This window comes from Ruminococcus sp. AM43-6, assembly GCF_003461785.1.
GTDB classification, from domain to species: domain Bacteria; phylum Bacillota; class Clostridia; order Oscillospirales; family Ruminococcaceae; genus Hominimerdicola; species Hominimerdicola aceti.
Genome location: NZ_QTXU01000023.1, coordinates 1 through 41,835, shown reverse-complemented (window position 1 = coordinate 41,835; position 41,835 = coordinate 1). Strand labels below are relative to the sequence as shown.

General features: G+C 44.1%; 35 protein-coding genes and 4 tRNA genes. 26 read left to right on the top strand and 13 right to left on the bottom strand.

What is annotated here, in order from left to right:
- Together DW938_RS11485 and DW938_RS14835 are read left to right on the top strand one after the other, a co-directional pair.
- Positions 1-267 (top strand): fibronectin type III domain-containing protein (locus tag DW938_RS11485; protein ID WP_147342382.1); only part of this gene is annotated, 267 nt, incomplete at its 5' end.
- Between the two features lie 220 nt (positions 268-487).
- A complete protein-coding gene (locus DW938_RS14835) occupies positions 488-637 on the top strand; it encodes a hypothetical protein (RefSeq protein ID WP_181984433.1) in 150 nt (49 codons plus the stop codon).
- A 121-nt stretch (positions 638-758) separates the two neighbouring features.
- On the opposite strand, the gene DW938_RS11480 is transcribed toward DW938_RS14835, so the two are convergent.
- Positions 759-1,856 (bottom strand): glycerol dehydrogenase, encoded by a 1,098-nt coding sequence (locus DW938_RS11480; protein WP_022286582.1) that lies wholly within the window; start codon positions 1,854-1,856, stop codon positions 759-761.
- A gap of 318 nt (positions 1,857-2,174) precedes the next feature.
- Between DW938_RS11480 and DW938_RS14830 the strand changes: the two genes are divergently transcribed.
- Both DW938_RS14830 and DW938_RS11475 read left to right on the top strand, forming a co-directional pair.
- The gene (locus DW938_RS14830) at positions 2,175-2,351 is read left to right on the top strand and encodes a hypothetical protein (protein ID WP_181984432.1); all 177 of its coding nucleotides are present in this window, start codon (positions 2,175-2,177) and stop codon (positions 2,349-2,351) included.
- The gene (locus DW938_RS11475) at positions 2,338-3,897 is read left to right on the top strand and encodes a sigma-70 family RNA polymerase sigma factor (RefSeq protein WP_117878268.1); all 1,560 of its coding nucleotides are present in this window, start codon (positions 2,338-2,340) and stop codon (positions 3,895-3,897) included. The genes DW938_RS14830 and DW938_RS11475 overlap by 14 nt, the downstream gene beginning before the upstream one ends.
- 68 nt (positions 3,898-3,965) lie before the next feature.
- Here DW938_RS11475 and DW938_RS11470 read toward each other — a convergent pair whose 3' ends face one another.
- On the bottom strand, positions 3,966-5,288 hold the full coding sequence (locus DW938_RS11470) for a GHKL domain-containing protein (protein WP_118124952.1): 1,323 nt from the start codon (positions 5,286-5,288) through the stop codon (positions 3,966-3,968).
- On the bottom strand, positions 5,288-6,001 hold the full coding sequence (locus DW938_RS11465; RefSeq protein ID WP_118124950.1) for a LytTR family DNA-binding domain-containing protein: 714 nt from the start codon (positions 5,999-6,001) through the stop codon (positions 5,288-5,290). Before DW938_RS11465 ends, DW938_RS11470 begins: the two co-directional genes overlap by 1 nt.
- Positions 6,002-6,226: 225 nt before the next feature.
- On the opposite strand from DW938_RS11465, the gene DW938_RS11460 reads away from it, so the two are divergent.
- The 5 genes from DW938_RS11460 to DW938_RS11440 all read left to right on the top strand — a co-directional run bounded on the left by DW938_RS11460 (position 6,227) and on the right by DW938_RS11440 (position 14,637).
- Positions 6,227-7,930 carry a GLUG motif-containing protein gene (locus DW938_RS11460; RefSeq protein ID WP_118124948.1) on the top strand — a complete coding sequence of 568 codons (1,704 nt, stop codon included), beginning with the start codon at positions 6,227-6,229 and terminating at the stop codon, positions 7,928-7,930.
- 184 nt (positions 7,931-8,114) lie between these two features.
- Entirely contained in the window at positions 8,115-10,025 is a 1,911-nt protein-coding gene (locus tag DW938_RS11455; RefSeq protein ID WP_118124946.1) for a GLUG motif-containing protein, read from the top strand.
- 207 nt (positions 10,026-10,232) lie between these two features.
- Positions 10,233-11,756 (top strand): NPXTG-anchored protein, encoded by a 1,524-nt coding sequence (locus DW938_RS11450; RefSeq protein ID WP_118124944.1) that lies wholly within the window; start codon positions 10,233-10,235, stop codon positions 11,754-11,756.
- A 507-nt stretch (positions 11,757-12,263) separates the two neighbouring features.
- Complete coding sequence (gene pckA / locus DW938_RS11445; protein ID WP_118124942.1) at positions 12,264-13,868, top strand: phosphoenolpyruvate carboxykinase (ATP); 1,605 nt, start codon at positions 12,264-12,266, stop codon at positions 13,866-13,868.
- A gap of 121 nt (positions 13,869-13,989) precedes the next feature.
- Positions 13,990-14,637 (top strand): DUF6198 family protein, encoded by a 648-nt coding sequence (locus DW938_RS11440; RefSeq protein ID WP_242989238.1) that lies wholly within the window; start codon positions 13,990-13,992, stop codon positions 14,635-14,637.
- A gap of 110 nt (positions 14,638-14,747) precedes the next feature.
- Here DW938_RS11440 and DW938_RS11435 read toward each other — a convergent pair.
- Both DW938_RS11435 and DW938_RS11430 read right to left on the bottom strand, forming a co-directional pair.
- Positions 14,748-14,837 (bottom strand) — tRNA-Ser (locus tag DW938_RS11435).
- 22 nt (positions 14,838-14,859) lie between these two features.
- Positions 14,860-14,948, bottom strand: a tRNA-Ser gene (locus tag DW938_RS11430).
- Between the two features lie 245 nt (positions 14,949-15,193).
- Here DW938_RS11430 and ilvB point away from each other — a divergent pair.
- From ilvB to ilvC, 3 genes are all read left to right on the top strand, one after another.
- Positions 15,194-16,819: a biosynthetic-type acetolactate synthase large subunit gene (gene ilvB, locus DW938_RS11425; RefSeq protein ID WP_118124940.1), complete on the top strand. Its 1,626-nt coding sequence runs from the start codon at positions 15,194-15,196 to the stop codon at positions 16,817-16,819.
- Between the two features lie 118 nt (positions 16,820-16,937).
- Positions 16,938-17,435 carry an acetolactate synthase small subunit gene (gene ilvN, locus DW938_RS11420; RefSeq protein ID WP_022287490.1) on the top strand — a complete coding sequence of 166 codons (498 nt, stop codon included), beginning with the start codon at positions 16,938-16,940 and terminating at the stop codon, positions 17,433-17,435.
- Positions 17,436-17,503: 68 nt separating this feature from the next.
- Complete coding sequence (gene ilvC, locus DW938_RS11415) at positions 17,504-18,529, top strand: ketol-acid reductoisomerase (RefSeq protein ID WP_041337504.1); 1,026 nt, start codon at positions 17,504-17,506, stop codon at positions 18,527-18,529.
- Between the two features lie 109 nt (positions 18,530-18,638).
- On the opposite strand, the gene DW938_RS11410 is transcribed toward ilvC, so the two are convergent.
- The 4 genes from DW938_RS11410 to DW938_RS11395 are packed head-to-tail and all read right to left on the bottom strand — an operon-like array spanning position 18,639 to position 21,611.
- A complete protein-coding gene (locus DW938_RS11410) occupies positions 18,639-19,133 on the bottom strand; it encodes a hypothetical protein (protein WP_118124938.1) in 495 nt (164 codons plus the stop codon).
- Positions 19,133-19,801, bottom strand: a complete 669-nt coding sequence (gene trmB / locus DW938_RS11405; protein ID WP_118124936.1) for a tRNA (guanosine(46)-N7)-methyltransferase TrmB — start codon at positions 19,799-19,801, stop codon at positions 19,133-19,135. Before trmB ends, DW938_RS11410 begins: the two co-directional genes overlap by 1 nt.
- 18 nt (positions 19,802-19,819) lie before the next feature.
- Positions 19,820-20,356: a hypothetical protein gene (locus tag DW938_RS11400; RefSeq protein ID WP_022287484.1), complete on the bottom strand. Its 537-nt coding sequence runs from the start codon at positions 20,354-20,356 to the stop codon at positions 19,820-19,822.
- 13 nt (positions 20,357-20,369) lie between these two features.
- The gene (locus tag DW938_RS11395) at positions 20,370-21,611 is read right to left on the bottom strand and encodes a galactokinase family protein (protein ID WP_347517423.1); all 1,242 of its coding nucleotides are present in this window, start codon (positions 21,609-21,611) and stop codon (positions 20,370-20,372) included.
- Positions 21,612-22,211: 600 nt separating this feature from the next.
- On the opposite strand from DW938_RS11395, the gene iorA reads away from it, so the two are divergent.
- From iorA to DW938_RS11335, 11 genes are all read left to right on the top strand, one after another.
- Positions 22,212-23,939, top strand: a complete 1,728-nt coding sequence (gene iorA, locus DW938_RS11390) for an indolepyruvate ferredoxin oxidoreductase subunit alpha (protein ID WP_022287482.1) — start codon at positions 22,212-22,214, stop codon at positions 23,937-23,939.
- A gap of 28 nt (positions 23,940-23,967) precedes the next feature.
- The gene (locus tag DW938_RS11385; protein WP_022287481.1) at positions 23,968-24,543 is read left to right on the top strand and encodes an indolepyruvate oxidoreductase subunit beta; all 576 of its coding nucleotides are present in this window, start codon (positions 23,968-23,970) and stop codon (positions 24,541-24,543) included.
- A complete protein-coding gene (locus tag DW938_RS11380; protein ID WP_118124932.1) occupies positions 24,543-25,040 on the top strand; it encodes an HD domain-containing protein in 498 nt (165 codons plus the stop codon). Before DW938_RS11385 ends, DW938_RS11380 begins: the two co-directional genes overlap by 1 nt.
- 64 nt (positions 25,041-25,104) lie before the next feature.
- Positions 25,105-26,412, top strand: a complete 1,308-nt coding sequence (locus DW938_RS11375) for a phenylacetate--CoA ligase (RefSeq protein WP_118124930.1) — start codon at positions 25,105-25,107, stop codon at positions 26,410-26,412.
- Between the two features lie 18 nt (positions 26,413-26,430).
- Positions 26,431-26,865 carry an ACT domain-containing protein gene (locus DW938_RS11370; protein WP_022287478.1) on the top strand — a complete coding sequence of 145 codons (435 nt, stop codon included), beginning with the start codon at positions 26,431-26,433 and terminating at the stop codon, positions 26,863-26,865.
- A gap of 155 nt (positions 26,866-27,020) precedes the next feature.
- Complete coding sequence (locus DW938_RS11365) at positions 27,021-27,191, top strand: 4Fe-4S binding protein (RefSeq protein ID WP_117878416.1); 171 nt, start codon at positions 27,021-27,023, stop codon at positions 27,189-27,191.
- Between the two features lie 543 nt (positions 27,192-27,734).
- Positions 27,735-28,940, top strand: a complete 1,206-nt coding sequence (locus DW938_RS11355; RefSeq protein ID WP_118124927.1) for a transglutaminase domain-containing protein — start codon at positions 27,735-27,737, stop codon at positions 28,938-28,940.
- Between the two features lie 221 nt (positions 28,941-29,161).
- Positions 29,162-30,712, top strand: a complete 1,551-nt coding sequence (locus tag DW938_RS11350; protein ID WP_117878412.1) for a L,D-transpeptidase family protein — start codon at positions 29,162-29,164, stop codon at positions 30,710-30,712.
- Between the two features lie 53 nt (positions 30,713-30,765).
- Complete coding sequence (locus DW938_RS11345; RefSeq protein ID WP_118124925.1) at positions 30,766-31,404, top strand: M15 family metallopeptidase; 639 nt, start codon at positions 30,766-30,768, stop codon at positions 31,402-31,404.
- 357 nt (positions 31,405-31,761) lie between these two features.
- The gene (gltB, locus tag DW938_RS11340; protein ID WP_118124923.1) at positions 31,762-36,312 is read left to right on the top strand and encodes a glutamate synthase large subunit; all 4,551 of its coding nucleotides are present in this window, start codon (positions 31,762-31,764) and stop codon (positions 36,310-36,312) included.
- 77 nt (positions 36,313-36,389) lie between these two features.
- Positions 36,390-37,874 carry a glutamate synthase subunit beta gene (locus DW938_RS11335; RefSeq protein WP_117903829.1) on the top strand — a complete coding sequence of 495 codons (1,485 nt, stop codon included), beginning with the start codon at positions 36,390-36,392 and terminating at the stop codon, positions 37,872-37,874.
- 137 nt (positions 37,875-38,011) lie between these two features.
- Here DW938_RS11335 and DW938_RS11330 read toward each other — a convergent pair.
- A tRNA-Thr gene (locus DW938_RS11330) sits at positions 38,012-38,087 on the bottom strand.
- Between the two features lie 66 nt (positions 38,088-38,153).
- Entirely contained in the window at positions 38,154-39,044 is an 891-nt protein-coding gene (locus DW938_RS11325) for an ATP-binding protein (RefSeq protein ID WP_118124921.1), read from the bottom strand.
- 134 nt (positions 39,045-39,178) lie between these two features.
- Here DW938_RS11325 and DW938_RS11320 point away from each other — a divergent pair, with 134 nt between their 5' ends.
- Genes DW938_RS11320 through DW938_RS11315 form a run of 3 tightly spaced genes read left to right on the top strand, consistent with a single transcriptional unit; the run spans position 39,179 to position 40,750 of the window.
- Positions 39,179-39,736, top strand: a complete 558-nt coding sequence (locus DW938_RS11320) for a CYTH domain-containing protein (RefSeq protein WP_118124919.1) — start codon at positions 39,179-39,181, stop codon at positions 39,734-39,736.
- 26 nt (positions 39,737-39,762) lie between these two features.
- Entirely contained in the window at positions 39,763-39,915 is a 153-nt protein-coding gene (locus DW938_RS14825) for a hypothetical protein (RefSeq protein ID WP_181979662.1), read from the top strand.
- Positions 39,896-40,750 carry an amino acid ABC transporter substrate-binding protein gene (locus DW938_RS11315; protein WP_118124917.1) on the top strand — a complete coding sequence of 285 codons (855 nt, stop codon included), beginning with the start codon at positions 39,896-39,898 and terminating at the stop codon, positions 40,748-40,750. The genes DW938_RS14825 and DW938_RS11315 overlap by 20 nt, the downstream gene beginning before the upstream one ends.
- 253 nt (positions 40,751-41,003) lie before the next feature.
- Here DW938_RS11315 and DW938_RS11310 read toward each other — a convergent pair whose 3' ends face one another.
- Both DW938_RS11310 and DW938_RS11305 read right to left on the bottom strand, forming a co-directional pair.
- A complete protein-coding gene (locus DW938_RS11310) occupies positions 41,004-41,492 on the bottom strand; it encodes an NUDIX domain-containing protein (protein ID WP_117856663.1) in 489 nt (162 codons plus the stop codon).
- A gap of 88 nt (positions 41,493-41,580) precedes the next feature.
- Positions 41,581-41,673: transfer RNA gene (locus tag DW938_RS11305), tRNA-Ser, on the bottom strand.
- Positions 41,674-41,835 lie beyond the last annotated feature (162 nt).

Genomic DNA, 41,835 nt, shown 5'->3' with positions numbered 1-41,835 from the left:
AAGCTCACGGCTAAAAGCAAGGCATTCTTTGTGGATTGGGCGCAGAAAGGTTCTGCTACCGGATACGAGATACAATACGCTACCAACTCAAAGTTCACAAGAGCAAAGAAAGTTACCATAACAAACAACAAGACTGACAAGGCCACTGTTTCAAAGCTTTCAGGCAAAAAGAAATACTATGTTCGTGTTCGTTCATACACAACTGTAAAGGGTACGAAATACTACGGCACTTGGTCGGCTTCAAAGAGTGTTACTACTAAGAAGTAATTTTATATGAGAACAGCGTATCGCAGGGGACTGCGGTACGCTGTTTTATTTTTACTTTGATATTGCAGTTCGAGGCCTCAAAAATTATTCTTTTCCTAGTCTTTCAGAAACTTCAAGCACCAATCGTTGGTCTTTTTCCGAAAGTTTCGACCCTGCACCCAATTTCTGTCTTACTTTGGGTAGGACGGATTTTTTGTTCCCGGTGAGATAGAATTGCGTTATGATAAATTTTGAAATCACTCGCCGTGACGGGCATTTCCCGTCATGGCTTTTTATTGCCCAACTTCAGTGCCGCTCAGGCAAGTTTGAACGTAAGCCTTACAATTCAGAGCTTGCTCCTGCACCTAAATCCGCCTTACTGTGGATTTAATACAGCAAAAAGAGGCAGAGAAACCATTGATCGGGTTTCTCTGTTTTTTTTCGCACAAAAAAACCACCCACAGCCAAAATCAGCTGTGGGTGGCAATATTATTTTAAATATACACTATTCTTTATTTTCCCAGCGCTATCTTGCCCATTGCGTCTGCCTGCATGATAGCGTCATAAAGCTCGATAGGCTGTACGTCGCCTGCAAGATTGTGTATAGTTTCGCCTGGGATACAAGCGTTCTTTGCGATAGTTTCTACCTGCTCAGGTGTAGTTACACCGATCTCTTCAAGTGTGACAGGAAGTCCCACTTCAAGGCAGAAGTTCTGTACCTCTTCAAACTCTTCCTTTGGCGCACCCTCAAGTACAAGCTGAACCAGTGTACCAAGGGCTACACAACAGCCGTGGTCTGCGTGCTTGATTCCCAATGATGTTACGCCATTGTAGAACGAGTGTGCGGCCGCACAGTTTACGTTGTCTGCTCCAACGCCTGAAAGATATACGTTAGCCTCGCAGATAGCTTCAAGGGCAGGTGTAACTGCGTGTACCTTGCAAGCCTCAACTGCCTGCTTGCCGTATGTTTTCAGCGTGTCATAGCAAAGTCTTGCAAGTGCCTGTCCTGCTCTTGTGATGCCTGTGCCTTCAAGGCTTGCGGACTCTGTTCTTATGGAAGCTCTGCCCTCAAAATATGTACCAAGTGCATCGCCCATGCCTGCAATAAGGAACTTTACAGGTGCGTTTGCGATAACTGTTGTGTCTACCATTACTGCGTCCGGATTGGTAGGATAGAAAAGATATTTGTCAAAGCTGTGGTCATCATTGTATATTACCGACAGACCTGTACATGGCGCATCTGTTGCCGCAACTGTAGGCACGATAACAATGTGCTTGCCTGTATAGTATGCTGTAGCTTTTGCAGTATCAACTGCGCTTCCGCCGCCAACTGCAACTACTGTGTCGATGTTGTCAGCCTTTACTATCTCTTCCATTTTGGCTATCTCGCCCTTGCTCGATATACCACCAAATACTTCATAGCGTCTGTAATCGTCAAGCTCGCCAAAGCTTTTCTCTATCTTGTCATGACAGGCTTTGTAGCCGCTGTTTGAACATACAAACAGCCACCTTTTGCCCATATAGCCCATTTCTTCATGAAACTTAAGTGTAGCATCTCTGCCCTGAACATATTTGAGCGGCTCACGCATTGCTCTGAGTCTTCCCATCATAATGAATTACCTCCGATTTGTTTGATTTATTAACTTTATACGGAATTCTCTCCGTATTTTCAATTAGATTATAGCATTTTGCACAAAAGATGCAAGGAACATTTTATAAATGATATGTGAATTATCTATTATGGCAAGTTTTGAAAAATAGTTGCTTAATATACATAAATATAGTATAATGAGTATTAAGACAGTATGCGTCATAAGGTTGTGTATTTTTCATAGGCTGTGGGGTGCGTTTTTGTGCAGATATACAAAAGTGTGATGTTATGATAACCATATCGGGATAACTGCAACTAAGTATATGAAAGGGCAAAAATGAGAGAGCATGAAACGGAGATAAAAATGAAAAATGCAAAGCTTGGAGATGTCATCGCCTTTGTCCTAAGGTCCATGAACGAGGAAACTCGTCAGACAGACGAGGAGGCAGAGGCGCAGATGAAAAGGTTGATACGCATACTTGTCTTGGAGGGATATGTGAATGAACAAGAATGAATTGAGAGCCGTTGTAGAAAAGGCTCAGAATGGCGAAAAGACAGCTTTTGAGAAGCTGTACAAAGAGTTCCACGAGAAGCTTTATTTCTTCGTGCTGAAAAACGTTGGGGATAAGCATACCGCAGAGGATATCACCGAGGACAGCTTTTTGGCTTCAATGGAGGGGATAGGGTCGCTGAAAGAGCCTGAGCATTATGAAACGTGGCTTCACTCTATCGCTTTCAACAAGTGCAGAATGTATTTCAGACAAAAGGGCAGAGAGGATAACATAAGCCTTGATGACGAAAACCTCAGCGAGGATATCCATGCTGACGATACTGTTATGCTCCCTGAGGATTATGCCGACAGCAAGGAGCTTAAACGCTGTCTGAAAAAGGTCATAGAGGGGCTGAAGCCTGAGCAGAGGTCGGCGGTGATACTTTATTATTATGACGGCATGCCGCTGAAAAAAGTGTCCGAGATTTTGGAGATAAGCGAGAATGCCGCCAAGCAGAAGCTTTTTAAGGCGAGGGCAAAGATAAAGAAAGAGATAGAGCGTATCTTTGAGGGCGGCGCATTTGCGGCTGTGCCTATGAGCGCAATGATGAGAGCGGCTCTGCCGAAAAAGTATGCAATGACAGCGGCTTCACCTGTTACAGCGTTGAAAACCTCTTCCGCTGCTATAAAGATAGTGGGAACTGCGGCGGCTGTGGTGGTGGCAGTGAGCATACCATTGGCTCTCCGTGGAGTGAACAACAACGGCTTCGGCGTTCACGATGACAGCAGTGTTTCAGACAGCTTAAATGATGATAGCCTTGACCTTTCTGACAGCAGTATGGCAGACGCTTCATCAGAGAAGATACCTGAAATCAGTTCGTCAAAAGCTGAAACAGACAGCATATCTGAGCCGTCAAGCGAGCCTGAAAAGGTAACAGACACCGCCGTGACAACTGCACCTGCACCTGTGCAAACCGATACTCCTGTTACAGATACGCAAGGCGAAAATACAAGCGCTGTCCTCCCAAGTGCAGACAACCCAGGCGAGGAGCTGTTTTCAAATACAGTGGGGGATATGCTCAAAATGGCAGACAACAACTATGAGTTTGTTTATCCAACATTCGTTCAAAACGGCTATGATTCTATGTATCAGTGCTCGGCTTTTCCGCAGTATCACTTCGGCAGGGCGGCTTTGAATACCGAAACAGGCAAGGGCTATGTTGACGAAAGCCTGCCTGTCACAAGGGTGGAGCTTTACAATGGTGCATACATCACAAAGAATATCTATGTGGGCATGACATACAACGAGCTTTGCAACGCTCTGGGTGAAAAGCCACTTATGTATCTTTCAAATACAGACAGAAACCGAATCGTATCAGCGACAATAAACGGCAGAACATGGTGGTTCGGCTTTGACCTCACTGACGAACAGCTTGATGAAACATATAAAAGAATGCAGGCTCAGACGGACAGCGAGACTTTTGAACTCAACCCATATCAATACGGCGTTGACATCTCTGACATTGACCCTGTTACAAGCGTGGCAGTGTGTGATATAAGCGACAATTAAGAACAGCAAAACGGATATACTATATATAACAGAAAAAGCGGAGGCTCTTTGCGAGCTTTCCGCCTTTTTCATATATTCAGCATTACGGAAGCGTAAAACATTCCGTCACCGTATTCAAATTTAGCTACGCCATTGTATTTGGCGGCAATGTTCTTGACAGACTCTGTGCCGATACCTTTGCCTTTGCGTTTTGAGGAAAGGAAACCGCCTTCCGGGTCGGTGAGGATAGTTCCGGTGAAGGTGTTGTCCACCGCCAGGCATAGGGAATAGCTGTCAGCCTTTGCTCTGATTATTATTTTCTTATCCTTTGCACTGTCAGACACGCAGCCGTGAATGGCGTTTTCGATAAGATTTCCGAAAAGCACAGAGAGGTCGGTTATGTCTATTTTTATATCATCTGGGATGTCAGCGCTCACCTTGTATTCAATGCCGCTGCTTTCCGCTATTTGAGCAAAATATGCAAGAAGTGCGCTTACAGATGTGTTTTTGCAGTAAATGCGTTCTGATATATCGGGCATAGAATCCCTGAAAGCGTTGAGATATTCCGAAAGCTTATCATATTCGCCCTTTTTCAGAAGCTCCTGCATAAGAGCGATATGATGTCTGACATCATGCTTATAGCGTCTTGTTTCTTTTATCTTATCCTGCAAATAGTCATATTGCAGGTTTTGCATTTCAAGCAGGTGGTTATTTTCCTGAAGCCGCAGATTTTTCTGCTGCTCGATGACCAGCCGTGCCACGATGTAATACACCAGAAATGCTCCTGCGTTTATAAAGAACAGAGCTATGGTGTTCTTTGGCTCCAGAGCAAGCTCTAAGCTGCTTTTCGCAGAGTTGCCGTAGAGAGTATAATACCATATTATATAGAAAGTAAATGGGATAAGCCAAAGATAGCGCCACTCCAGACCTGACGGCTCTCTTTCCACCGCAGGTGTGTAGACCTTTTTCATGTAGATAAAAAGCGGCCCCCATACCACGGCTTCTGTCATAAGCATACAAAGGGAAAACGACCAGCGGTATGACTCATAGGCAAGTGACGGGAACAGAATGCCCTCCAGACATTTTGAGGTAATGACGATAAAGCTTGCGTTATTTGAAAGCAGAAGCAGTGTGAAGCCTGTTTTGCCGACCTTGACCTTCACAGCGAAAAAGTAAAAAGCCGCATAGAGCAGGGTGCTGACTGCACTTAGCAGACCTGCATTTGTGCTAAAAAATGCCGCCTGCCAGCCTAAGAAGATCTGCACCAGTGAAAGAGCCACAACAAGTCCCACGGTAGCTGTTTTGGAAAAGCGAAGCCTATGCCGGAAGGGATAAAGGGCAAGCACCATAAGTGGCAGAAAATTCAGAAGGGAATATATGCCCACTTCCACAAGGCGGTATAAAGGAGGCATTACTGCTCACCGCCTTTTCGCAGATCACTGAAGCGAAACTGAGCGAAGGCGTCTAATGTTTCTCTGGATTTTCGGCGACTTATGGGAATATGTGTGCCGTCGCTCATTATGAAAAGGTCGCTTTTTTGCTGGGCTATCTCATAGAAATTCACGATGACGCCTTTGGTGGAGGTGTAAAAGTATGAATGACTGCAAAAAATGTTCTCGATCTCAGCGAAAGAATTTCTTGAAACTATGCTTTCACCGTCTGTGCAATGGATAGTCACGATATGTGACGCACAGTCTATGTAGATAACATTTCTGAGTATCACGTTCTGACCGTCGGGAAGCTTAACGGAACGCATACGATCAATTTCATCAGAACCGATCCTGTCAAGCATGGCTTTTACTTTGTCAGCCTGAAAGGGCTTGCAAAGATAGTAGCAGGCGTTGAGGTCGTAGCTTTCGCTTGCAAACTCGTTGCTTGAAGTGCCGAATGCGATATGGACGCTTTTGTCTGTTTCACGAAGCTTTTCTGCGACCTCTATCCCTGTCATTTTCCCCATGAATATATCAAGCACCACCAGATCATAAGCTCCCATCTGCCAACATGACAAAAAGCTTTCTCCACTTGAAAACGTATCTATCTGACAGCTGTGAGCGGTTTGTTCGGAAATATATTCATGAAGAAGTGCAAGGTCGTTTTTATTATCGTCTACCAATGCCACTCTCATACTGTAAAAATCCTTTCTTATACATGATTTCTTAATATATAATAACACACATCAAAGCAAAATTCAAGCATTATTCATTTATTTTGTTACCGCTTGTGCAGATTTTTGACCGTTTGTGCTAAATTTATTGACAAAGTGTGTAGCCTGTGTTAAAATAATCGTGTAAAGTTATGTTCTTAGTAAAAAAGAAATATCAACAACGAAAAATATTATGGAGGAATTAGAATGAAAAAGAAAATTTTAAGTCTTTTGGTGACGGGCTGTCTTTTGTTTGTGCCGACAACGGCATTTGCAGACGATAATAAGACGGTAATAAAAACTGTTGACGACCTGTTGGCGTTTTCAAAAGCGGTAAACAACGGAGATTATGACAAGAATAAAGACGCAGTTGTTGTTCTTGAAAATGACCTTGACTTGACAGGTGTTGTATGGACGCCTATCGGAAACGTTTTCGATGAAAACGGCTATATTGAACATTGTTTCAGCGGCAAATTCTACGGAAACGGTCATACTATTTCAAACATTGATTTTACGTCTATTTATGGTAAAGATTTGTTGGTCGGTTTCTTTGGCGATATCGAGGAAGCAGAGGTATCAGGTCTGACTATAGAGGGAAATCTGGATGTGACAAATACTGATAACGAATATACTGTTTATGGCACTATTGCAGGATTTGCAGGTGATTGTACTATTTCTGATTGTGTGTCAAACGTATCGTTCAACAATAACGGCAAATATGTTTATGGCTTCATAGGCATGGTAGGTCAGGCATACGGCACAACTTTTGAATATTGTGAGAACACAGCAGACATAACTATCTCAGGCGACAACGGAAGTGTTTATGTCGGCGGTATAGTTGGATATGCGCAGATTGGAACGGAAGTCCGCTATTGTTCAAGCACAGGCGATATGGTATATGCTGCACCAAACGCCGGCGGTATCGTAGGACGTTTGTATGGCGATTCCAAGGTTATAAACAGCTATGTTACAGGAAAACTCACGCCGGTTGGCAACGGAACCACAGATGTAGGCGGTATCGTTGGTTCAGTAGCCGGCGGTTCTGTAAGTGATTGCTATTTTGCAGGAGAAATTGACCTTTCACAGTACTCAGCCAAAAAGCCATATACACGTTTCGGCGGAATAGTGGGGAAGGATTCCTCGTCTACAACTGACTTTAAAAACAACTATTTCACAGAAACAGAAAATGTTGAAGCTTGCGGTTCAAATAAAGAAGCAGGCAAGGCTAAAGCTTATGACTATATGACAACAAAAGAATTTTATGACGAGCTGACAGCCGACGGTGCAAAGTATCAGTATGTTGAGGGAAAAACGCCTGTCCTGCCAACTAAGGAGTATGCAGTTGATTTTGAAGTAACACCTGCTGACCTGAAAAATGTTGTAATAAAGGTAGACGAAAAAGAGATAACAAGCAATACTGCAATGCTTACAGCAGGCACTTACACAGTAGAGGTAACTGCTGACGATTGCGAGCTTCTCAGCAAGGAAATAACTGTCTCAGCGGATATCGCAACACATACACAGGCTTTTGAACTTGCATACAAGTCAGCAGACTATACAGAGCTTGACAAGGCAGAGAAAGCCGCAAAGGCTCTCAACAAGGACGATTATGAGGACTTCTCAGAAGTCGAAAAGGCTCTTGCCGCTATCGACAGAACAAAGAACATCACAGAGCAGGCTGACGTGGACGCTATGGTAAAGGCTATAAATGACGCTGTGGCAAACCTTGTAAAGAAAACACCTGCTTCTTCACAGCCTGACAGCTCATCAGCCGACAGCAAGGCAGACAGCAGCTCAAAGGCGGCTTCAAACGCTTCAAATACAAACCCGTCAACAGGCGTTGCTGGCGGAGCGTTCGCTCTTGCACTTCTGAGCGGTGCGGCTGTGGTAATGGCTAAGAAGAAAAAGTAATATATCCATTAAATAGATATATAAAGCAATTAAGTGGGACTTTCATACATTATTTGTTTAAATGAATACCACTTGTGTTAAAATTATTAACAAAATGTGTAGTGTGTATTAAAACGAATGTGAAAATTTATGTTCTGAGTAAAAAAGAAATATCAGCAACGAAAAATACTATGGAGGAATTAGAATGAAAAAGAAAATTTTAAGCCTTTTGGTGACGATGGGTCTTGCGGCAAGCTTAGTGCCTGTTTCTGTTTTTGCTGACGGTACAGAGGTCTGGGACGGCTCTGTAGCGGAATCTTTTGCAGGAGGAAAAGGCACCAAAGACGACCCTTATCAAATAGCTACCGGCTCACAGCTTGCATATCTTGGCGAAAGTATGAAATCGGGAACGTATGGAGAAAAGTTTCAGGATACATACTTTGAGCTTACAGAGGATATCGACCTTGGGGGAAAAGAGTGGACACCAGTAGGAGAAACTGTGGCGGATCTTATTATGGGTGGTCATGAATATTTTGTTTTCTCTGGCAACTTTGACGGAAATGGTTATATTATCAAAAATCTTACCATAGGAACAGAAACATCGCCATACATTGGCGATGTGTGTGGCTTGTTCGGCGCAACAAGCGGTACTATCGAGGACGTAGTTCTTGAAAATGTTTCTATAAACTATGTTGGCGGAAATCACAGCAGTGGATATGGCTTCCGCATGGGAGGTGCGCTTGTAGGTTATTCTATGGGCGATATAGTAAATTGTACTGTTATCGGTCTTGACATGAAAGCAGGCTCTGACGGCAGCTATGTTGCTATTAACAGCATAGGCGGATTAGTAGGCGTTCAGGACGGCGATACAACAGTAAGCCACAGCCGTGTTTCCGGAAAGATAGAGGAATCAACAAAAAAGGGCAATGTTGGTGGCTTTGTTGGTACGCTCGCAAAAGGCTCATCTGCTAAATATTGCGGTGCAGACGTTTCTGTTGAGGTAACAGGAAATGGTCGTGGTATCGCAGTAGGTGGCTTCGTTGGAATAGGTAATGGAGTGACAATTGATGAAACTTTGATAGAAAATTGCTATGCCACAGGCAATATAACAGGTGCAGAATATGCAGGCGGCTTTGTTGGAAACATCTCAGGTCTTAACATCAGCAACTGCTATGCAAAGGGCGATGTAAGCAACTGTTTTGTTGGTGCGTCATTCTTGGGTACTGACGCTGCAAGCAATAACTATTACGGCACTGTAAAGAATTGCTATGCAACAGGTCTTGTATCTGATATTTCTTCTTCCGCTTATGCTTTTGCTATGCAGAGCACCATGGAGAGAAGCAAGTTTGAAAATTGTTACTATAATGCAGAAAATACAGCAGATGCTGCTGAAAGTGCATTGCCGTACGCCATAGATGATATGAAAAAAGGCGAGTTCACTGATAAGCTTGGCAGTGAAGTCTGGACAAAGCTTGATAACGATACTCCTGCCTGCGGTGCTGAGCCTGCTGACTACAGCAATGTTTATGAAGTGCTGGGTAATATTCCTGCCGACCTTTCTATCTACACAGATGAAAGCGTTGCAAACTTGTACAGTGCAGTTGAGGCTTTAAGAGGGTATAGAGATCTTGCACAGCAGTCAGATGTTGACAAAATGACAAATGATATAAACGACGCTGTTGAGGCACTTGTTTACAAGTCAGCAGACTATACAGAGCTTGACAAGGCGGAGGAAGCCGCAAAGGCTCTCAACAAGGACGATTATGAGGACTTCTCAGCAGTCGAAAAGGCTCTTGCCGCTATCGACAGGACAAAGAACATCACAGAGCAGGCTGACGTGGACGCTATGGTAAAGGCTATAAATGACGCTGTGGCAAACCTTGTAAAGAAAACACCTGCTTCTTCACAGCCTGACATCGTAAGCAGTTCTGATGCTTCGTCAGATACGAGCAGTTCCGCTTCTGACAGCTCATCTTCTGACAGCAAGTCAGACAGCAGCTCAAAGGCAGCTTCAAACGCTTCAAACACAAATCCATCGACCGGTGTTGCAGGCGGAGCATTCGCTCTTGCACTTCTGAGCGGTGCGGCTGTGGTCATGGCTAAGAAGAAAAAGTAATATATCCATTAAATAGATATATAAAGCAATTAAGTGGGACTTTCATACATTATTTGTTTAAATGAATACCGCTTGTGCAGATTTTTGACCGTTTGTGTCAAAATAGTTGAAAAATTATTACCACTCTGCTATCATAATTATAAGCAGGGCGGTTTTATAACGCAATGCAAATATGATATGAAGTCTTATATTTCGGGAGGATAAAATATGAAAAAGACAAGAATTTTTAGCACAATGCTCGCAACGGTCATATGTATGGCATCTTTGCCTGCAATAAATGTTTTTGCGGCAAATCAGCAGAGAACTACAACTCTTGACCTTACAGTGGCAGGATTTCAGAACGATCAGAAAAATGAAGACGAGGGCTGGAGTTGGGACGCAGCAACTTCTACTCTTACACTTGACAATGTTGATTTTTCGACGGCGAAAAAGTCTTGTGTCATTGTTGACGGAGAAAAAGTTACTAATATAGTTTTCTCAGGAGATAACAAGATGACCTCAGGCACTACAGTTATTTCGAGAAAAGGAAGCGCAAAAGATACCGGTGTAGTACTAAGTGGAAAGACTAAGGGCAGTGTGCTTAATCTTGAAGAAACAGGCAATAGTCCTTCAATGGATCAGCCAAATATCACCTTTGAGTCAGGTACAGTTGATATTCAGGGCGGTGCAGCCATTACTTTGTATACCATAAAAGTAATGGAAGCGGCTGTGAATATTGATACAACTATGGCTGACCCTGAAGATGGTTGGAACGATGGTCTGTATGCTAACGGTTCTATCGAGATATACGGTGGAGAGGTCAATGTTAAGGCTGGAAGAATAGGTCTGTTTGTTGTTGGCATAGGCGCTCCTGAGCCTAAGACAGGCTTGATCATAGAGGACGGAAAGTTAGATATCAATGGTAAACTTGCAGATATCTATGTTGGTTCAGGCAATACTAAGAATGCGGTAATTTCCGGCGGAGATATCACACTCGGTGGTAACATCGGAATTTTCCTTTACGATTGCGAAAAGTGCGAGATAAAGGGCGGTACATTCCATACTGATGAATGTGAAAAACCATTCGCAGTTCATAGAGACAGTTCGGCTGTATTTGAGTATGCAAAGGCAGATTATACAGAGCTTGACAAGGCAGAAGAAACTGCAAAGGCTCTTAATAAGGACAACTATGTGGACTTTACAGCCGTAGAAAAGGCACTTGAAGCTATCGACAGAACTAAAAACCTTACACAGCAGTCAGATGTTGACAAAATGACGAAAGACATAAACGATGCCGTTGAGGCACTTGTTTACAAGTCAGCAGACTATACAGAGCTTGACAAGGCAGAGAAAGCCGCAAAGGCTCTCAACAAGGACGATTATGAGGACTTCTCAGAAGTCGAAAAGGCTCTTGCCGCTATCGACAGAACAAAGAACATCACAGAGCAGGCTGATGTGGACGCTATGGCAAAGGCTATAAACGATGCTGTGGCAAACCTTGTAAAGAAAGCGCCTGCTTCTTCACAGCCTGACAGCGAGAACAGCTCTGATAATTCTTCTGATATATCAAGCAGTTCTGCTGTTGACAGCTCATCTTCCGACAGCAAGTCAACTGACAGCAAGTCAGACAGCAGTTCAAAGGCGGCTTCAAACGCTTCAAACACAAACCCATCGACCGGCGTTGCAGGCGGAGCATTCGCCCTTGCACTTCTGAGCGGTGCGGCTGTGGTCATGGCTAAGAAGAAAAAGTAAATAAGATCTCCCCTATTGTTGATATTTCGGAGAAGGGCAGTTCCTTGTGGACTGCCTTTTTTCTATTTGCAGGAAAGCGGAATTTGCCTGCATAATTTGGGGCGCTTTTTTGCAAAGAAGCATAAAAATGCAATTATTTTATATTGATACTGCAAAATCGTCCGTGCAAGCTTAGACTAACTATTGATAATAGTCAATATCTTTTATTATCTATTTTATACCATGAAATTACATTTATTCATAAAAAATCGTTATAGATTTAAGCGAAATGTAAAAAATCAGCTCACAAAATCTGCGTTTACCCTTGCAATTCAGAAAAATATGTGGTATAATTATATTGCTGTAATAGGAGCACAGCATGAAATGCTGGCAGTGTGTTTTCAATTGTCAGATGAATTTCTGTATAGCTTATGCTTAATAATAAGGAAAGAAAATGAATGTGCCGGCGTGTGCTGTTTCATTATAGCGCCTATTAACGATATTTTTTTGAAAAGGAGTTATTGCAACATGTCAAAGATCGATTTGAGCAAGTACGGTATCACCGGAACTACAGAAGTTGTTTACAACCCTTCTTACGAGCAGCTGTTCGAGGAAGAAACAAAGCCAACACTCGAAGGCTATGAAAAGGGTCAGGAGAGTGAGCTTGGCGCAGTAAACGTTATGACAGGCGTTTATACAGGCCGTTCACCTAAAGATAAGTTCATCGTTATGGACGAAAATTCTAAGGACACTGTTTGGTGGACTTCTGACGAGTACAAGAACGACAACCACCCAGCTTCACAGGAGGCTTGGAAGTCTGTTAAGGAACTCGCTATCAAGGAACTTTCAAATAAGAGACTTTTCGTAGTTGACGCATTCTGCGGCGCTAACAAGGATACAAGAATGGCTATCCGTTTCATCGTTGAGGTTGCTTGGCAGGCTCACTTTGTAACAAATATGTTCATCAAGCCAACAGCTGAGGAGCTTGAGAACTTTGAGCCTGACTTCGTTGTATACAACGCTTCAAAGGCTAAGGTAGAGAACTATAAGGAGCTTGGTCTTAACTCCGAGACAGCAGTTATGTTCAACATCACAAGCCGTGAGCAGGTAATCATCAACACTTGGTACGGCGGAGAGATGAAGAAGGGTATGTTCTCAATGATGAACTACTTCCTTCCACTCAAGGGCATGGCTTCAATGCACTGCTCAGCTAACACAGATAAGAACGGTGAGAACACAGCTATCTTCTTTGGTCTGTCCGGTACAGGTAAGACAACACTTTCTACAGACCCTAAGAGACTTCTTATCGGTGACGACGAGCACGGCTGGGACGACAACGGAGTATTCAACTTCGAGGGCGGCTGCTATGCTAAGGTAATCAACCTTGATAAGGAATCTGAGCCTGATATCTACAACGCTATCAGAAGAGATGCTCTTCTTGAGAACGTAACTCTTGACGAGAACGGCAAGATCGACTTTGCTGATAAGAGCGTTACAGAGAACACTCGTGTATCTTATCCTATCGACCATATCCAGAACATTGTAAGACCTATTTCTTCTGCACCTGCTGCAAAGAACGTTATCTTCCTTTCAGCAGACGCATTTGGTGTACTGCCTCCAGTATCTATCCTCACACCAGAGCAGACACAGTATTACTTCCTCTCTGGCTTTACTGCAAAGCTTGCAGGTACAGAGCGTGGAATCACTGAGCCTACACCAACATTCTCAGCTTGCTTCGGTCAGGCTTTCCTTGAGCTTCACCCAACAAAGTATGCTGAAGAGCTTGTTAAGAAGATGCAGAAGAGCGGTGCTAAGGCATACCTGGTAAACACAGGTTGGAACGGCACAGGCAAGAGAATCTCTATCAAGGATACTCGTGGAATCATCGACGCTATCCTTAACGGCGATATTCTCAACGCACCTACAAAGAAGATACCACACTTTGACTTTGAAGTTCCAACAGAGCTTCCAGGCGTTGATCCTGCAATTCTCGATCCTCGTGACACATATGCTGACGCTTCCGAGTGGGAGACAAAGGCTAAGGATCTTGCAAGCAGATTTGTTAAGAACTTTGCTAAGTATGAGGGCAACCCAGCAGGTAAGGCTCTTGTATCAGCAGGTCCAAAGGAATAATCAATAACTCTGATACTATTATATAGTATAAAAGCTGCTGTGCCTTTTGGTGCGGCAGCTTTTTTGTGCTCTTGAAAAAGTGTGATGAAGGTGGTATAATTGGTATGGAGGCGAATTTAGTTTGGAAAAGAAGAATTATGCCGCAAGGGCGGCTATATATGCCATGGGGCTTGTGATACTTGCCGCAGGGATAACGATGAACATCAAAACAGGGCTAGGCGTATCCACTATTATATCAGTGCCATTTGCCATATCGAGTATATGGGACGTGAATTTTTCTCTTGTGACTTTTGCTACATATGCACTGTTCGTTGTGATAGAAATGATAATAAAAGGTAGCGACAGAACTGTTATAGACTGGCTGCAAATACCATTCAGCATTGTGTTCAGCCTGCTGCTGAATATGTTTTCAAAGCTGCTTGATTTTAATTTCGGACATTTGTGGCAAAACACGCTGTATCTGGCAGCAGCAATAATCTGCACGGGTGCGGGAATGTCAATGATGATAGCCATGAAGTTCGTGCCGAACCCAGCCGACGGTCTTGCTCAGGCTATAGGAAAAGCCTTTGGAAAAAACATGGGCTTTGGCAAGAATATTCTTGACGCATCGTGTGTTGCCATTGCCTGCGTGATAGGTCTGCTGTTTGACAAGCGGATAATAGGTATCGGTATCGGAACGGTGGCGGCAATGCTCCTTGTGGGAAGGTGCGTGGCAGTATTCGACCATTTCTTCAAAGACAGAATGAAAAGTGCCGCAGGGCTTGCATAATAAAAAACGCCGCAGAGGACAGACATCTCTGCGGTATTTTAGTATTTATGCAATAAAAAATCCGCTCTACATAACGTAAAGCGGATACAAGCAAAAGCTTAAACTTTTGCTGGCGCGGATTGAGAGATTTGAACTCTCGCGCCCGTTTCCAGACCTACTCCCTTAGCAGGGGAGCCCCTTCACCACTTGGGTAAATCCGCAAACCTGTATATATAAAAAATGTGGCGGACAGGGTGGGATTCGAACCCACGGTACGTTGCCGTATCACTGGTTTTCAAGACCAGCTCCTTAAACCACTCGGACACCTGTCCACATTAATTATTTGTTTTGTGTCGTTCTCTCTCAGCGACTTAATTATTATAGCACAGTTCATCTGTCTTGTCAACCCCTTTTTCAAATTTTTTTTGCGAAATTTTTTTGAGCATAAATATTCCTTCGTATGCTAACGATACTTGACGAAATCTTATAAATATGGTATAATAAATCACAGCTTTGTATGTTTTATCACTTTATATGATAATTTATACAGAAAATTTTTTATGGAGGCGACTTTATTATGAAAATGACTGTAAGTCAGGCTATGGTTGAATGTTTGAAAGCTGAGAACGTAAAAGTCGTCTTTGGCTATCCCGGAGCTGCTATCTGTCCTTTCTATGACGCTTTGCTGGATGCTGAAAACGACATCAGGCAGGTGCTTGTGAGACAGGAGGCTAACGGCGGTCATGCGGCTAACGGCTATGCACGAATTTCAGGCAAGCCTGCGGTCTGTATCGCAACATCAGGTCCGGGTGCAACTAATCTTATTACTGCTATTGCTACCGCTTATGCGGATTCTATACCTATCGTGTGCATAACAGGTCAGGTGAATACCGACCAGATAGGCTCTGACGTTTTTCAGGAGGCTGACATTACAGGCTCGGCTGAGCCGTTCGTTAAGCACAGCTATCTTCTCAAAGACCCTGAGGACACTGCAAGAGTTTTCAAGGAAGCTTTCTATATAGCAGGCACCGGCAGACCGGGTCCTGTGCTTATAGATATCCCTATGGACGTTCAGAAAGCTGTTATCGACTTTGAGTATCCTGAAAAGTGTGAGATAAGAAGCTATAAGCCTACCACAAAGGGCAACTACGTTCAGGTAAGGCGTGTAATGGCGGCGTTGGAAGAGGCTGAGAAGCCGCTTATCTGTATTGGCGGAGGTGTTTTTGCCGCTCATGCTGAGAACGAGATAAGAGAGCTTGCCGACATTATGCAGATACCTGTTATCACAACTATGATGGGTATTTCTGTTTTCCCTGATGATGACCCGCTTTTCTGCGGCATGATAGGAACTCACGGTGTTAAAATGGCAAACGCCGCTGTGAACGAGTGCGACGTGCTGTTCCTTGTGGGCGCAAGAGTTGGCGACAGAGCTGTTAAAACACCTTTGGCTCTGGAGAAAACTACTAAGATAATACATATAGATATCGACCCTGCGGAGATAGGCAAGAATATCGGTGCTGACCTGCCTCTCGTTGGCGACGCAAAGCTTGTTTTACAGCAAATGACGGAGCTTGCAAAGCCTATGAAGCACGATGAGTGGATAGCTCACATAAAGACCCTTGGGGGCGAAAGAAAGTATGTTGAGCCTGCAAAGGGTACTGTCAATCCGAGGGTGTTTATCGACAGGCTTGCAAAGAAAATGCCTGCCAATGTTACTGTTGTGGCAGACGTTGGACAAAATCAGATATGGACCTGCACTGAATATAAGTTCCGCAAAGAGGGCAGACTTCTTACCTCAGGCGGCATGGGTACGATGGGCTATTCTGTGCCTGCGGCGATAGGTGCAAAAATGGCTGACAACAGCAGAGCAACAGTTGCTATATGCGGTGACGGAGCTTTTCAGATGTCGTTCATGGAGCTTGCAACAGCCGTTCAGTTCGGCGTTGATATAAAGGTGGTAGTAATGACAAACAACCGCCTTGGCATGGTAAGAGAGCTTCAGACAAACGGCTATCATGACAGACAGACAGCAGTTTTTCTTGACGGTTCTCCTGACTTTATCAAGCTTGCAGAAGCTTATGGCATACCTGCAATGAGAGTTTATGACGATGATACTATGGAAAAGGGCGTGGAAATGCTTGCTGAACATAAAGGCATTTGCCTTGTTGAAGTCGTCGTGGATAAGGATATGCCAACATTATAAGGCCAATATTTTAACTATCTGTAGCGTTTACAGTATATAGCGTTTACGTTCAAAAAATCTTAATAATAAGCTGGTATAATAAAGAATCAAGGAAAGGTTTCCTTATGGAGGTTGATTTATGAAACATACGATCTCAGTTCTTGTAGAAAACCACAGCGGTGTTCTATCAAGAATTTCCGGACTGTTTTCAAGACGTGGGTTCAATATCGAGAGCCTTGCAGTAGGTCCAACTCATGACCCTGACGTTTCAAGAATAACGATAGTTGCTGACGGTGACGAGCATACAGTTGAGCAGATCGAGAAACAGCTCAATAAACTTATCGAGGTCATCAAGGTAAAGACATTTGAGGCTAATGAGTATCTCGCAAGAGAGCTTATGATAGTCAAGGTGTCTGCGGTCGCAAACAGACGCAGTGAGATAATGACTATTGCGGATATCACAGGGGCTAAGGTCATGGATATAACGCTTACGACAATGACATTGGAGCTTTGCGACACTTACGCTCACCTTTGCAGATTTGAGGAGGTCATAGCACCTTACGGAATAATTGAAATGGTAAGAACAGGCACTATCGCAATAGAGAAAGGCTCTGACACATTCAATGCAGGCAAATAAACTTTGATTATATAGCCGAAAGGCTACATAAAATAAATCTTAAATTTCTGAATTTGGAGGAATTAACAATGGCACAGGCAAGAATATTCTATCAGCAGGATTGCGACATTAACGTACTCAAGGGTAAGAGAGTTGCCATTATCGGTTACGGTTCACAGGGTCACGCTCATGCGCTCAACCTTAAGGAGAGCGGCGTTGACGTAGTAGTAGGTCTTTACGAAGGTTCTAAGAGCTGGGCAAAGGCTGAGCAGCAGGGTCTTACAGTTATGACAACTGAGGAAGCTGCAAAGACATCTGACATCATCATGATCCTTATTCCTGATGAGAAGCAGGCTGCACTTTATAAGAAATCTATCGAGCCATACCTCACAGAGGGTAAGACTCTTGCATTCGCACACGGCTTTAACATTCACTTTGGCTGCATCGTACCACCAAAGAATGTCAATGTTATCATGATCGCACCTAAGGCTCCTGGTCACACAGTACGTTCTGAGTATCAGGCTGGTAAGGGTACACCTTGCCTTATCGCAGTTGAGCAGGACGCAACAGGCAACGCACAGGATATCGGACTTGCATATGCACTTGGTATCGGCGGAGCAAGAGCAGGTGTTCTTGAGACAACATTCAGAACAGAAACAGAAACAGACCTCTTCGGTGAGCAGGCTGTTCTCTGCGGTGGTGTTTGCGCACTTATGCAGGCTGGTTTTGAAACACTTTGCGAAGCTGGTTATGACCCAAGAAACGCATACTTTGAGTGTATCCATGAGATGAAGCTCATCGTTGACCTTATCTATCAGTCAGGTTTCGAGGGCATGAGATATTCTATCTCTAACACAGCTGAGTACGGCGACTACATCACAGGTCCAAAGATCGTTACTGAGGACACTAAGAAGGCTATGAAGAAGGTTCTGTCTGACATTCAGGACGGTACATTCGCTAAGGACTTCCTCCTTGATATGTCTGACGCAGGTTCACAGGTACACTTCAAGGCTATGAGAAAGCTCCACGCTGAGCATCCTTCTGAGAAGGTTGGTAAGGAGATCAGAAAGCTCTACAGCTGGAACAACGATGACGAGAAGCTCATCAACAACTAATTTGCAGATAAATATTATTGCATAAAAAGAGAACGGCTTGCAAACGCAGGCCGTTCTTTTTTGTTTAAAGAAAAAAATGGACGAAAAAAATTTTTCGTCCATAAAAAAATCAGCTTTTACTTGTTTTTACATAAGACCACCCGTCACCGAGGTTATCCTCGCTCCCTGATGAGCTTAGGGGTGAGCGGTAAATATAGTAATGGTCATAAATGGTATAAAATCTCACTGTCAAGCCGTCGCTGTCGATGTATGTAACGTTCCTGCGCTCCAGCTCCTCAAGCTCTTTCTTCACAGACTTGCAGGCATTGTTTTCAGTGAGCGATTTAATGGAGCATTTGCCCTTTGGTAGTGTCGGCTTTTCACATGAAATGCTTTCTATCATAAACTCCGCAGTGGTCTGAAAGCTAGCCTTATTGTCATCGAAAACGGCTTTTATCTGGCTGTCGGAGCGCATATAGTGCTGATGCCAGAAGCCGAGTGCTACTGCAAGAATAACGACTATCCAAATTATCCACTTGACTTTTCTGGCTGTTGACCATTTGCGAAGCTTGCCGTCAGAACCCATATCTTCCTCGCTGACAATTGGATTTATATGCTCGCTCATTATTTTACGAACGCCTCCAATCTGTAGATAGGCATACCCATGTCTGAGAATTTCTTCTCATATTCCGTTACGATATTGCCCTCGAAGCCGCTGTTGTGAAGGTCGAGAGAAATGTTTTTAAGTCCGTAATTTGCCGCAGAGAACTCCTCCAAGGAGAACTCAAAAAAGTGCATATTGTCGGTCTTTTGGTATATCTCGCCTTTGTCCACAAGAATACGTCTGTATATTTCAAGAAAAGCTCGGTATGTGAGCCTATGACGTGCATATGTATTTTTAGGATACGGACAGCTAAAGTTAAGGTAGATACACTCCACTGACTTTTCAGGGATAAAGCAATCCAGATATTCAGCCTCGCCCCTTGCAAATCTCAGGTTCGGTATGCCCTCGTCTATAGCCATTTGTGCAGCGTCAATTATAACGTTACTGCTTTTTTCTACTGCAAGGAAATTCTTGTCAGGATTTCTCTTTGCTATCTCTCTTGCAAACTGACCCTTTCCACAGCCTATCTCCAGCACAAGGGGATTGCTGTTTCTGAAGATCTTCTCAAAGTCAATAAGCTGTTTGTTTGATTTGTCCTGAAAATTCTTCTCGTCACGGTCAAGATATAAAATATAATCTCCGCAGGCTTCAAGACGTGCCTCAAGATTTTTCTTTCTTCTCATTCTCATATGGGATAAACTCTCCTGTTATTTGTTAGAATATTTGTGCAGAAAATAGTCCTTATCAGACGTGACCTTTAGCCACTGCACAGCCGACCCTGTGAGCATATTTTCATAAGGATAAACTGTGAGCATGACTTCGGGTGTGTCCTCACCGCTGAAATGAGGGGTCACCTTAAAAGCTATCTCGCAGTTGAGCCGTTGGACGACCTCTTCCTCGGTGAGCTTTCTGAAAAGCACTGAGGTGTCCTTTTCGGTGATAGGTATTTTGGTAAACTTCGCCTGATAAATTTTCTTGCCGTCCTTTTTGGTGACAAGTGAAAAGCCATGCTTCACAAGGGTTATCTTTCCGCCATGGTTTTCGTAGTATTCAAGGTTTGAAAAGGTAACACGTCCGTCATTGACAGCTTCACCAGATATGGAAACGCAAAGCCCTTTGTCTGACGCTTTCCCTGCACTCTCCACTCCAAAAGCAAAGGGAAGTCCGTCTATCATTATCTCTCCGCAGGTGGAAAACTGCAACTTCACCTGCTTTTTCTTCAAGCCTGCAAATGGATTTTTCATGACAACTCCTATATTAAAGGTCGATCTGCACGCCGCCAACAGGTCTTATGGACAGCACATAGCATGAGCCTTCACCGAATACTCTCTCCATTTCAGCCTTGAAAGCTTCAAGCTTCTTTTCAGGTACGAACGCTTGGATAGTTCCTGCAAAGCCACCGCCGTGAACTCTGCAAGCACCCTCACCGCCAAGAGCCTGCTTTGCAAGATACAGAGCAAGTGAAAGACCCTGCTCGTTTGGGGCAGAAGAAGCATAGATGTTCTGAAGATATTTGAATGATGAATCTCCTGATTCATTGATAAGGCTCAGGAAAGCGTCAAAGTCGCCCTCTGAAAGTGCGGAAGCTTCCTTGCCAACTCTCTCGTTATCGTCAAAGAAGTGGAGCGCTCTAAGCACAGCCCTGTCACTGCACTTTTCTCTAACAGCACAGATGTTTTCAAGAAGCTGTTCCTTTGTTATCTCTCTCAGCACCTTTTTGCCAAAGAAAGCCGCAACAGACTTCATTTCCGCAGGGATAGCCGCATACTCAGGGGTGAGGTCGGCATGATTGCCCTTTGTGTCAACGATACACAGTGCGTGACCGCTTTTTGTGAAATCGAACTTTACAGAGTCGATAACAGGGTGCTTTTCGTCAGCAAAGTCGATTGTGATAAATCCGCCTACTGATGAAGCCATTTGGTCCATAAGACCTGAGGGCTTGCCAAAATATACATTTTCCGCAAACTGAGCTATCTGAGCTATTTCCACAGCAGAAACCTCGCCCTCGTTGTAAAGACCGTTGAGGATAGTGCCGATAAGCACTTCATAAGCCGCAGATGAAGAAAGTCCGGAGCCTTTGAGCACGTTTGAAGTAGCATAAGCCTTGAAGCCCTCTGCCTTGTGGCCATTCTTCTTAAAGCCTGCGGACATACCTCTTATAAGTGCCGCAGAAGTGTTTTTCTGCTCCTCGTAGATCGTATCGTCATCAACGTTCACAGTGTCCATTGGGAAGCCCTCGGACTTTATTGTAATAACGTTCTCTTCGTTGTCAGGAGCGACAGCAGCGATAACGTCAAGTGAAACGCCTGCCGCAAGAACGCAGCCGAAGTTGTGGTCGGTGTGGTTGCCGCCTACCTCAGTTCTGCCTGGAGCTGAGAAGAAAGCAGTTGGCTTTTCACCGAAAAGCTTTTCAAACTCATCTGCAACTCTGTTATATCTTTCTCTCTGAAACGCCGTCATATCAGCTGTGTAGACCTCGTCAAGTGTATATTTTTTCATCATGTATATCCTCCGAACGTAAATTTAAGTATACTTTGTTATTATACAACATTTATGCTCTTTTTTCAAGTACAATTTTTTAAACAAGTGAGGAGGTGAGAATGAGAAATGAGGAGTGTTAAGAATGAGGAATGAGGAATTATGGTATCGCCTGGCGGCGATTTATTTTATTGCAAAAATGTCAAATCAACGGGCGAACACTGTTCGCCCCTACATACAAACAGCGTATTTACGTTGACTGTAGGGGACGGCGCCCTCGACGTCCCGCTTGTTTAAGCCTTTTGCAACACTCTTGTATCGCCTGTCGGCAATCTATTTTTTGTTGCTCAAATCGTGCGCTGCACGTTTCATGTGTGCGTGTATGTGTGCCAAGTGTGCCTATAGGTGAATTTTTGCACAGAAGCTCCCTTGATATTTTATGCAAACTGACAAAATTGCCGTAAGCAAACTTTTTATAACACTCTATTGGTGCTTTAAATCAAAAAAGTTGTTGCATTTTGGTGAAATTTGTGGTATAATTACTTGTATCTATTTTAATTATTGTTTATTTCTACCGACCACGAAAAAATGGTCGGTGCAGTGAAAGGAAAGATTTATTGTATGAAAAAACTAATGCTTGGAAACGAGGCGTTTGCAAGAGGTCTGTATGAGGCAGGCTGTAAGGTTGTATCATCTTACCCTGGTACTCCGTCAACTGAGATAACAGAAGCTGTTGCAAAATATGACGAGGTATATGCTGAGTGGGCGCCTAATGAAAAGGTGGCAATGGAAGTGGCTCTTGGCGCTTCTATAGGCGGTGCAAGAAGCTTCTGCGGAATGAAGCACGTTGGTCTTAACGTTGCCGCTGACCCTCTTTACACAGCAGGCTACACAGGCGTAACGGCAGGTATGGTAATAGCTGTTGCCGATGACCCTGGTATGCACTCGTCACAGAACGAGCAGGATTCACGTCACCATGCAATCGCTTCTAAGACAATGATGATAGAGCCTTCCGATTCAGGAGAGTGCAAGGAGTTTGCTAAGGCTGCTTTCGAGCTTTCTGAAAAGTTCGATGTTCCTGTTATCGTAAGACTTTCCACAAGAGTTTCTCACTCTCAGTCAGCCGTTGAGCTTTGCGAGAGAGAGGAAAGGGAGAATATCCCATATGAAAAGAATATCCAGAAGTATGTTATGATGCCTGGTAACGCTATCCGCCGTCACCCTGTTGTTGAGGCAAGAATGAAGGCTATCGCTGATTATGCCGAAACTTCACCCCTCAATAAGGTAGAGATGAACGATACAAAGATAGGTGTTATCACAAGCGGTATCTCATATCAGTATGCTAAAGAGGCTCTGGGCGACAAGGCTTCATACCTTAAACTCGGTATCGTAAACCCAATGCCAATTCAGATAATAAAGGACTTTGCTGCAAAGTGCGAAAAGGTCTATGTAATCGAGGAGCTTGACGATGTTATCGAAACACACTGCAAAAAGAACGGCGTGAACGTTATCGGCAAGGAGCTTTTCAGCCTTATGGGCGAGATATCACAGACTATCGTTGCCGAAAAGATACTTGGTGAGAAGCCTGAGTATATCACATTTGAGGATAACGTGCCTGTAAGACCTCCTGTTATGTGTCCGGGATGTCCCCACAGAGGTCTGTTCTATTGCCTGCATAAGCTGGGCGTTATGGTATCAGGCGATATCGGCTGTTACACTCTTGGCGCAACAGCACCGCTTTGTGCTATGGATTCAACTATCTGCATGGGTGCTTCTATCAGCGGACTTCACGGCTTCAACAAGGCAAGAGGAGCAGAGGCAGAGAAGAAGTCTGTTGCCGTTATCGGTGACTCTACATTCATGCACAGCGGTATGACAGGTCTTGTGAACGTTGCATATAACTCTACAAATTCAACTGTTATCATTCTCGATAACTCTATCACAGGTATGACAGGTCATCAGCAGAACCCTACAACCGGTAAAAACCTTAAGGGCGACCCTGCTTATGCCGTTGACCTTGAAATGCTCTGCCATTCACTTGGTATCAAGAGCGTAAGAGTCGTTGACCCATATCACATGGCTGAAACAGAGGCTGTTATCAAGGAAGAGCTTGCCAAGGAAGAACCAAGCGTTATTATTTCAAGACGTCCATGCGCACTTCTTAAATATGTAAAGCACAATCCACCGCTCAAGGTAAACAAGGATAAGTGCGTTGGCTGTAAGCAGTGCCTGAAGATAGGCTGTCCTGCTATATCTATCCATGACGGCAAGTGCGTTATCGACCATACACAGTGCGTAGGCTGCGGCATATGCAAGGAAATGTGTAAGCTGGGTGCGATATGCGACTAATGATAACATATATTTCGAGGTGTAAATAATGAAAACAAGATCAATTATGATAGTGGGCGTAGGCGGACAGGGCTCTCTGCTTGCGTCAAGAATAATAGGAAACGTGCTTCTCTCACAGGGCTTTGATGTCAAGGTCAGCGAAGTACACGGAATGAGCCAGCGTGGCGGCTCTGTTGTTACATACGTTAAGTACGGCAGTGAGGTATGCTCGCCTGTAGTTGAAAAAGGCGAAGCTGATATCATCATCAGCTTTGAACAGCTTGAAGCCGCAAGATATGTTTCATATCTCAAGAAGGGCGGACATATCATCACTTCAACTCAGCAGATAGACCCAATGCCTGTTATAACAGGTGCGGCTGTTTATCCTGAGGATATCATAGGCAAGCTTAAAGCAGAGGGCGTTGACGTTATCGCTGTTGACGCACTGGCACTTGCAGAGCAGGCTGGTACTGCAAAGGCTTCAAACGTTGTTCTCATGGGCGTTGTGTCAACTAAAATGGCTTTTGACGAGGACGTTTGGCAGAAGGCTCTTGAAAACTGTGTTCCTGCAAAGTTCCTTGAACTGAATAAAAAGGCGTTCGCTCTCGGCAGAGAGGTAAAATAATGGACGAGATAAGCGGTCTTATCATAAAAATGACTGAGTTTTTCGGCGGCGACCCTAAGCGTATACAGCACTTTATAAAGGTGCATACCTTTGCCCGTGTTATCGGCAGGGCAGAGGGGCTTGATATCCGCACTATGTACTGTCTTGACGTTGCGTCGGTGGTGCATGATATAGGCATAAAGCCTGCGGAGGAGAGATACGGCAAGGGTCACTGCGGCGGAAAGCTTCAGGAACAGTTAGGTCCTGAGCCTGCACGGAAAATGCTCACAGAGTTTGACTTTGACGAGGATATCATAGACAGGGTGTGCTTTCTTATCGCACATCATCACACCTATGAGGGCGCCCAGGGGCTTGACTGGCAGATACTCTTGGAAGCAGATTTCCTTGTGAACGCTTTCGAGGACAGCCTTTCCAAAGAGAGCATAAAAAGCTTCCGTGACAAGGTGTTCAAAACGAAAACAGGCATTAAGATGCTTGAAGAAATGTACGGCGTATGATACTTGTGCAAAGTTGATACCCGAGTAATATGACCGAAACCATTTTAACAGGAGGTGTGTTCCAATGGGAAAATATTGGAACGAAGAGATCGAGTGCATGGCGCACGAGGACATGAAAAAACTCCAGAGCGAAAGACTTGTCAAGCAGGTCAAGCACGTCTGGGACAATGTGCCATACTACAAGAAGCTTATGGAAGAAAAGGGCGTAACGCCTGATGATATCCACGGCATTGAGGACCTGCACAAGCTGCCGTTCCTTTCAAAGGCTGATCTGCGTGAGGCTTATCCTTACGGTCTGCTTGCAAAGCCGCTTTCAGAGTGCGTGAGAATACATTCCACAAGCGGAACCACAGGCAAGAGAGTTGTGGCTTTCTACACTCAGCATGATATCGACCTTTGGGAAAATTGCTGTGCAAGAGCTATAGTTGCCGCAGGCGGCTCAAAAGACGACGTTTGCCACGTTGCATATGGCTATGGACTTTTTACAGGCGGAGCAGGTCTTAACGGCGGCTCTCATAAGGTGGGCTGTCTTACTCTGCCGATGTCATCAGGAAACACAGAAAGACAGATACAGTTCATGCAGGATCTAGGTTCTACTATCCTTTGCTGTACTCCGTCATATGCCGCTTATATAGGTGAAACTGTAAAGGAAATGGGCATAAAGCCGGAGGAGCTTACACTTAAAGCTGGTATCTTCGGTGCTGAGCCTTGGACGGAGGAAATGCGTCACGAGATAGAGAATCTTCTTGGTATCAAGGCTTACGATATCTATGGTCTGACAGAAACAAGCGGTCCTGGCGTAGCTTTCGAGTGCGAAGCACAGTCTGGTATGCACATCAATGAGGACAACTTTATCGCAGAGATAATCGACCCTGACACAGGCGAGGTGCTTCCTGAAGGCTCAAAGGGCGAGCTTGTATTCACAAGTATCACAAAGGAAGCTTTCCCTCTGCTGAGATACAGAACAAGAGATATTTGTATTCTTACAAGAGAGAAATGCTCATGTGGCAGAACTCTCGTCAAAATGTGCAAGCCAATGGGCAGAAGCGACGATATGCTCATTATTAAGGGCGTAAACGTGTTCCCATCGCAGATAGAGTCGGTGCTTCTTAAGATATCAAAGGCAAGCCCTAACTATCAGATAGTCGTTGACAGGGTGAACAATTCTGATACTTTCGAGATAAGAGTTGAGCTTAATGACGATATGTTCTCTGATACTGTCAAGTCTATCGAGGATCTTGAAAAGAAGATATCCAACGATATCCATAATATCCTTGGCATCAAGGCGAAGATAAGACTTGTTGAGCCAAAGAGCATTCCACGTTCTGAGGGCAAGGCAGTAAGAGTTATCGACAAGAGAAAGCTTGTCTAAAAGACAGGGGGTAATTTTATGACAGTAAAACAGCTTTCGGTTTTTATTGAAAACAGACCTGGCAGATTGTCTGCCGTTACAAAAATACTTGGGGATAATGATGTGAATATCCGTGCAATGTCCCTTGCTGACACAAAGGATTTCGGTATTCTCAGACTTATCGTTGACGATTTTGAAAAAGCAGTTTCAGCCTTGAAAACAGAGGGCTTTTCCGTTACCACCACTCAGGTGCTTGCAGTGGAGATAAATGACCGCCCAGGCGGACTTTCAGAAGCAATGAAAGCTCTCTACAATGATAACATCAGCGTTGAGTATATGTATTCTGCATTCATAAACACTAAGGAAAACACGGCTTATCTTATCCTTAGAGTAGAGAACGTTACAGCCGCTCTGGAAGCTTTGAGTGAAGCAGGATTTGCACTTATCTCACAGCAGGAATTGGCAAGCATCTAGCTGATTAGTGAATACTAACCGAAAAATCACTTAAAATCTATGTGAAATTTTTATGAAATGCCGAAAACCTCTTGATTTTTTCAGAAAATGTGTTATTATATAAGTATAGTATTTGATATGATACTTGTAGAATTTATGCAAGGAGGTCTGTGAAAATGGCTTATAAGATTAGTGATGAGTGCATCGGCTGCGGCGCTTGCATGGACGCATGTCCAGTAGGAGCTATCTCCGAGGCTGATGGTAAGTGTGTTATTAACGCTGACGAGTGCATCGACTGCGGTTCTTGTGCAGGTACTTGCCCTGTAGGAGCACCTCAGGCTGAGTAATTTACTTAAACTAAGAGAAAACGTCTGTCATATGGCAGGCGTTTTTTTTTGCACTTATTTTTTGTGTATTAGTTTTCAGCACACTATCATAAAACTGTCACATTGGCGGAGTATTATATAAGCAAGGTAAGAGAAAGACAAAAAGATGAAATTTACACATATACTTTTTTCTCCATATATACTTCATATACTTCAAAAAGGGAACGCTGGCTTGTGTCAGCGTTCTTTTTTGCGTGGGTGATTTTGTGGATAGATATGTAAAATATCGTGGGAAATATGGGCTTTTGTAACGCAGGTGTCCGTTTTTCGGTATTATTAATAAAAGTTTTGCGAAATTTGTTAAAAGTGATAAAAATAGAACCCTTATTATCGTTTCTGGGATATAAAATGTACAATGGTTGTAACCTGACGTTCATATAAACTTCATAAACGAGCGAAAAAACGGCTTGAAAATTACAATTTGATTACAATGCCCCTTGACTTTTGTAACCTTATTCATTATAATATGGTGTAGTTTATCACATTTGAAAGGAGCGTTCTGAATTGGGTTATTTGAAGTCGGGAATATCCCGCTGTGTGGCTGTGCTTTCTGCCTGCGGAGTTGTGACAGTATCTGCTGTGACTTTTGCGACACTTGATAAAAACGTTATCCAGCCATGTGCGGTCATGCCGCCTGAAAATGCAAAGGTCATTTCTGCTGTTTCTGACAAGGAAACATCTGAGCAGATCGGGGATATCACAACTGTTCTTACAACATCAGCTGTCAAGGAAACTGCGAAAAATTCTCAGACCGAGGCTGTAAAGGCTGTAAAAACTGCAAAAAGCGAAACAACAAAGGCAACAAAGCCAGCTTCCGAAACAGCTTTGAGATCAGAGAGCGTAACGACCTCTGTAATATCACAGAAGCCAGCGTCAGTGACCGCAGTGCAGAGTGTGACTTCCGCTGACACAAAGCTTAGCATATCAGTAAGCCTTGTGACAAAGAAAACTCAGCAGGCTTCAAAGTCTGAAACAAAGGTTTCTGCTGTTACTTCCACCCCTGTCAGCACTACTGACAGCGATACTGTTGCCTCAAAGGCTACAAAAAAGACTACAACAGTGAAAACTACTACTGCAAAAACTACTACCACTGCAAAGACAACAACTGCCCCTGTTACGACCACAACGCCTGCGGTGACTACTACCAAGAAAAAGACCACCACCACTAAGGTGACAACAACTAAAAAGCCTGTTACAACTACAACCACTGCGCCTGTTGTCGACAACGGCAAGACCCCTGCACAGCGACTTAATTCTGCAGTGCTTGATCCAAAGGCGACGCTCAGCGCAAAGGAAGAAAAGATACTTCTGAAATATCTCGATAAGATAATATCAGATGATATGACAAACTACGAAAAGGCTGTGGCTTGCTACGATTATATTATAAAGAACACGGTCTATGATTACGGCGGCTGGGCAAATCCTGTCAAGGCTGTTCTTGAGGACGGTTACGGCACTTGCACAGAATATTCTTACGTTTACGCTGCAATGCTTAACTACATAGGCTTTGACGCAAAGACTGTTGACGGCAAGACCGCTATGGCGGCAGGCGGTTACGGCTATCATATGTGGGTGGAGGTAACGATAAACGGTCAGGTATATGTTATGGATCCTCAGGTGGACGATAACATGAGCTGGGGAGCGTATATCTCCCATGACCGCTTCTGCAAGACCTACAGCGAGGTCAAGAACAAGTATATAAAAGACTGATATTGTATCGGGTGGAGTTATCTGCCCGATATTTTTTTACTGTGTTTGCGTGTGGTTTGTTTGCAGTACGTTTATTTGTACATTAAATGAGAATATCCGGCACTCTTTTTGTGACAAATTTTTCAGCCTATCCTATAGACAAAAGGAAAAAAGCGTGATATAATTATTCTTGATACATTGTCGGCAAATGCCGAACGTCATTTTGTACAGGAGGATAATTGATGACGGAAAATTCCACAACAATAAAGAAAAAGACTGCGGCATCTGTGAAGAAAAACAGCTCTGTCAAAGGTTCGTCAAAGAATAAGAAAAGAAAGAAAAAACGCAACAATATCGGCATTATCTGCGGCACTGCGGCAGCGGCTATCGTGATAGTTGTGGGCGGAGGATATTTCATTGGAAGAGCTTACTATAGCAACAGATTTCTGAGCGGCACAACAGTGAATGGCGTTGACGTGGGCGGAAGGACATTTGAACAGGCTTGCGACCTGCTCGGGGTGAACGATATGCCTTATGAGCTTACGGTCAAAACTATCGACGGCACGCCTGTTGTTTTCAAGACGGCTGATTTTGATTACAGACTAAGCGGCAAGGACGAGCTTCAGAAGATCTATGACAGCGTGAACAGAAAAACATGGTTCTCGGGATTTATACAGAACTCCACCTATAGCTTTAATGAGGATATCACATTTGATGTTGAGAAGCTTCAGAAGCTTGTGGAGAAAGCAAACTGGGGCGATGTTGAAACTGCCGATGCAAAGCTTGGCCTTAACGAGGATAAGACGGCTTATGTTATCACCCCTGAGGTGCAGGGAAACAAGATAACCGATATGAAAAAGCTTGAAGCTTATGTTACGCAAAGCGTGGCGGCAGGTGAGCTTAGCGTTGAGCTTGACAAGGACACAGGTTGTTATTCTCTTCCAAAGGTGAAGAGCGCAGACCTTGAGGACGATTGCAAAAAACGAAATGATGTTTTCCAGCTTTCTGTCACATACGATTTTGACTACACCACAGAAACTCTCACGGGCGAGGAGCTTATGAAGATTATAAAGCTCAAAGATGACGGAAGCTACACTGTGGACAGAAAGAAAGCCATGGAGTATGTGGAAAAGCTCGCAAAGAAGTATGATACATATAATACTAAGAGAAAATTCCACGCCACTTTGCAGGGCGACATAATCGTGCCGACAAGCTCTGATGCTAAATACGGCTGGTGGATAGATCAGGAAAAGACTTGTGACGATCTTGTGGATATGCTTGAAAAGGGCGAGAGCGTTGACAAGGTAGACCCTATCTATTACAGTACCGGTTATTATGACTTTACAGGCGTTGAGTCTGCGAGAAGCAAGGACGATGATATAGGCGACACTTATATCGAGATAGACCTTACCGACCAGCACTTGTGGTATTATGAAAAGGGCAAGAAAAAGCTCGATACCTATATAGTTTCAGGTCAGACCACATCTAAGGCGAGAACAACTCTCCCCGGTGTTTATAAGCTGTGGTCAAAGGAGACCAACAAGCGTATGAAAGACACAAATGCCGACGGCGACGAGTGGGATACAAAGTGTAATTTCTGGAACAACGTTTCTCTCTGCGGAATAGGTCTTCACGATTCAACGTGGCGAGGCGGATATTTCGGCGGTGAGATATACAAATACAACGGCTCTCACGGCTGTATAAATATGAGCTATGACGACGCCAAATATGTTTATGACAACGTGCCTTACGGTACGCCTGTTGTTATGTACTACAAGTCTGCGGATAAATAATAAGGACGGTCAAGGTATCATGCCTTGACCGCTTTTTGTAAGGAGTGTTTTTTATGGAAAAGATATTATACAGAGAGGGCTTTACGGCTGAGGAGCTTCCAAATGAGGTGATAGAGCGTATCAAAGGCGTTTCCTATAAGGAAAATCCCTATGTGAAGCTGGGCGACCTTGCCTATCTGCGTGTGAGATATTATGACTTTGAGCATAAGGTGCAGTCGGGGGAGCTTATCGTGGCGAGGAAGCTTGCGCTGGAGGTTCTGGATATCTTCTATGAGCTTTTCGAGGGCGGTTATGAGATAGAAAAGATCAGGCTCGTGGACGAGTATGACGCTGATGATGAAAGGTCAATGGCGGATAACAACTCCTCTGCCTTCAACTATAGGGTGGTGGCTGGTACCAACACTATTTCGGCTCACAGCTACGGCAGGGCGATAGACATAAACCCTCTTATAAATCCTTATATAGTGGGGGATAAGGTAATGCCTGCCAATGCTGCAGAGTATGCAGACCGTGATAAGACTTTTGATCACAAGATTGACAGAACAGACCTTTGCTATTGCATTTTCAGGCGCCACGGCTGGAAATGGGGTGGTGACTGGAACAATTCTAAGGATTATCAGCATTTTTACAAAGAGTATGATTCACCGCTGAAAATGGCTGTAAATAAGCTGAAAAGAGCGTTGTTACGTTAGTTTGCAAGGTTTACCCAGGAAAGCAATATGAAATCATAAGTTATATATGTATACCGATTAACCAAAAATTAATAATGATTTTATGCAAGTTTTATCATTCACTCTTGCATTTTGCTGTAATGTGTGTTATAATGATTAAGCCGTCAAAAAATACGGCAAAAGGCTATTTTCTTGCATTTGTGCGAAAAACCACGCTTTGAGTTTGTTTGCACTTATGCAGGATTGCAGGATTTTAATTTCTTCCTGCAAATTTTTTGTTAAAAACAGCTAAAAATCGGCTATAAGCCGTGAAATAACATACGTTGCTGAACGATAAGCTATAATTTTTTTACAGTTTGGCAGGAAAGGGTGATAAAAATGGAACGCATGGAGGATATGACTAATGTAAAAAGCCTGTATTCACCGAAATTCGAGCATGATAACTGCGGAATAGGTGCTGTTGTGAACATTAAGGGCAAAAAGAGCCACGATACTGTTGCAAATGCGCTGACTATCGTTGAAACGCTTGAGCATCGTGCTGGTAAGGACGCAGAGGGCAAAACAGGTGACGGAGTAGGTATCCTGCTTCAGATCTCACATAAATTCTTCAAGAAGATCGCCGCCGCTGAGCTTGGAATCACGCTTGGCGAGGAGAGAGATTATGCTGTTGGTATGTTCTTCTTCCCACAGAACGAGCTTGCGAGAAATCAGGCAAAGAAGATGTTTGAGATAATCGCTGAAAAAGAGGGCTTGGAGATCCTTGGCTGGAGAGTCGTTCCTGCAAGGCCTGAGGTGCTTGGCAAGAGAGCTGCCCAGTGTATGCCTGCCATAATGCAGTGCTTCATCAAGCGTCCAAAGGGCGTTAAAAAGGGTCTTGACTTTGACCGCAAGCTGTATGTTGCAAGACGTGTGTTCGAGCAGTCAAATGAGGACACCTACGTTGTATCACTTTCAAGCAGAACTATAGTATATAAAGGAATGTTCCTTGTGCAGGATCTCAGAAAGTTCTTCCCTGACCTTCAGGATAAGGACTACGAGTCTGCTATCGCTATGGTACATTCAAGATTTTCTACCAACACAAACCCAAGCTGGCAGAGAGCTCATCCTAACAGAATGATCGTTCACAACGGTGAGATAAACACTATCAGAGGCAATGCTGATAAAATGCTCGCTCGTGAGGAAACGATGAAGTCTGAGCATTTGAAGGGCGACCTTGATAAGGTCACACCTGTTGTAAACACTGAAGGCTCTGACTCTGCAATGCTCGACAACACACTTGAATTTTTGGTCATGAGTGGAATGGATCTGCCGCTGGCTGTCATGATAACGATCCCTGAGCCATGGGATAACAACGGCACGATGAGTCAGGCTAAGAAAGACTTCTATCAGTATTACGCAACTATGATGGAGCCATGGGACGGACCTGCTTCTATCCTTTTCTCTGACGGAGATATCATGGGTGCAGTGCTTGACAGAAACGGTCTGCGTCCGTCAAGATATTATATCACAAAGGATGGCAATCTTATCCTTTCATCTGAGGTTGGCGCACTTCCTATCCCGTCAGACAATATCGTTGAAAAGGAAAGACTTCGCCCGGGCAAAATGCTTCTTGTTGATACTGTTCAGGGAAGAGTTATCGACGATGACGAGCTTAAGGAATACTATGCTTCAAAGCAGCCTTACGGCGAGTGGCTGGACAGCAACCTTGTCAGACTTAAAGACCTTAAGATACCAAACATCAAGGTAGAGGAACACGGCTACGAGGAAAGACAAAGACTTCAGAAAGCCTTTGGTTATACCTATGAGGACGTTATGACATCTATCCTGCCAATGGCAAAGAACGGCTCTGAGTCTATTGCCGCTATGGGTACAGACAGCCCGCTTGCGGTGCTTTCAAAAGAGCCTCAGCCACTGTTCAACTACTTCAAGCAGCTCTTTGCACAGGTAACAAATCCGCCTATAGACGCTATCAGAGAGGAAATAGTTACCTCCACAACTGTCTATATTGGCGAGGACGGCAACATTCTTGAAGAAAAGCCTGAAAATTGCAAGGTAATGAAGATACACGACCCTATCCTTACCTCAACAGATATCCTTAAAATAAAGAATATGCACATTCCTGGCTTTAAGGTAGCTGTTATCCCTATACTTTATTATAAGAACACAAGACTTGAAAAGGCTATAAACAGACTTTATATAGAAGCAGACAAGGCGTTCAGCGAGGGCGCAAATATCCTTATCCTTTCAGACAGGGGAGTTGACGAGAACCACCTTGCTATCCCGTCACTGCTTGCAGTATCAGCACTTCATCAGCACCTTGTTGTTACAAAGAAGAGAACATCTCTTGCTATTATCCTCGAAAGCGGCGAGCCTAGAGAAGTTCATCACTTTGCAACACTGCTTGGCTATGGTGCTTCCGCTATCAACCCTTATCTTGCTCAGGAAACTATCCACGAGCTTATTGCTGACGACCTTCTCGATAAGGATTACTATGCCGCTGTTGACGATTATAATGCGGCTGTTCTCCATGGTATCGTAAAGATAGCTTCAAAAATGGGTATCTCTACTATACAGTCATATCAAGGCTCACAGATATTCGAGGCTATCGGTATCGGCGAGGACGTTATAAACAAGTATTTCACAGGCACTGTCAGCAGAATAGGTGGTATCACTATCTCTGATATCGAAAAGAACGTTGACAGACTTCATACATCAGCCTTTGACCCTCTTGGACTTGGCACGGACACAGAGCTTGAATCAAGAGGAAGCCACAAGTTCAGAAGCGGCAAGGAGGAGCATCTCTACAATCCTCAGTCTATCTACCTGCTCCAGCAGGCTGCAAGGACTGGTGACTATGAAACATACAAGAAGTATTCAAAGCTTATCTCTGAGGAAATGGACCCTGTGAACATCAGAGGTCTTATGGATTTCAACTTTGCTGAAAATCCTGTTCCGCTGGAGGAAGTTGAGAGCGTTGACTCTATCGTAAGAAGATTTAAGACGGGCGCTATGTCCTACGGCTCTATCTCTCAGGAAGCTCATGAAGCACTTGCTATCGCAATGAACAGACTTCACGGCAAGTCAAACTCAGGCGAGGGCGGTGAGAGCCTTGACAGACTTCTCACAAAGGGTACTTCTGAGGACAGATGTTCAGCTATCAAGCAGGTGGCTTCGGGACGTTTCGGTGTAACTTCAAGATACCTCACATCTGCTGATGAGATACAGATAAAAATGGCACAGGGCGCAAAGCCTGGCGAGGGCGGTCATCTCCCTGGCAAAAAGGTTTATCCATGGATAGCTAAAACAAGACACTCCACACCTGGCGTATCGCTTATCTCACCTCCGCCACACCACGATATCTACTCTATCGAGGACTTGGCTCAGCTTATCTATGACCTGAAAAACGCAAACAAGAACGCAAGAATTTCTGTAAAGCTCGTTTCTGAGTGCGGTGTTGGTACAGTTGCGGCAGGCGTTGCAAAGGCAGGCGCAGGTGTTATCCTTATCTCAGGCTATGACGGCGGTACAGGTGCGGCTCCGAGAAACTCTATCTACAATGCAGGACTTCCATGGGAGCTTGGACTTGCAGAAGCACATCAGACCCTTATCAAGAACGGTCTTAGAAACAAGGTCGTTATCGAAACAGACGGCAAGCTCATGACAGGCCGTGACGTTGTTATCGCAGCGATCCTTGGCGCAGAGGAGTTCGGCTTTGCAACAGCTCCGCTGATAACACTTGGCTGTGCAATGATGAGAGTATGTAATCTTGATACTTGCCCATTTGGTGTTGCAACACAGAACCCAGAGCTTAGAAAGAAGTTCCCCGGCAAGCCTGAATATGTAATGAACTTTATGATATTCGTGGCTTCCGAGCTTAGAGAATATATGTCAAAGCTTGGCGTAAGAACAGTTGACGAGCTTGTGGGAAGAATTGACCTTATCAAGCCAAAGGCTGGAATCACAGGCACTGCGGCACAAGTTGACCTTTCTAATATCATCAACTCTGATTACGTTTCAGAAAAGGTAGAATACAACAAGAAATCCAAGTATGACTTCAAGCTTGAAAACACTCTTGATGAAAAGGTACTCATGAAGGAGTTCGAGAAAAATCTTAAGAGTGGTGAGAAGAAGTCTATCACAGTAAATGTCAAGAACACAGACCGTTCATTCGGTACTATCTTTGGCTCAGAGATAACAAGAAAGTATTATAACACACTTGCTGACGATACATACAAGATAGTCTGCAACGGCTCAGGCGGACAGAGCTTCGGCGCATTTATCCCGAACGGCTTGACCCTCGAGCTTGTGGGCGACTCTAACGATTATTTCGGCAAGGGACTTTCGGGCGGTAAGCTCGTTGTTTATCCTCCGAAGGATTCCACTTTCAAAGCCGAGGACAATATCATTATCGGTAACGTTGCACTTTACGGCGCAACAAGCGGTAAGGCGTTCATCGACGGTGTTGCAGGCGAGCGTTTCTGCGTAAGAAACTCAGGCGCAGTGGCAGTTGTCGAGGGCGTTGGCGACCACGGCTGTGAGTATATGACAGGCGGCTGTGTGGTAGTTATCGGCAAGACGGGCAAAAACTTTGCGGCAGGTATGTCGGGCGGTGTAGCTTACGTTCTTGACGAGGACAGACACCTTTACACAAGACTCAACAAGGAAATGGTACTTTTCTCTGAGGTCAAGGAGAAGTACGATATCATTCAGCTCAAAGACCTTATCCAGCAGCACGTTGACGCAACAGGCTCTGAAAAGGGCAAGCGTATTCTTGATAACTTTGAGGAATATCTGCCTAAGTTCAAGAAGATAATCCCTCACGATTACAAGAAGATGATGTCTGCTATAGCTTCAATGGAAGAAAAGGGCATGAGCAGTGATCAGGCGCAGATAGAAGCATTCTATCAGATCATCAACGGCAAGCAGTAAGCCTGCGCACATGAGATATTGTACTTTTAAAATCGAAAGGAGGATATACTTGCCGTGAAAGCAAGTATAGTTGAGATATGGGAAAGCCAACTGGTTTTATGGACTATAAGCGTGAGGACGCAGCAGCGTTCTCCGTTGAGGAACGTATAAAGAATTTTAATGAATTTCACACTCCTCTTTCAAAGGAGGAGCAGCAAAAGCAGGGAGCAAGATGTATGGACTGCGGTGTGCCGTTCTGTCAGGCAGGAATGAAGATAGGCAACGCATTTTCAGGCTGTCCGCTTAACAATCTTATCCCTGAATGGAACGACCTTATATACAAGGGCAACTGGGAGCAGGCATATTACAGACTTCATATGACGAACAATTTTCCTGAGTTCACATCAAGAGTTTGTCCTGCACTTTGCGAAAAAGCCTGCACCTGCGGAGCTAATGGCGACGCTGTTACCACAAAGGCTAACGAATACGGCATTATCGAAAATGCTTATGCCTGCGGATATGCTTCGGCAAGAGTTCCAAAGGTAAGAACAGGAAAGACTATCGCTGTTATAGGCTCAGGCCCGTCAGGTCTTGCTGCCGCTGACCAGCTCAATCAGAGAGGTCACAGTGTAACAGTTTTCGAGCGTGAGGACAGAGTGGGCGGTCTGCTTATGTACGGCATACCGAACATGAAGCTTGAAAAGCAGATTATCGAGCGTAAGATAAACATAATGAAAGAAGAGGGCATCGAGTTCCGCACAGGCGTTAATGTGGGCAAGGATATCACAGCGGCTGAGCTTCTCAAGGACTTCGACAGAGTAATACTTTGTTGTGGTGCTTCAAACCCTAGAGATATCAAAGCCGAGGGCAGAGATGCAAAGGGTATCTATTTTGCAGTGGATTTTCTGAAATCCACAACTAAGGCGCTGCTGAACGGCGGTCTTACGGATAAAAACCACATTTCCGCAAAGGGCAAGAACGTCATGGTAATAGGTGGCGGAGATACAGGAAATGACTGCGTTGGTACAAGCGTAAGACACGGCGCAAAGAGCGTTTTGCAGCTTGAAATGATGCCAAAGCTTCCTGACACGAGAGCCGAGAACAACCCATGGCCGCAGTGGCCAATGGTTTGCAAGACAGATTACGGTCAGGAGGAAGCTATCGGTGTGTTCGGTCATGATCCGAGAGTTTATCAGACAACTGTCAAGGAGTTTCTCAAAGACAAAAAGGGCAATCTCAAGGGCGCAGTGCTTGTAAAGCTCTCACCGGAGAAAGACCCTAAGTCAGGCAGAACGATAATGAAGCCTGTTGAGGGCAGCGAATACAAGGTAGAAACCGAGCTTGTTCTTATTGCGGCAGGCTTTCTGGGATCTGAAAGCTATCTCACAAAGGCTTTTGGCGTTGAGGTAGACGGCAGAACGAATATCGCAACAGCCGACGGCACACATCAGACGAACGTGAAGAACGTCTTTGCCGCAGGCGACGTGCGCAGAGGACAGTCACTTGTAGTATGGGCTATCAGAGAGGGCAGAGATGTTGCCCGTGAGGTGGATAAGAGCCTTATGGAGTATACAAATCTGTAATACGAGATAAAAATGTAACACCGTCCGAGGAGTTCGGGCGGTGTTTTTTGTGTGCAGGGTATCGTACCCATGGGCGGCGACAAAAAAATCCGCTACCATAAATGATAGCGGATTTGGGTGCAGGGACACGTCCCTGCTGGAGCTGCTAACCGGGCTTGAACCGGTGACCTCGTCCTTACCAAGGACGTGCTCTACCTACTGAGCCATAGCAGCAAACCAATTACAGTAATATATTATACACTATCTCTGCCGCTTTGTCAAGCCCTTTTCACAACTTTTTTACTCTATTCCCTCATCATCATCGTCATCTGCCTGAACGCTTGGGTCGTAATCATCATATGTGTCCATAAAATTGTACTTCTTGCCCTTGTATTCGTATTGTATCACAGTGCGCAGATTGACGTTATAAACGCTCTTGAAAATATTGTTTTCGATGTTGGGATTGGTGGCACGAAACTTTGCTATAAGCTCCTTCATTTCCTGCCGCTTTGATACCTCACCCTTTTTCTCTGACCCCTCGTAGCTCTCAGTGAAACGGCAGGCACAGCGGATAAAATGCAGATCGTTCTGCTCCACCCAGCGGATAATGTCCGCCTCTTTCACCATGTACAGTGGTCTGATAAGCTCCATGCCTGCGTAGTTCCTCGAGTGTAGCTTCGGCATCATAGTCTGAATCTGTCCTCCGTATACCATGCTCATGAGTATGGTTTCTATAACATCATCAAAATGATGTCCCAAAGCTATCTTGTTGCACCCAAGATCCTGCGCAAATTTGTAAAGCCAGCCACGCCTCATTCTTGCACAAAGATAGCATGGGTTGCGTTTTGTGTTGTATGCAATGTCAAAGACCTTTGTTTCAAACATTTTTATGGGTATGCCCATAAGCTTTGTATTGTCGATTATTCTCTGTCTGTTGGCGTCGCTGTAACCGGGGTTCATTACAATAAACTCCAGCCCGATATCCATTCCCTGATATTTCTGCAAATGCTGCATACACTTAGCAAGAAGCATTGAGTCCTTGCCACCTGATATGCACACCGCTATTTTGTCCCCCGGCTTTATCATATCGTAACGCTCATATCCCATTACGAATTTATTCCATATATCTCTGCGAAAATCAGTGACGATGCTACGCTCTATCTTCTGCTGTGGCGTCAATATTCTTGACATCTCAAACTCTCCTTAAAATCATATACTTAAATTCTACTATTTTTATGGGATTTTGTCAACCTTTTACGCCAGTTGACTTTAGGGCATGATACTGCTATAATATAGTAAAATGATAATATATTCAGGAGGATATCATGAGCGAAAATATAGAACGTGAGATAAAAATTTCTCTCACAAAAGAACAATATAACACCGCTGAAAAGCTTTTTCAGTGGGGCAAAATAATAGAGCAGACCAATTTTTATTATATACCACAGCAGGATACGGGCATGACAAGTATCCGTGTCAGGCAGATAGGGGATAGGTATTTTTTACAGCTTAAAGCACCTATCTCCGAAAACGGTGCACTTCATGTGAAAAAAGAGTATGAACAACAGCTTGACAGCCTGCCTGAAAAGCTCACCGCACAGGAGCTTTCACAGCTTGTGGGGAGAGATTTCCCTGCCGCTGACCTTGCAGGTTCTTTGTATACTCAGCGCAAGCTCTGCACCGATTTCGACCATGTTGAGATATGCCTTGACAAAAGCGAATATCTCGGCTTGACAGACTATGAGTTGGAGCTTGAATATACAGCCGACTATCCCGAAAAGCCTTTGGAGATACTGAAAAATGCAGGTATCACACAGGGAGAAGCGGTCATAGGCAAGTATGCAAGGTTCATGGAAAGAGCGAAAAAGCTTGGTAAGTGCTGATTTTCGCCTATCTGCGGTCATTTTCTATGAAAAAGCACCCACAGCCTGCAAAGGTTTGGGCAATAATGATAATTGACAGTGACGTTATAATATGTTATTATATTAAAGTGTTAAAACGTATGAAATGGTATTTTGACGATACCCGAAAGGAAGTTAATAATGAAAAGATCTATTTTTAAGACTATCGCATCACTTTCCGCTGCTGCCATGATGCTTTTGGCTGTAGGCTGCGGAAGCACATCTGATTCTTCATCAGCAGCAGGCACAAACAGCACAGCCGCTGCAAAAGGTGAGGACAACTCACTTCAGAAGGTTCTTGATTCAGGTAAGCTTGTGCTTGGTCTTGACCCAACATTCAAGCCAATGGGCTACACAGACGAGAACGACAACATCGTAGGCTTTGATATCGACGTTGCAAAGGAAGTTTGCTCAAGACTTGGTGTAGAGCTTGAAACTTACTCTGTAAACTGGGATACAAAGGAACAGGATATTAATGCAGGCACAATAGATTGTATCTGGAACGGCCTTTCTGTCAGCGATGAGAGAAAGAAAGTAATGCTCATGAGCGAGCCTTATATGAAGAATGAAATGGTATTCGTTGTAAACGGCTCAAGTGACGTTGCTTCACAGGCTGACCTTGCAGGCAAGAATATTGCCGTACAGAACGGCTCAACAGCACAGGAAACACTTCTTGCATCTGACGTTGTAGCAAATGGTGCGACAACAACAGAGCTTGCAACAAATGTTGAAGCCCTCCAGCAGTTGGAGCTTAACATGGTAGACGCAGCGTTCCTTGACTCAGTAGTTGCAAACTACGAGATATCCACATCAGGCAAGGATTACAAGGTGCTTCCTGACGGCCTTGACCCAGAGGAGTACGCTATCGGCTTCAGACTTGGTGATCAGGCACTTTGCGACAAGATCGAGGAGATCCTTCACGAAATGAAGCAGGACGGCAAGCTTGCTGAGATATCAACAACTTGGTTCGGAAGCGACATCACGACCATAGAATAATCACAAAACATTCAATCGGACAGTCTTCGGGCTGTCCGATTTTTTGCTTTATGAAGTTTTTTGCGTGTCATATCTTTAGAAAATAAAAAGTCTCGCAAACAACGTGTTTACGAGATTTTTTGGCAAAGAACCGTAATTTTGATAGAAACCATCAAAGGGGGTGCAACTTCGGTTCAGAGGGGGGTGCAGTTCTCGATTTGAGGGGGTGCATTGTTTTTGACAACTCCACTGCCACTCCACGTCAAACCAGAATTTATAAATTAAGTTCTTCAATGAAATTTAGAATACGCTGCGTTGCCAACTCATCCCTGGACAGTTTTAGCAATCTATCAGCCGTAATCCATTTATAATTAGATGTTTCTCCTTCTTGCAAAACGATACTATCCTTATCTATATCCGTAATGCAAAGATACTCCACATAAAACGATTTATGGTTGTGGTGGAGCACCCTTCCTATTTCCACTAAATTATCGGAGGTAATTCCCGTTTCTTCATGAAGTTCTCTAGCGGCACAGGTTACAGGGGCTTCACCTTGTAAAGCAGAACCACCCGCTGTAGCCTCCCACATTCCGCCCAAATGCTTTCTTTTATCCCTTTGCATGATGAGATAACTTCCATCTATATGTCTAACGATTATTTCACAGACCAAATGAAAAAAACCTTCCGGAATTGCCTCTCCTCGAACCAGAGTTACACCTTGAATCTTTTTGAAATCTCTATCATAAGCGTCCCACAGTTCCATACTTCATTTTTCTCCATAAATTCCGATTTGTCTAACTCATTATAGCATAAAAATTCACCGCAATTCTATCAAAATTACGGTGGACTTATGGCGGAGAAGGAGGGATTCGAACCCTCGATGAGCTATTAACCCATACACGAGTTCCAGTCGTGCGCCATAAACCAGGCTAGGCGACTTCTCCAGTTTATCATTTTTTTATATGTGTCACACTATCCAAGCGACTTTAATATTATACCATATGATCTTCTGCTTGTCAAGATATTTTTGAAATTTTTTTGTTCTTTTCTGTAGTGCTACAATAGATATTGGACAAAATTAAGAAAAAAGAAAAGAGAGATAGACA

Excerpts from the sequence above, each read along its gene's own strand:
- DW938_RS14835 (WP_181984433.1), top strand. The coding sequence starts at position 488 with ATGATAAATTTTGAAATCACTCGCCGTGACGGGCATTTCCCGTCATGG.
- DW938_RS11480 (WP_022286582.1), bottom strand. The coding sequence starts at position 1,856 with ATGATGGGAAGACTCAGAGCAATGCGTGAGCCGCTCAAATATGTTCAG.
- DW938_RS14830 (WP_181984432.1), top strand. The coding sequence starts at position 2,175 with ATGAGAGAGCATGAAACGGAGATAAAAATGAAAAATGCAAAGCTTGGA.
- DW938_RS11475 (WP_117878268.1), top strand. The coding sequence starts at position 2,338 with ATGAACAAGAATGAATTGAGAGCCGTTGTAGAAAAGGCTCAGAATGGC.
- DW938_RS11470 (WP_118124952.1), bottom strand. The coding sequence starts at position 5,288 with ATGCCTCCTTTATACCGCCTTGTGGAAGTGGGCATATATTCCCTTCTG.
- DW938_RS11465 (WP_118124950.1), bottom strand. The coding sequence starts at position 6,001 with ATGAGAGTGGCATTGGTAGACGATAATAAAAACGACCTTGCACTTCTT.
- DW938_RS11460 (WP_118124948.1), top strand. The coding sequence starts at position 6,227 with ATGAAAAAGAAAATTTTAAGTCTTTTGGTGACGGGCTGTCTTTTGTTT.
- DW938_RS11455 (WP_118124946.1), top strand. The coding sequence starts at position 8,115 with ATGAAAAAGAAAATTTTAAGCCTTTTGGTGACGATGGGTCTTGCGGCA.
- DW938_RS11450 (WP_118124944.1), top strand. The coding sequence starts at position 10,233 with ATGAAAAAGACAAGAATTTTTAGCACAATGCTCGCAACGGTCATATGT.
- pckA (WP_118124942.1), top strand. The coding sequence starts at position 12,264 with ATGTCAAAGATCGATTTGAGCAAGTACGGTATCACCGGAACTACAGAA.
- ilvB (WP_118124940.1), top strand. The coding sequence starts at position 15,194 with ATGAAAATGACTGTAAGTCAGGCTATGGTTGAATGTTTGAAAGCTGAG.
- ilvN (WP_022287490.1), top strand. The coding sequence starts at position 16,938 with ATGAAACATACGATCTCAGTTCTTGTAGAAAACCACAGCGGTGTTCTA.
- ilvC (WP_041337504.1), top strand. The coding sequence starts at position 17,504 with ATGGCACAGGCAAGAATATTCTATCAGCAGGATTGCGACATTAACGTA.
- DW938_RS11410 (WP_118124938.1), bottom strand. The coding sequence starts at position 19,133 with ATGAGCGAGCATATAAATCCAATTGTCAGCGAGGAAGATATGGGTTCT.
- trmB (WP_118124936.1), bottom strand. The coding sequence starts at position 19,801 with ATGAGAATGAGAAGAAAGAAAAATCTTGAGGCACGTCTTGAAGCCTGC.
- DW938_RS11400 (WP_022287484.1), bottom strand. The coding sequence starts at position 20,356 with ATGAAAAATCCATTTGCAGGCTTGAAGAAAAAGCAGGTGAAGTTGCAG.
- DW938_RS11395 (WP_347517423.1), bottom strand. The coding sequence starts at position 21,611 with ATGAAAAAATATACACTTGACGAGGTCTACACAGCTGATATGACGGCG.
- iorA (WP_022287482.1), top strand. The coding sequence starts at position 22,212 with ATGAAAAAACTAATGCTTGGAAACGAGGCGTTTGCAAGAGGTCTGTAT.
- DW938_RS11385 (WP_022287481.1), top strand. The coding sequence starts at position 23,968 with ATGAAAACAAGATCAATTATGATAGTGGGCGTAGGCGGACAGGGCTCT.
- DW938_RS11380 (WP_118124932.1), top strand. The coding sequence starts at position 24,543 with ATGGACGAGATAAGCGGTCTTATCATAAAAATGACTGAGTTTTTCGGC.
- DW938_RS11375 (WP_118124930.1), top strand. The coding sequence starts at position 25,105 with ATGGGAAAATATTGGAACGAAGAGATCGAGTGCATGGCGCACGAGGAC.
- DW938_RS11370 (WP_022287478.1), top strand. The coding sequence starts at position 26,431 with ATGACAGTAAAACAGCTTTCGGTTTTTATTGAAAACAGACCTGGCAGA.
- DW938_RS11365 (WP_117878416.1), top strand. The coding sequence starts at position 27,021 with ATGGCTTATAAGATTAGTGATGAGTGCATCGGCTGCGGCGCTTGCATG.
- DW938_RS11350 (WP_117878412.1), top strand. The coding sequence starts at position 29,162 with ATGACGGAAAATTCCACAACAATAAAGAAAAAGACTGCGGCATCTGTG.
- DW938_RS11345 (WP_118124925.1), top strand. The coding sequence starts at position 30,766 with ATGGAAAAGATATTATACAGAGAGGGCTTTACGGCTGAGGAGCTTCCA.
- gltB (WP_118124923.1), top strand. The coding sequence starts at position 31,762 with ATGGAACGCATGGAGGATATGACTAATGTAAAAAGCCTGTATTCACCG.
- DW938_RS11335 (WP_117903829.1), top strand. The coding sequence starts at position 36,390 with ATGGGAAAGCCAACTGGTTTTATGGACTATAAGCGTGAGGACGCAGCA.
- DW938_RS11325 (WP_118124921.1), bottom strand. The coding sequence starts at position 39,044 with ATGTCAAGAATATTGACGCCACAGCAGAAGATAGAGCGTAGCATCGTC.
- DW938_RS11320 (WP_118124919.1), top strand. The coding sequence starts at position 39,179 with ATGAGCGAAAATATAGAACGTGAGATAAAAATTTCTCTCACAAAAGAA.
- DW938_RS14825 (WP_181979662.1), top strand. The coding sequence starts at position 39,763 with ATGAAAAAGCACCCACAGCCTGCAAAGGTTTGGGCAATAATGATAATT.
- DW938_RS11315 (WP_118124917.1), top strand. The coding sequence starts at position 39,896 with ATGAAAAGATCTATTTTTAAGACTATCGCATCACTTTCCGCTGCTGCC.
- DW938_RS11310 (WP_117856663.1), bottom strand. The coding sequence starts at position 41,492 with ATGGAACTGTGGGACGCTTATGATAGAGATTTCAAAAAGATTCAAGGT.